Consider the following 56,643-nt stretch of genomic DNA (forward strand, 5'->3'; position numbering starts at 1 on the left):
CCTAGCAAATTAAACGTGCCGCGCCAGCGAGCGCATTAGCGCATTCGACCGGACGATCGGTGGCCGCCGAACGGGTTATCGGAGGTCTCCAGCTTATGGGTCGGCGCTGCGCGCGGCACCTCCCCTCTACTGGCCTTCTGGTGGGTCAGCGCGGCAACTGGTGTCTTTCGAAGAATTTGGGCGTGCGCAGCACGCCAGCGGTGCTGGCCGTCAGCGCGGAGAAAAGCCGGATGTCCTCGCGCAGAATTCTCTCCGCGACCGGCACCTGCGCCTCGGCTTTCGGAGCTTTGCCGGACGCATTGCTGTGCATGATAGGGCGTGCGCTGGCGAAGCTGATATTCATCAGGGCCTGTACCGAATCCATGCGGTCCATGCAGAACAGCGCATCAACCAAAATCTGCCCGTCAGCGTCTGCGATAAAGGCACATTGCTCTCTGAAATGATGCCAGTTCATGATGTTATTGCGGAAGCTCTCGTCTTCGAGGCGGGCCAAGAACGCCGGGTAGTCCTCGATGTCAGTCAGGTATTTATCGCGAAACCGGAGGTCTGGCCCGGTGCTCGCCATTGTCTTGAGATAGGTGAAGGCAGAGCGTAGGCGCGCCCTTGGATTCCGGATGATGGCGAAGCTGAAACCGCCCTCGACAAGGCGCTTGGGGAGAACGGCGTTAAAGAACTGCATGGAGTGATGGCCCATGAGTTCGCCGTAGAGGGTTTCTGCGACCGACGAACCCGCGTTCTTTGGAATATGCACGAAGGTCATGCCAGAAGGGCTGATTACTGAGGCGAGCCGCTGCGTGCGCCACTCCTCCAGGGCACCCTTCGCAGTGCGCACCGGTTTGGCCAGCGGGCGCATCCCCGGCAGTTTCCAAATCGGATGCCGCGACGGGCCCAGCCCCGGCGGCGGGCCGTGCGGCACGAAACGCGCGTCCGGGTCCAGATCGCCGGCGCCGCCGAGCCCGGCGATCCATTCGATCGCCCGCGCGCTGGCGGCTGGGGACTCTGTTTCGAGGGTCATAGCGTGTTGCGTGTGGGTCATCATGCCTTGGGTCATGGCTAGGGCGCGCGCCGATCCCTCACGGCCGGATCTCGCGTGTGCCGTGCCTGTTCACTTTGCATTGCGCCAGACATCCAGTGGCCTGCCAATCATCTCTTCGAAGCGATCAATGCGCGGCATGAAATAGTCGCGTAGCCAGACGCGGGTGTCTTGGTCGTCCACCGTGCCCTTGTCGAAGCTGACCGTGGCCATGTCTCTCAGCCTGTCGACCACGGAGCGCGGCAGCGCCTCGCGTGCGTTAGCCCAGATCGCGGAATCGCGAAGCGTACGAACGAAGCCAAACCGCTGCTTGCGGCTCACTTTCGATGAGACATGAACGTCTGCGAGCTCGTCTTTGGAAAACGCATGATCCGCGATGCCAAGCCAGTCGAAGAGGCTGGTCATGGTTTGGCGACGATCGTGGCGCAGATCTTCGGCAAGGAGCACGTGGATCTGGCTGCGATCGAAGACCTTCAGATACTCTGACAGCTGCTTGGCATAGTCGGAGGTGTCGCGATAGATCGGGTTCTGGCGGATCGCGTCGTCGAGGGGCAGGGGTTCCTGAAACTCCTTGGCGCGCTGCCAGTAATGCGCGATCGTACGCGACACTGGTTCCCGTACCGCATAGATGATCCGCGCGTCCGGCACGGTCTGCGCGATGCGCGCCGCAACGCCCGAGCGGTGCGGACTTTGCGCGTAGTAGACGCTCGCCTCGCCGCGATATGCTTTATCGGCGCCGCCGCTGAACAGAGAGCCATAGGCCGAGATGTCGTGAGAGGCCGGATTGCGGGCCATGATCGGCCAAGCCTCTTCAAGTTCAGCCTGATTAACGAAGTAGCACGGCTCCTTGATCTCGCTCATGTAGATCTGCGGATGGACCTTGAGGTAGGCGTGCAGCGCGGAAGACCCCGCCTTGGAGGCCCCGATGAGGAACAGGTTCGGCATGGAGCTTGCGGTCAGCTCCGGCCGTGCGGCAAGCGGGGTGATCGTCTCGGCATGGTGGGTCATTGCAGCGTCAGAATCCTTTCCGGGTGGGCCCTGCCGAGGCAGAGATCTGCGATCGCGCGCCAGTTTCCCCGAAGCCGTCCTCGACGGTCGACCCACGGTTCGGGGCGCAGAGCCTTGACGTGATTGGACAGGAAGTTCCGGATACAGAGCTTCATCGCAAAGCGCGGTCGCATCGAACCCTTCCGCCACAGGTAAACCGGATTGGCGATCTGGCTGTAGCCGAGCATCTCGCCCCGTTTTTCCCGCCCTCGCTTCATGCCACAATGGGCACCAATGAACGCGTCGGTGGTGAACTTCGGGCCGGGCACCCGCGCGGAGAAATCGATATCCTCCTGCCATCCATACAGCGGCAGACGTTCGTCGAAGCGAACTGCTCCCACCGCCGATACGCGAAAGGCCATGTTGCAGCCGTAGAGACCGATCCGTGACGCAATAATCCGAGGCTTGGCATTGCGCACGTCGACGCCCGCGTCGCGCTCCCATGTATCGACCATCACGGCGGCGGCGTCGAGCGCAATGCCGGGCCCGTTGATGCCGTCGGCGAGCAGCGTGCCGGTAATCCCTGTGACATGCGGGAATGCTGCAAAAAGCCGTTCGATCCCCTCGATTGCGTGGCGCGAGGGCACATAGTCGTCATCGAAGAAGACAACGATGTCGGAGTCGTCCAAGGTCATCTCCAGCCCGACATTTCGTTGCCTTGGCAGCCCCTTGGGCGAAATCGCGACCTCCGGTCGCGGAATACCGTTCTCTTCGGCGGCAGGCCGCCAACTGCTCGGAATGTCCTCAACGCCGGGAACTGATACGACAATTCTGTGTGCGGGCCGTGTCTGCATCTGGAGGCGTTGCCAAATAAAGGTAAGGCACTCGGGGCGTCCAGAAGAGCATATGACAACGGTTATTCGAAGCGGCTGAGGCACGGAAATACCCATTTCTTGGAATAAGGGCTGTCTTCGCGAAAGATGAGAAAATAAATATCAAAGGAAATAGGAATAGGGAGGCGCAGATTTGCCGCGCCAGAGGGCAAAATGTATAAGTGAAAAAACTGTGAGAAACGAAAGCAAGCAAAACTACAAGGAAGAATAGTGCGTGAAGTATGATTGCGCTTCTAGAAGTATGGGGCGCAAGCTAAGAATTGCAATCTGCTTTTGGCGGCGTTGGCTCCCCACCTCCGGGTTTCGCGTGGGGTGCCTCAATATTTTGCACAGCGCCGGGCTCTGCCCGAGGTGAAAAATGGATGAGGTTGCACCTCCCGCTGTCGGAACGTCGCGTGCGTGTGTCATGCCGCCGAGACCGCAGCTTGCAAGCCTGCGTTCAGTGCGCGACCGAGCCCTGCCTTGGTTTCCGAAAGAACTGCGCGATGCGTCGCCGGGTCGATGCCCGCCGCAAGGCTGCGCTCCAGCAACGCGGAAGCCGAAGCGACCTCAACATCTCGCGCCGCGAGAAAAAAATCTGATCGTCCTGTCGATCCGAAGAAGCTTTCCACTTTTTGGTCCCAGCCGAGGCCCACGACCGGGATACGGTATGAATAGCCCAGGATGCAGGCGTGCAGCCGATGCGCGACCAAGCCACTCAGTCCGCCGATCATTCGCGCAAGTTCGGCGGGGGTGTCGGGCGCGGCAAGGAATTCGACGCCCTGCTGGCGAAGATCGGGTCGTTTCGCCAGCTGCTGCAAAACGTCACGGTCCTCACGGGCGCCATTGCAAAACAGCGCAACGGCATGGCCGCGCGACGCGAGCGCCTTTGCGAGGCCGGCGAAAAACTCCGGTCCGCTCGCTGCTCCGGGGGAGTCGTCTGCGTGATAGGCGAGGATCTGAGCAGCGGTTACCCCGATCCCAACGCGATGTGTTGCCGCGACTGCCCCGTAACATTCGGCAGCGAGCAGGCCGGGATCTCGGGTTATCTCGGGGGCCAGCGTGTCGAGGCCCGCAGCCTGACATTGCGCGCTCCAAGCATCGACCGATTGCATGTCGCGCAATCCAATCATTTGCAGGTTGGTGTTGATGACCCGCGTAAACAATTCGGTGCCGCGCCGCGACCAGTTCCCGGCGACACCGGCGGCATGTATCACCACGGGTACACCGGCGTCGGCGAGAACGTCACTGGCGCGCGCGACTTTTAGGCAGAAATTCAGGTCGGCGTCGGAGAAAAGCTGCCCGCCACCGATAATCGCAAGGTCTGCGTGCGCAACTGCGGCGCGCCACTCGGCCTCGATACGGTCGAGCATGCGCGAGAGTTTGGCGCTGACCAGCCTTTGACGCAGAGCCTTCGGCAGACGGCTCAGCAACTGGATGACAAGCGCCCGGTTGCGCAATGTCACATCGCCAAAGTCTTGCCGGCCAGATAGATCGATCCGCTTGAACTCGGCGTCCGGCAGAAGGCTTTCGAGCGCGTGCGCAAGGCAATCGGAAATGACGCCATCCCCGACGTTTGGGCTATAAGGCACGGCAAATTGTACGATGCGTGGTGCGCCCCGGTAGGTCCGATCCGCTGCGTCTGAAACCGAAGGACGACCGGCGTGTGTCGAAAGGCCCGTATCCGGAGCTTGGCGCTCTAGTCCCATGGCGATCCGGGCATGGTTTTGGGCGGCTCCCACGTCTCCCCCCAGCGCGATACCTGGGGGTTCTCTGGGTCCTTCTCGGGGCAGTGCTCACGCGCCATAGCCGCCTTCGTGTTGGTCAGGCAGTTGCAGGACGTACAGATTTTTGCGTCCTTGCCGACAATGACTGTCGCGCCGCGATAGATCAGCGTGTCAGGGGCCGGCGCCTGGAATGGGCAGGCGCGGCACGCTTCTAGCCGACGCTGGATATCCCAGGGCTTGGCGTGTTCCAGCCCTTCCATACCCCATTTGAGGACGCTTCCGGCAGCCTTGGCGCCTATGGCCAGCGACGAAGGTCGCGCAGGGGATTCCGCCGTTGCGATGAGCTTCTCCATCACGCTAGGGAGCTTGCGCGTCGCATAGAGGGCCTTGGCAAAATGGGGGTCTTCAAGCGCCCGGCGCGTCACCGAAAGAGGCAGCCGCCGGTCCAGCCCCAAGTGGTCTCTCAGCAGCTCTGACGCGGTGCCAAGATCCGGAGCATCGAGAATATCTCGAGTCAGATAATGCATTGTGGGCCTATGTACGGATTGAAAATACTTAGCCCAAGCGTAGCAGCACCTTTGGCATCGGCCAAACGAATCCAAGGCTCGATTTGCCGCGCTGTGGGGCCGTGGGCTGGGATGCCCGAAAGATGCGCAGTTCGGGCAAGTCGAGATGAATCGTATTTGCCCGCCGCTCTACAATATCCCTCTCGCAAGGCGCGTACGCTTGTCGATCTAAGAGGTGAAGTATTTCACGCGAATATTTCGCTCGGAGGTCCTGAGAACGCGAAAATAAGGTCGCTTTCCGGGCGATTTTTGCGCGCAACCCGATTTCGCCGTACGCTTGTGGTCCGGCTACTCAGATGCTGAACAATTTGTCACATCGACCAGCATGATCTTGCGGAAACGGCGAAATTCGCGACGCGTGTCAATCGAGGGATGAAATCGTTCCGGCAAGCGCGCATCATCATGACATAGAGATTGAAGCACCTTTTTAGATTTGATTTCTTGAGAGGTTTGCAATGCAAACGATTACTCCTGTGATTCTTTGTGGTGGATCGGGAACGCGGCTCTGGCCGGTCTCGCGCAAAAGCTATCCCAAGCAATTCGCAAAATTCATGGGGTCCGAAAGTCTGTTCCAGCAGACGGCGCTGCGCATGAACGGCGGCGGTGCCTTCGCCAAGCCCGTGGTGGTGACAAATTCGGATTTTCGCTTTGTCGTCACCGAGCAACTGGCCGCGGTGCAGATGGAACCCGGCGCCATCCTGATCGAGCCCGAGGGACGTAATACCGCCCCCGCCGTCTTGGCGGCGGCGCTGCATCTGCAGGCCAAGGATCCCGAAGCGATCATGCTGGTGGCACCGTCGGACCATCGGGTTCCAGATTGCGCGGCGTTCCGGGCTGCCGTGGACCGAGGACGCGGAGCTCTGGAGCGCGGCAAGCTGGTGCTTTTCGGCATCCAGCCCGACCGACCCGAGACCGGCTTTGGCTATCTCGAACTGGGCAGCACAGAGGAAGGAAGCGCGGGCGGTACGGTCTCGCTGAAGCGTTTCGTCGAAAAGCCCGACGCCGCCACCGCTTCCGCGATGCTGGCGCAGGGCAACTTCCAATGGAACGCTGGCATCTTCCTGTTCCGGGTCAAGGACATACTGTCGGCGCTGGAGACCCACGCCAGCCAGCTTTTGGCACCGGTGCGGACGGCGGTGGAACGCGCCGAGGTGGACCTTGGCTTTTTGCGGCTTGAGCCCGAGGCGTGGCGCGATGCCGAGGACATCTCCATCGATTACGCGGTGATGGAGAAATCCGCCGATCTCGAGGTGGTGCCCTTTGACGGCGGCTGGTCCGATCTTGGCGGTTGGGATGCAATCTGGCGCGAGATGGAGCAGGACGAGGGCGGGGTGGTGTGCAATGAAGGCGCAACGGCGATCGATTGTACCGGATCGCTCCTGCGTTCCGATACGGCATCCTTGCAACTCGTTGGAATCGGTCTGAAGGACATTGTCGCCGTGGCGATGAACGACGCTGTGCTGGTGGCCAGCCGAGAGCGTGCTCAGGATGTGAAGCTTGCGGTGGATGCACTGAAGTCCAAGGGCGCGAAACAGGCGGTAGAGTTTCCGATGGACCACCGCCCCTGGGGCTGGTTCGAAAGCCTTGCGGTGGGCAGCCGCTTTCAGGTCAAGCGCATCCATGTCCACCCCGGCGCGGCGCTGTCGCTGCAAAGCCATGTGCATCGCTCGGAACATTGGATCGTGGTCGAGGGCACGGCGCGGGTCACCGTTGACGGTGAGGTCAAACTGGTGACCGAGAACGAGAGCATCTACGTGCCGCTTGGCGCGGTGCATCGGCTGGAAAACCCCGGCAAGATGCCGATGGTGCTGATCGAGGTGCAGACCGGATCCTATGTCGGCGAGGATGACATCGTGCGCTACGAGGACGTTTACGCCCGCGGTCAGGGCGCCAGAGGGTAGTGGCCCCACGCCGCCCACCTGCCCGCGCCGCGACGGAGCGAGGAACAGATATGGCCCCGAAGTTTGGAAACGGCGGCCTGCGCGGTCTGGTGGTGGATCTGACGCTCGTGCTGGTCGCGGATCATGCACGCGCCTTTGCTGCCGCCTGTTATCACGGCAGCACGCTATACCTCGGGCGGGAGCTGCGCCCCTCCAGACCGCGCATCACGGGCGATATCATCGCTGCCGCCCGCGCCGAGGGGCTGCGGGTGATCGACTGCGGCGCGCTGCCCGCCCCGGTTCTGGCGCTGGCGGTGCTTGAGGCCGGCGCCGGGGCGATCATGGTCACCGGCAGCCACATTCCCGCCGACCGCAACGGGCTGAAGTTCTACACCCGCCGCGGCGAGATCACCAAGGTCGACGAGGCGGCGATCACCGCCGCGCTCGGCCGCCCGGCGGGCAGGGCGCGCGGCACGCTGGCGCAGGACCCGCAGGCCGCCGCCCGTTTCGTCGCGCGCTATACGGAAACGCTCGGGAGCACGGCGCTGGCGAGCAAGCGCATCGGTCTTTATGCCCATTCCGCCGTCGGCCGCGACGATCTGCGCGCCATGCTGGCAGGCCTCGGTGCCGAGGTGCTCGAACTGGGCCGGTCGGAAAATGTCATCCCCGTCGACACCGAGGCGGTCGATCCCGACACCCGCGCGCAGATCCGCGCCTGGGTGCGCGAGCATCAGCTCGACGCGCTGGTGTCGACCGATGGCGACAGCGACCAGCCGCTGCTGGCCGATGAGACCGGCGCCCTCGTGCCCGGCGACATCATGGGCCAGATCACCGCCGAGGCGCTGCGGGCCGAGGCGGTGGTCACACCGATCTCCTCGAACTCCGGCGTCAGCCGCAAGGGCTTTGGCCGGGTGCGGACCACCCGCATCGACTCGCCTTTCGTGATCGCGGGTATGGAAGAGCTTGGCGGCAAGGTCGTCGGCTATGAGGCCAATGGCGGCTTTCTGCTGGGCTTCGAGGCCGCCGGGCCCGACGGCACATTGGCGCCGCTGCCCACCCGCGACTGCATGCTGCCGCGGATCACGGTGCTGATCGCCGCCGGGACCGGCCCGCTCTCGGCCCGCGTGGCCGACGAGCCGCCGGTGGTGACCCTGGCCGAGCGGCTGCAAGAGGTGCCGCAGGAGGCGTCTCAGCCCTTCGTGGCGCTGCTGCGCGAGGATGCGGGCGCGCGGGCAGAGTTCCTGTCGCAGCTCGGCGCGGCGGAGGCCGCCTGCGATCTGACCGACGGCGTGCGGATCACCCTGACCGATGGGCGCATCCTGCACATCCGCCCCTCGGGCAACGCCCCTGAGCTGCGGCTCTATGTCAAGGCAGAGAACCGCGCCGCCGCCGAGGCGCTGCTAGACCAAGGGCTGGATCTGCTGCTGCATAAGGTGCTCTGCGGTCAATCTTGAGCGCGCTCTCATACCTGCGAGCGCGTCCCTCGGCGAGGCAGCGGTCTTCCCAATGTTGGGACGATACAAACGCGCTTTGGATCGGTGCCGCCGCAAGGGCGCGGCAAACAGGGACAGTCGTGGTGAAAAATTGTGCTTGGCGCGTGCTTTGGCTTAGAAAAAGCGGGTGTTTCCCGCGGCTGGGTATCCTTGTTGCCTAGGTTTTGCGAGAATTTAGTACATGCTTGTGTGCAAAGCGGCCTATGCCCGCTCGTTTGACGTGGTTGCTGTGGGTTCGGAATGCCGAATTGATGGAGGCGTTCCGCGGTGCGTGCATCAGAAATTTCTTTAAATGACCTAAAGTTTTGATGGGCTGGGTACTTCTGCGCCTCTTCTAAGGTGAGCACGAAATGGCGCCGAGACGGCTCAGAGATCAGAGCGGAAAGACGCAATCCAATACTTTCGCGGGATCGCCGCGATGTTGGTGGTCTTCCATCACGCGCTGCATGAGCGCGATGGAAGCTTCTCACCTTTTCACGATGTGAACCTCGGGGACCCCGGCGTGATGATCTTCCTTGTCATCAGTGGTTTCGTGATGCTGCAGTCGTGTCGCGATGAACCAGCACTGACGTTCGCGCGGCGCAGGATTATTCGCATCGTGCCACTCTGCTGGATGTTTACGCTGGTCTTCTTCCTTTTGATCGCCAGAGCGGATTTCGCGGTGGGCGATCCCTTCCGGCGACTGCCCGAACGATTGTCCTTCTTGTTCTTCATCCCGCACCACCACAGCGGCGTTCCCGAGCAGATTTGGCCGATCCCAGTGCCGGGATGGACGCTGAATTGCGAGGCATTTTTCTTTGCATTCGTCTTGGCCGCACTGATGACTAAGGCGGGCACGCTTGGTCTGCAGGCGCGGTTGCCGGATATGCAGGTTGGAGGGCTGGGCGCAGATCATTTTCGTAAGCGTGCTGGGTGCGGCGGTTTGCGCGGTGATCGACAGCAAAATGCAACAGCCGGTGACCAAGGCCCTTCGCGGATTGTTCGAGCGGCACAGGATAAGTGCGATCACAATCGCCGGCTAGACCGCTTGACGCACAGCGGTACGACCAAACCTGCCGCGCGCTTCGCTTCTCCGCCGCATGGCGGTTCGCGACTGCCGCCGCGGCAACGAAGCAGAGAATGTAATGTTTTCAACCAGAACAGGGAATCGGTGGACGTGCGTATCTAGGTCAGACGAACGGATTTCTAAGAGGAGCGGTGGCCGTGACTTCAAGGACATATAGGCCCGATATCGACGGGCTACGTTGTTTGGCGGTTCTGCCAGTCGTGTTCAATCACGCAGGCATCCCAGCCTTCGACGGGGGTTTCATCGGTGTCGACGTCTTCTTTGTGATTTCCGGGTATCTGATCACCAGCATCCTGCTGAGGCAAATCCAGGACGGCAGGTTTTCCATCATCGCGTTCTACGAAAGGCGCGCCCGCCGCATACTTCCGGCCCTGACCGTCATGATATTGGTCAGTCTTGCAGGGGCCTGGTTCCTTCTGCTGCCCGACGAGTACATGGACCTTGCGAAATCAGCCCTTGCGACGCTGGCTTTCAGCTCGAATATCTGGTTCTGGCTGGCACCCGGTGACTATTTTGGCAACGGAGTGATCCTCGAACCTCTGGTGCACACGTGGTCTTTGGCCGTCGAAGAGCAATTCTATTTGTTCTTTCCGCTGCTTCTCGCCTCGATCTCTGGCATGAACCATACCGGGAAGGTCTTGCTTATCGGTTGCTTGTGGCTCGGGTCCTTCCTCTTGTCGGTCTGGGCGACCGATATCGTGCCCACCGCAAATTTCTATCTCCTGCCCACGCGGATGTGGGAGCTCGGCCTGGGTGCGCTGCTTGCGACAGGCGTTCTTTCACGGATCACCTCACGGGCGAGCCGCGAATGCGTCGGCCTGGCAGGTCTGGCTGCTCTGATGGCTGCGTATATCTTTATCGATGAGGCCACGCCGTTTCCGGGCATGGTGACGCTTCCAGTCTGTCTCGGGACCGCAGCGCTGATCTGGTCCGGCAGTCACGACGATCGCGTCTTGGCCAACCGGCTCATCTCATGGGCACCTATGGTCTGGATCGGTCTGATGTCCTATTCTCTCTATTTGCGGCATTGGCCTGTGCTGGTTGCGGCGCGCATTCTGGGCGGGAGCCTGGAGCTGTCGGCAGAGCAGTGGGCGATCTGCATCCCGCTTTCGGTCGTCTTGGCTTGGATAAGCTGGCGCTATGTCGAAAGACCATTTCGGCGCAGCACGGCGGGATTTCGGCTTGGACGGGCGGGCATCTTCAAGGCATCGGCGGCTTCCTATTCGGCGGTGGCGCTTGCGTCGGTCGCGGTTCTGATCTCCGCAGGCGGGGTTGAGCGAATTGATCGGGCGGCGATGGTCGCCTACGCCGAAGCGACCGACCGGAATCCCGTGGATCAGCGCTGCATGTCTGTGTCCGTCGGGACACCGTGCAAGATCGGGGTAGAGTTCGACTCCCCTTCCGAGGTGGACCTTGTGCTGTGGGGGTACTCCCACGCCGGTTCGCTGTTGGCGGGCCTCGATCCGTGGATGAAAGAGCAGGGGCTCTCGGGGTATGCTTTCACCAAGATCGCCTGTGCGCCTATTCCGTTGAAAAACTCGGCTCGGTGATCGCGTTGCCGCTCGCCCAGGATTTGCGGTGCCTGTGCCTATCCTTCCTCAACAGGCGACCTGTGGGATCGGAAGGAGCTTTGCGAGCTTCCGGAGGTTCTGTGCGGCGGCTGCGAGGTGGAATTCATCACGTGCGCCGCTCGGGCCTCGCAATCGGAGACGGTTGAGGCCCAGGATGCGCTTCAAATGCGCGAAGAGCATCTCTACCTTTTTCCGGAGCTTGCAGGAGATCGCGTAGTCGGGCGTCTGAGCAATCGCACGCGCCCGATCCCGGGAGGGCTCGAAGATCGACCGGAGGATTTTCCGCGAGGGCGTCTTGGGGCAGCAACGCGCTTTCAACTCGCAGGCATCGCAATCAGTCTTGCTCGCCCGATAGCGAAGCATGCCATGCTCATCCGGCGTCTTCTCCCGGGGTTTCGCGAAGGTCCGGCGGCTTTGCTTCAATTCCTTGCCGCCCGGGCAGGTGTAAACATCGCTCGCGACGTCATAGTTGAAGTCGGCGCGTTCGAATGTTCCGTCCCGGCGAGCTGACTTGTCGAACACCGGGATATGGGGTGCGATGCCGCGCTGCTGATCCAGCCAGTCCAGCATGACGCCGGTGCCGTAGGCGGTGTCGGCGATCAGCCGTTCCGGTGCGATGCCGAATGTATCGTTCACCCGGTCGATCATGGTCCGCACCGATCCAACCTCGGCCTGGCGGATCGACCGGGTGGCCTCCACATCAAGGATCACGCCGTTGTCGGTATCGATCAGGTAGTTGGTGGAATAGGCAAAGTAGGCCGGACCTCCCCGAGCCCCGGTCCATTGCGAAGCGGGATCGGAATGGGAGGTGAACTTCGGCTCGACCGGGCTCGCTGCGCCAAAGGCGGCATCATCGAGTGTGTCCAGGTATTCCCTGGCAGCCCGAGGCGCGTCTCCGGGGTCGATGCTGGCGGGGTGCCAGTCCGACTTCGGCGTGGAGTTCTGCCGGTTCGCGTCAGCCTGGATGATGCTGGCGTCCGCGGCGAGGCGCTGGCCGCTGGCCAGGCCCTCCGCGATGCACCGGGCCACCACGGTCTCGAAGAGATGGCGCAACAGGTCGCTGTCGCGGAAGCGGCCATGGCGGTTCTTGGAGAAGGTCGAATGATCCGGCACCGGGACGGTCAGATCGAGGCGGCAGAACCAGCGGTAGGCAAGGTTGAGATGGACCTCCTCGCAGAGCCGGCGCTCGGACCGGATGCCCATGATGTAACCCACCAGAAGCATGCGGATCATTAGTTCCGGATCAACCGACGGCCGTCCGGTGGAGCTGTAGAATGGCGCCAGGTGCTGCCGGATGCTGGCCAGGTCGACGAATTGATCAACCGATCTGAGCATGTGGTCCGGCGGAACGTGCGTTTCGATCGAGAACTCGTAGAAGAGAGCGCTTTGCGCTTCCTGCCGGGACCCCATCATCGCCGTTCACCTCAAGCTGCCGCAGCCAAATTGAATCAGCGGCCAGCCCTTCAGGCAAGCCGAGTTTTTCAACGGAATACGCCGGTTCTGGGAGTTCGGAGGGCTGACCGGGCGTTGAGCCACCGTTGCGACGAAAAGAACGAGACGGCGATTGAATGGATCGAACAACTCGAAGGCCATGCCCCGGTTTTGCTTTTCGGGCGTTGGGCGCTTGCCGTCGAGGGGACCAGACCGGCGGGCGAGGCCGGGCGTCCGGGCGTCCGGTCGTGCTGGCGCGCACGGGCCGGACCAATGGTGAGGTGGCGCAGAATGCGCAATTGGTTCGCGCGGGGCTCGAAGAGATTGCGACCCGTTTGATGGATGTTGGCCACCACCCAGTCTTCCTCACCGGCATCGCTTTCGCGGGCACCCATGTTCCAAAGGAAATCCTGCGCTCAGCCCTTTTCGGAAAACCGCCCAACCTTTCGACCGCGCCTTCGGCTTTTGAGCATCGAAACGCGGAAGCCAATCTGATCCTTTCAGAGATTTCCGAAGGGTATGGCGCCTCGTTGATCGATACCTCATTCGTATTTTGCCGGACAGTCTGCCTGACCGCGATCAACGGGCGCCCCATCTATCGCGACGATGATCATCTGAGCGTTTTCGGGGCGACCTTTCTTGTCGAGGGGATTAGCGAGCAGATCAAGGCCAACCTCGACGAGCAGACCGCGGTTGGTGAGCCGAAGTAGTGTCCGCGCTTGGCGGCGGCAGCGCCATCGGGATGCGATTGAGCGGCGTTGGCATGGTCAATGCAGGCGCGCGTTGTGAACAGGGATCCGCAAGGGGCAGCGTAAAAGTCGTGCCCATTGGCCACATCGTTCGCCTCTGGCCCCTCGCGATCTGACCCGGTCAGCTTTCCGAGGCGACGAAAAGGTCGGGCAGCAGCGGCTCGCCGGGGTCTACGGCATAGCCCGAGAAATCCGCAACGCCCTGCGCGCGCAGGACCTCCTCGTCGATGAAAAAATTGCCGCTGCAGGACCTCGCGGGACGGGTCAGGATCGCATGGGCGGCATCGGCAACGATCTGTGGCGTCCGGCAGTTCCTTGACTGGACCGCGCCGCCAAGCATGGCAAGCGCCGCGGTGTCGATGACAGTGCGGGGCCAGAGCGCGTTTGCGGCGATGCCGAAGCTGCGGAACTCCTCGGCCCAGCCGAGCACGCACAGGCTCATCCCCATCTTCGAGATCGTGTAGGCCACATGCGGGCCGTACCAGGCCGGATCGAGCGAGGGCGGCGGCGAGAGCGTCAGCACATGCGGGTTCGCGGCGTTCTTCAGCGCCGGCAGGCAGGCGCGGGTGACCGCGAAGGTGCCGCGCATGTTGACCTGCATCATCAGGTCGAACCGTTTCATCTCGGTGTCGGGGGTGGGCGTCAGGGAGATCGCGCTGGCGTTGTTGACCACGATGTCGATGCCGCCGAAATGATCCTCGGCCTTGCGCGCGGCCTCGGCCACCGCCGCGTCGTCGCGGATGTCGAGCTGCAGCGGCAGGGCGCGCCCGCCGTGCGCCTCGACCTCCGCCGCGGCCTCCTCGATGGTGCCGGGCAGGCGGGGATGCGGGGTGACCGTCTTGGCCGCCAGCACCACGTTGGCGCCGTCACGCGCGGCGCGCAGCGCGATGGCCCGGCCGATGCCGCGGCTGCCGCCGCTGATGAAGAGTGTCTTGCCGCTCAAGGTGTCCATTCCGCTCACTCCCTTTCGCCCTGTCTCTCAATGGAGGTCATTCTTGCGCCGCCCGGCCCATCAGGCAAAGCCGTGCTGCCGATTTCCTGCGCGCTGCCCGGTGACCGGCTGCGCAGGGTCTGAGTGAGACGCGGGAAGGGGGGCCGTCGTGCCTTCCCGCGGTCGGCTCTCCGCTCAGAAAGCCGCCTCGTCCAGCGCCATAAGGCTCTGGCTGCCGGCCATGATCTGGGACAGCAACGCGCCGGTCTGAGGCAGCACCCGTTCCATGTAGAACCGCGCCGTCACCTGCTTGGCGGCATAGAAGCCGTCGGCATCGCCGGTTTCCCGGCTCTTGGTCATCGCGGTCTCGGCCATGCGGGCCCAGAGATAGCCGAGCGCCGTCAGGCCAAAGAGCCGCATGTAGTCTGTCGCCGCCGCCCCGGCCTCGTCCGGGTTGGCAAGCCCCCTCTGGGCAACGGTGCCGGTTGCGGTCTGCAAGCGGCCAAAGGCCTTGGCGAGCGGCGCGATGTAGGGCGCCATCTCGGGGTTCTCGGCGTGGCCTTCGATGTACTCCGCCACCGGGTGGAAGAACCGCCGCAGGTACCGCCCGCCGTTTGCTCCCAGCTTGCGCCCCACGAGGTCGAGCGCCTGAATGCCGTTGGTGCCTTCGTAGATCTGCGTGATGCGGGCATCGCGGACGTATTGCTCCATGCCGTGCTCGCGGATGTAGCCGTGGCCACCCAGCACCTGCATCCCGAGGTTGGCATTCTCGAAGCCGAGGTCGGTGAACAGTGCCTTCACGATCGGCGTCATCAGTGCCACGAAATCCTCGGAGGCCTTGCGCACCTCCGGCTCGGGGTGATGGGTGGATTTGTCGAGCTCCTTTGCCACCCAGACCGCCATCGCCCGGCAACCCTCGGTCGTGGCGCGCTGCAGCAGCATCCGGCGCACGTCGGGATGCACGATGATCGGATCGGCGGGCTTGTCGGGGGCCTTGGTGCCGGTGAGCGAGCGGCCCTGCAGGCGCTCGCGGGCATAGGCGACGGAGCCCTGATAGGCGGCCTCGGCCAGTCCCTGCCCCTGACCGCCCACGGCGAGCCGTTCGTTGTTCATCATGGTGAACATCGCCTGCAGGCCCTTGTGCGGCGCGCCGACGAGCCAGCCCTGCGCGCCGTCGAAGTTCATCACGCAGGTCGACGAGGCCTTGATCCCCATCTTATGCTCGATGCCGGAGCACATCACGCCGTTGCGCTCTCCCGGGGTGCCCTCGGGGGTGGGCAAGAACTTCGGCACAAGAAAGAGGCTGATCCCGCGCGAGCCCTTGGGGGCACCCGGCAGCCGCGCCAGCACGAGGTGGATGATGTTCTCGGTCAGGTCATGCTCGCCGGCGGAGATGAAGATCTTGGTGCCGGTGATGCGGAAGCTGCCATCCTCCTGCGGCTCGGCCTTGGTGCGCAGAAGCCCCAGATCGGTGCCGCAATGCGGCTCGGTCAGGCACATGGTGCCAGACCATGTGCCATCGACCAGCTTTGGCAGGTAGGCCTGCTTCAGTTCGTCCGGGCCGTGGCTGTGCAGCGCCAGATAGGCGCCGTGCGACAGGCCGGGATACATGCCGAACGACAGGTTCGCCGAGCAGATCATCTCGGTCACCAGCACGTCGGCGGCAGCGGGCAGACCCTGCCCGCCATAGGCCGGGTCGCAAGTGATCGCCGTCCAGCCGCCCTCACGGAACTGGCGGTAGGCCTCGGGGAAGCCGGCGGGGGTGCGGACGATGCCGTTTTCGATTCCTTCGTTGCAGCCTTCACCCTCTGATCAGGTCACTGTTCCGTCCGTGTCCCGGCTTCTGGTTGTCGCGCATTGGTCGAGACGCTATCGGGCGGCTTGCAGCCGTCGCGCCCACGCATGCGGGCCGGCGCTCCAGACCCGCCACTTTTGTGAGGCCGCATGCTCAGACCATCCCTCGCTGCAATCATGGCGGCCGTCATCACCGGTTCTGCGTTCGCCGATGTCACACCGCAAGCACAGCGGCTCGCCGAGCTTGGCATTGCTGCTTCCACGGCATTCCCCGGCTATGCTTCGCTCTGCGAGCTCGAGGCTCGGATTCGTGACGTCAATGTCCCGCGCAGTCCCGGCACACAGCGCAGCGCAGCCTCGCGGAGCGCCCGAGAGACAGCCCCACCCGAACCAGTTCCGCCGACTCAGGTCTTCGACAATCTCTGGTTTCTCGGAACGCCGTCGGTGACCGCATGGCTTTATGGAACCGACGATGGCTACGTCCTGATTGACGGGCTGAACAGCGATGAAGAGGCCAAGGAGATCATTCTTGGCGGCATGGCGACTCTCGGCCTTGATCCCGCCGGCATTCAGGCTGTTCTGGTGACCCATGGGCATGGCGATCACTATGGCGGCACGGATTTCATCGCGCAAACTTGGGGTCGAGGTGCTGATGTCGGCGCAAGACTGGGATCTTGTGGAGCGGCTCGGGACGCATCCGCCCTTTGGCCCACCGCCGGAGCGTGGCGGTGTCGTGACCGATGGGGAGACCCTCCATTCGGCGGCTCGAAGCTGACGATACACCTGACCCCTGGGCATACCCCTGGCACCGTGTCGCCGGTGTTCGAGGTCACCGATGGCGAAAAACGCATGTGGCCATCCTGTGGGGCGGAACCGGCTTCAACTTCGGCCAGACCCGGTGAAAATTCGAAACCTACGCGGAATCTGCCGCCAGAATGGCTCGGATTTCAGAGCAGGCAGGGGTCGACGTGGTTCTGTCCGGTCACCCTCGGCGGGATGGAACTCTGCCCCGGCTCGCGGCGCTGACAGAGCGGACCGAGGATCACCCGCATCCTTGCGTGCGCGGGTCCGGCAGTCTTGACGTGTTCACGGTTCTCGAGAACTGCGCTCGGGCCCAGGCCGAGCGCTTTTCCGTCCCGGATGAAGAGTGACTTTGGTTTCTGCGACGGTTCATTGCTTTGGTGGGGCAGCTTGCGTTTGTAGGCCTACGACAGTCTGGCCACTGTAGCCTGCGTCTTCTCATGTCGCTCGCGGGGGCTGCAAACGCATTCAGCCATCGATAACCTTAAGTTCAAAAGCGCTTCTTCGCCACCTAAACGCGGCAACAAGAGACAAACATAATTTGGCCTTATACGAGGGTTGAGGGAAATGGCCCAATTATCTCCCCTGAGCGCTCTTTCTCTATCGCATGGCGTGGCACCTGCGTGTGGCGTAAGCACCATCCGCGGTGACCTTGCCGAGTTCCACGTCAGCGGGGATTTGGTCAAGAAGCTCGGGCAGCATGGGCGAGTCGCCGATGTTGCTTCCGGTGATCTCGATGGCTCGGATCTCCATCGTCCGTTCGTCGACGCCGATGTGGAGCTTGCGCCAAAGCCGGCGTTTCGCGCCGCCATGCTTGCGGGCGTGCCATTCGCCTTCGCCCTCCGCCTTGATGCAGGTGCTGTCGATCAGCAGGTTCAGCGGCCCCTGCGAGCCACGGTAGGGTATGGTGACGGCTAGCGTCTTCTGTCGTCGGCTCAGCGTGCTGAAATCCGGCACCTTCCAGTCGAGGCCGACGAGCCGCAGAAGGCTCTCCACGAGCCCGGGCGTCTGCCGGAGCGCCATGCCGAAAAGCACCTTCATCGTCAGGCATGTCTGGATCGCGGCATCGCTATACTCTGGTTGCTTGCCTCTCTTGTGTAGGCGGCGGCACCCAGGCCATGTCCGGGTCGCACCAGCTCGTAAGGGAGCCGCGCCGCTTCAGCGCTTTGTTGTAGGCCGGCCAGTTCTTGGTCTTGTAGTTCGGTGGGATGGGTCTGCTCATGCAGACCAGCTACCACCCTGAATTTGCTGGACGAATCCCTTAACCGGCCTTAACGCAACAAAGCCTCTTGACGCGAATCCCTTTAGATGCTGGTAATGGGAACGTTCTCTGAGAACGTTCCCATTACGCGGAACGACCTCGGGGGCGCAGGGAGGAGACCACCATGTTCGACGATCGGCCCGAGCCTTCGGGAGCCGAGCCCGGTGCGGAGCGCGCCGCGCTGAGCGCTGCAGGATTGCACAAGACATATGGCGCAACCGTGGCGCTGGAGCACGCCGACATCTCGCTCGCGGCGGGGAAGGTTCACGCACTGCTGGGTGAGAACGGCGCGGGCAAATCCACGCTCGTGCGCATCCTGACCGGTGCCGTCGCGCCCGACGCGGGCACCATGCTGCTGAGTGGCACGCCCTACGCGCCGCAGTCGCTGCTCAATGCCCGCACCCGCATGGTCGCCACCGCCTTCCAGGAACTGAGCCTCGTTCCCAACCTCAGCGTCGCGCAGAACCTGCTGCTGCCCGATCTCCCGCGCGCCTTCGCTGGCATGGTCTCGACGCGGCGCACGCTCGAGGCCGGGGCCGAGATCCTCGCCCGCCACGGGCTCGAGCGGATCGACCCCGCCGCCGAGGTTGCCAAGCTGGCGCTCGCCGACCGGCAGCGCATCGAGATCACCCGCGCCATCGACAACGCGGGGCAGGTGCTGATCCTTGACGAGCCCACCGCCTCGCTCGCGGAAACCGACTGGCTGTTCGACCAGATCCGGCAGGCGACTCGGCGCGGGGTAGCGGTGCTCTACATCTCGCACCGGCTTGCAGAGGTCCGCGAGATCTGCACCGAGGCCACCGTGCTGCGCAACGGCACGACCATCGCCTCGGTCGACCTCGGCGATGCGTCCGACGGCGACATCTTCGAGATGATGGTGGGCCGGAAATCCGCGCATGAGCGCAAGCCGCGTGCCAAGCGGCCCGCGTCGGACGCGCCGGCGCGACTGGCGGTCAGCGGGCTGTCGGGGCACGACCTGCATGACATGAGTTTCGACCTGCGGCCCGGCGAGATACTCGGGGTCGCGGCGCTCGAGGGGCAGGGGCAGCAAGAGTTGTTCCGGATGCTCGCGGGCCTTGAAAGCCCGCATTCCGGCCGCATCGAGGTGGACGGCACGCCGGTGAAACTGTCCGGGCCGCGCGACGCGCTGAAGACCGGCAGCGGCATCGCCTACCTGCCCGAAGAGCGCAAAACCGAGGGCATCCTCTCCGGCCTCAGCGCCGCCACCAACGTTGTGCTTCCGGTGATGGGGCAGGCGGCGCGCGGCACGCTGATCTCGCAGGGGCGCGAGATGTCGGTGGCGCAGGCCGCCGCTGACCGCGTCGAAATGAACCCGCGCTACCTGAGCTTTCCCATCGGCGAACTGTCGGGCGGCAACCAGCAGAAGGCACTAATCGCCCGGACCCTCGCCACCGGGGCCAAGACGCTGCTGCTGTTCGACCCGTCGCGCGGCGTCGACGTGGGCACCAAGCAGTCGATCTACACCGCCATCCGCGCCTTTGCCGACGAGGGCGGGGCGGTGCTGTTCTACTCGTCCGAGCTTCCCGAGATCGTCCAGCTCGCCGACCGTTGCCTCGCCTTCTACGGCGGGCGCATCACGCGCCATTTCGAGGCCGCCGAGATCACCGAGCAGTCCCTCGTCGCGGCCATGCTGGGCCACGTCGCCCCGGAGACCACCGAAGGAGTGCCCGCATGACCGACGCACAATTGCAACACCCGACGTTCCATGACAGCCGCCCCGGCCTTGCCACCCGCTTCCTGACTGGTGCCGGGCTGATCGTGATGGTCTACGTGCTGCTCTACGTGCTCTACGCCGTGCAGCAGCCCAAGGCGCTGACCTCCTATTCGATCGCGGCGCTGATCAACAACACCGCGCCGCTGGCACTGGCTGCCGCCGGGCAGGCGATCATCGTCGTCAGCCGGGGCTTCGACCTGTCGGTCGCGGGTGTGATCTCGATCTGCAACGTGGTGCTCGCCGTCTACCCGCTGGAAGGGTCGGGCGGCGCCGCCGTCTCGGTACTGATCTGCCTTGCCATTGGCGCGGCGGTGGGCGTGGTGAACGGCTACCTCGTGGCGGTGCTGAAGCTCCAGTCCATCGCCGCGACGCTTGCCACTATGATCATCTGTCAGGGCATCGCGCTTGTGATCCTCAAGGCACCCGGCGGCTGGGTCGCCGAGTGGATTTCCTACGAGATGACCGACCGGCTGTGGGGCGTGATCCCGGTGTCGGGGCTGGTGCTCGGGGTGGTGCTGCTGATCTGGATGGTGCTGCGGCGCTCGCCCTTCGGCATCTCGCTCTACGCCATCGGGGCCGACGAGATCTCGGCCGCGCTGTCGGGCATCAACACCACCCGCGTGCGGCTGGTGGCGCATGTGGTGGCGGGCTGCGCCTACGGGCTCGCGGGTTTCATGCTCAGCGCCCAGACCGCAACCGGCAACCCGTCGTCGGGCACGCCGCTTCTGATGCTGACCTTCGCGGCGGTGGCGCTCGGCGGTACCTCGCTGTCTGGCGGTCGCGGCGGTGTCTTCGCCACGATGATGGGCGCGGCCACGCTCACGCTTCTGCAAAAGGTGCTGTTCTCGGCCGGGATCGCGTCGTTCTACACCGGCATGTTCCAGGGCGCGGTGCTGATCCTCGCCGTTGTCTTCAGCGCATTTCTCGTTCGCCTCGGAGACCGCAAATGACCGCCACAAGCAAGACCGCCACCCCCGAGACCGGCTTCACCCAGACCGGAGACACGCGCGGCAGTGCCAAGCTCACCCGCGAGACCGTCAGCACCGTCAGCGTCGCGATCCTGTGCGTACTCCTGCTGCTGAGCGCGCGGCTCATCAACCCCGCGCTTGGTTCGTGGTCGCAGGTGGAAACCGTGCTGGTGTTGGGCTTCTTCCTCGTGGTGCTGTCCTTCGGTCAAGGTGTGGTGATCCTGACCGGCGGGCTCGACCTGTCGCTGCCCGCGACGATCACCATGGGCGGTATCCTCGCGACAAGCTGGGTGGGTGCCGGTAACCCCGGAGAATGGTACTTGCTGCCCGGCGTGCTGGGGGCCTGCGGGCTCGTGGGGCTGGCCACCGGCGCGGGCGTCCTCTGGCTGCGCGTGCCGCCGTTCATCATGAGCATGGCGATGTCGATCATCGTGGCCTCTGGGCTGCTGGGCTACACCCGCGGCACGCCGCGCGGCGCCGCGCCCGACGCCGCCGTCGCGCTGATGAAGAGCCAAGTTCTCGGCCTGCCGACGCCGGTCGTTGCGCTCGTGATCTTCGCCGTCGCGGGCTGGCTGTTCCAGAGCCGCACCGTCTACGGCCGCTACCTCTACGCCGTCGGCACCAACGTCGACGCGGCGCGCAACGCCGGTGTTCCGGTCGCGCTGGTGCGCATCCTGCCCTACGTCATCAGCGCCGTCTGCGCCGGCTTCGTCGGCATCGCGCTGGTCGGCTACTCGAACGGCGCCACGCTGCGCATGGGCGACGACTACCTGCTGCCCTCGATTGCCGCCGTGGTGATCGGCGGCTCGTCGATCCTCGGCGGGCGGGGCACCTTCCTCGGGACCGTGGGCGGCGCGCTGCTGCTCACCATCCTCGGTACCATCATCTCGGCGCTAGGGCTCGAGTTCGGCCTGCGCACGATCATCGAGGGATCCATCATTCTCGCGGCGCTTCTGCTGCTGCGCGAGGAGCTTTTCCAGAAACTGCGCGGTCTCGGTCGCTGAGGACCGGGCGCGCGCAAAGTCAGGGCTTGTCAGGAGGAGAGACAACATGAAGACGACTGCACTGAAGACGACGGCGGCGGGGCTCGCGCTCACGGCGGCCACGCTGGGGCTCTCGAACGCGGCGCAGGCCCAGGAGAAGTTCAAGGTCTACCTGAGCCTGTCCTACTCCGGGAACGCCTGGCAGTCCGAGGCGGCGAACATCGTCAAAGCGCTGGCGCAGACGCCGCCCTACGACGAGATGGTCGAGCTCGAAGAGGTGATCTCGGGCACCGACCCGCAGGCACAGATCTCAGCCTACGAGAGCATGATTGACGAGGGCGCGGACGCCATCATCAGCTTCCCGATTTCCTCGACCGCGCTCAACCGCACGATCAATCGCGGCTGTGAGGAGGGCGTGCTGTTCTTCATGTATGATGCCACGGTGACCGAGAGCTGCGCCTACAACGTCAGCTACCTTTCGGCGGGCTTCGGCGAGAACACCGCGCAGGCGCTGGTCAACGAGCTGGGCGGCGAGGGCAAGATCTTCCTTTCGCGCGGCGTGCCCGGCAACTCGGTCGACCAGCGTCACACCGACGGCGCGATGCATATCTTCGACCAGTATCCCGGGATCGAGGTGGTCGCGGAATACTATTCCTACTGGGACGACCGGACCACGCAGCAGGAAACAGCCAAGGCATTGACCGCGCATCCCGACGTTGACGGCATCTGGGCGCAGGCCGGCGAATACGGCGCGATCCAGGCGATGCTCGACGCGGGCGACCGGCTGGTGCCGATGACCGGCGAGAACTCGGCAGGCTTCCGTCTCGCGCTGGCCGACCCGAAGATGCAGGAGAAGGGCCTCGCAGGCGTTTCGGCGGGCTCGCCGCCGGCGCAATCGGGTTATGCCTTCAAGTTGGCGATGGAGATCCTCACCGGCAAGCGCGAGCTCGAGCCGATGAACATCGAGTATCCGCTGCCCTGGGTGCCGGCGGACGCGGTGAAGGTCTGCGAGGGCGACAGCTACGAGAGCGGCTGCAACGTCTTCCCGCCGAGCAAGGTGCCCACCTCCTTCGTCTCCGAGGTGCTGAACCCCCAACTGCTGCCCGAGGTCAACGTGGAGTCGGCGCTGAACGGCACGGCGGTCGAGGGCGCCGAGATCCAGCCGTTGCCCGCCGAGGTGACCGAGGCGGCCAACGAGCCGGGCATAAACTGCACCCGCTGCGACGCGCCCGAGGATCTCTACAAGCTGACCAAGGTCGAGGCGACGGTTCAGCCGTAAGTCATGCCATCGGCGCCCGCTCTCCGGCGGCGGGCGCCATTGTACGCCATCGCGGCGACCGCAAGCCGTTGGACTCCGCGCCGACATCAGGAACACTCGCTTTTTAGGCAGATAACGGAAAAATGGAAAAGACGATGCCTAGGACAAAGCGCAGCCGGATCACGGTGAAGGATCTCGCCAGGGATCTCGGCATGTCGGTGTCAACCGTCTCGCGGGCCTTCTACCCCGATGCGGTTATCGCCGAGGCGACCCGAAAGATCGTGCTGGAGCGCGCGCAAGAGATCGGCTACCGGCCCAACCCTTTCGCCCAGAGTCTCATCACCAAGAAGACCCAGATCGTCGGGATGGTGGTCTCGGATCTGACCAACCCGTTCTACCCCGAGGTAATGACCCGTCTCACGAGCCTGCTGCAGAAGCAGGGGATGAACGTCATGCTGGCCTCGGCCGAGCAGGCCGACGGCACCGACGAGGCGGTCGACCTGCTGCTGAGCTACCAGCCCGACCTGATGATCGTGCTGGCGACGAACCTGAAATCCCACGCCCGTGACCGCTGCGAGGCCGCCGGCGCGCCGGTCATCTTCTTCAACCGGCTCTCCGAGGACGGGCTGGGCTACGGCATCTCCTGCGACAACGTTGCGGGCGGTCGCCTCGCCGCAGATTATCTCGCCGACCTCGGCCACCGCGAGCTGCTCTATGTCTCGGCTTTCCCCGATGCCTCGACGAACGTCGAGCGGCATCAGGGCTTCTGCGAGGAAGCCACCCGGCGCGGACTTGCCACGCCCCAGGTGATCGAGGCCGGGCGCTTCACCTACGAGGCCGGCTACGAGGCCGGGCTTGCCGTCAAGGACCTGCCGCGCCGCCCCGACGGGGTGCTCTGTGCGAACGACATCGTGGCCATCGGCTTCATCGAGGGCGTGCAGGAGCGCATCGGGCTAAAGGTGCCCGAGGACATTTCGGTGGTGGGATACGACGACATCGCCATGGCCGGCTGGCCGTCGCACCGGCTGACCACCATCGCGCAGCCGCTCGCGAAGATGATGGATGCGACCGTGAAGCTCGCCTCGGATCTGGCGACCTCGGCGGACGTCGCGCAGCGCATCCTGCACATCCCGCCCGGCAGGCTTGTCGAGCGCAACACCGTCATGGACCGGAGGAGGGCCGATGACTGACCAGACCCATCTTTTCACGCGGCTCGCGCAGTCGCACAAACCCGACTGCGCGCTGTCGCTCGCCGGGCCGCTGCCCGAGACGGTGGCGTCGCCAGACGAGCTCGCGGTCACGCTCGGATCGGACGCGGTGGCGCGCTACGCCGCCGCCTGCCGTCCGGTCTACGAGGACCTGCGCCGCATCATCGGTCAGATCTCGGGGCTGGTGATCCTCGCGCAGCTCACCGCGCAGCGCCAGGTCACCGACCTGCCGGAATACGCCGCCTGCGAGGCGCGGGCGGCACAGGCCGGCGACCGGCTGGGGGCGCTGAAGGTGCCCCCCGGGACGGAGGCGCACAAGGCACAGCTCGATGCCGCGCTGCGATTTTCGCGCCTTGCGCTGGGAACGTTCTCACAGGCAAGGGGCGGCGAGGCGCTCGCCGGAGATCTCGACCGCGCCGGGCTGCTCGTCAAACGCGCCTACGCCCATCTCCGCGCCGCCAGCGCCGCGAAGGCCGGGCTCGAGATGGTCGACCTGTCACAGGCCTGCTGCTGCAGTGGCCAGCAGCCGAGCCGCTAAAACAACATCTGTTCCACGGAGGAGAAGAATGGCTGACTATTCCATCTGGGTGCTCGAGTACAGCTACGTGCCGAATTACCACAAGAGCGGCGTTCTCTACGGCGCGCACAACGAAGGCTACGTGAAGCTTCCCTACTGCTACGTCGTCATCAAGGGCCGCGATCATGTCGCCATGGTCGACGTGGGCTACAACGATAAGGACTACGGCAAGACCCTCGGCGACCGCTTCGGCGTTGAGAACTGGCGCGACCCTAAGACCGTGCTGGCCGAGGTCGGCGTGACCCCGGAAGAGGTCGACACCTGCTTCATCACCCATGCTCACTTTGATCACTTCGGCAACGTCGAGGACTTCCCGAACACGAAATTTTACATCCAGGAGCGCGAGATCTCGAAGTGGGTCTGGGCGATGTCACTGCCCGACCGAATGCGCTGGATGATGGTCGCGGTCGACCCCGGCGACATCGTGCGCGGTGTGGATCTTGCCCGCGACAAGCGGCTGGTGACCGTCGACGGCGCGGTCGAGGACGTGCTTCCGGGCATCGACCTGCACGCCGCGCCCGACAGCCACACCTGGGGCTCTATGTGGGTCACCGTGCGCAACGACGGCAAGAAACAGTCCGACGACACCTGGGTTCTGGCCGGCGACCTCGTCTACCAGTTCGACAACATCACCAACGACGGCTCGGTCGTCGATGTCGAGGAGATGTATACCCCGGTCGGTCTCGCCGTCGGCAGCCAGACGAACCTGATCCTCGCCACCGAGGAGATGATGTCGCAGGCGGGCTACGAGGCGCGCCGCGTGATCCCGATCCACGAGGAGCGGCTGAACGACACCTTCCCGTCGCGGACCTCGAAAGAGGGCCTGCGGATCACCGAGATCTGCCTTGCCGACGGTGAAAGCTCGAAGGTGTCCTAATGACCGACAACAAAACCATCGCCATCGTCGGTGCGGGCCTCGTGGGCTCTGGCTGGGCGCTCGTCTTCGCCCGCGCGGGCTATACCGTCCGCGCCTACGACCCCTCGGAAGAGGTGCGCGGGCGCATCCTGCCGTGGGCGAAGGAAAGCTGTGCCGACCTCCAGGAGGTCGGTCTGGTGGATGACCCCGAGAGCGTGCTGGCGCGGCTCAGCGTGCATGACACGCTGGCCGCGGCGGTCGAGGACGCCTTCTACGTACAGGAGTCGGTGTTCGAGACGGTCAAAGCCAAAACCGCCGTCAGCCGCGAGCTCGACGCTGCCATCGGCCCGGCCACGCTGGTCGGCTCGTCCTCGTCGGGTATCCCCGCCTCGCGTTTCACCGAGGGCTGCAGCAATCGCGACCGCTACATGATCGCCCACCCGGTGAACCCGCCGCATCTCGTGCCGGTGGTCGAGATCGTGCCCGCGCCCTGGACCGCGGCCGAGGGGGTCGAGCAGGTCGCCGACCTCATGCGCGCGGTCGGGCAGGTGCCCGTGCACCTCACGCGCGAGATCGACGGCTTCGTGCTGAACCGTCTTCAGGGCGTGCTGCTGAACGAGGCCTGGGCACTCTACGAGGACGGCATCGCGAGCCTTGCCGACATCGACGCGACCATCGCGCACGGTCTCGGCCTGCGTTGGTCGTTCATGGGGCCGTTCGAGACCATCGACCTCAACGCGCCCGGCGGCATCGAGGATTACGCCGTCCGGCTGCGCGGTCTCTATTCCGGGATGGTGCGCACGCCGCCGCGCGGCCCCTGGCCCGACGGGGTCATCGCCAAGGCCACCGAGGAACGCCGCGCTGCGCTTCCCGCCGAGGATCTCGCCGAGCGCCGGGCCTGGCGCGACGCCAAGCTCTCGCGCCTCGTGGCCCTCAAGACATCGCAGGGGCTAACCGGGTGACCGCGTCGGCCTGCTTCCCCATTCTCCGACTTCGAAAGGAAACACCATGTCAGTGACTTATCTCAAACGTGGCATGCCCGAGGCCGACCGGGCCGAGGACGACGCCAAGACCCGCGGCATCGTGGAATCCACCCTCAAAGACATCGAGGCCCGCGGTGATGTCGCGGTGCGCGAGTTGTCGGAGAAATTCGACAGCTACACGCCCGAGAGCTTCCGCCTCAGCAAGCGTGAGATCGACGATCTGATCGGCCAGCTCTCCGAGCGCGAGGTCGCCGACATCAGGTTCGCGCAGGAGCAGGTGCGCAACTTCGCGCAGGCGCAGCGCGACACCATGCTCGATCTCGAGGTCGAGACGATGCCGGGCGTCATCCTCGGGCACAAGAACATCCCCGTGCAGTCGGTGGGCTGCTACGTGCCCGGCGGCAAGTTCCCGATGGTCGCCTCGGCGCACATGTCGGTGGCCACCGCATCGGTTGCGGAGGTGCCGCGCATCATCGCCTGCACGCCGCCATTCCAGGGCAAGCCCAACCCGGCGGTGATCGCCGCCATGCACTTCGGCGGTGCCCACGAGATCTACGTGCTAGGCGGTATCCAGGCCATCGGCGCCATGGCCATCGGCACCGAGACCATCGAGCCGGTGCACATGCTGGTCGGCCCCGGCAACGCCTTCGTGGCCGAGGCCAAGCGCCAGCTCTTCGGTCGCGTCGGCATCGACCTCTTCGCCGGACCGACCGAGACCATGGTGATCGCCGACGAGACCGTCGACGCCGAGCTCTGCGCCACCGATCTGCTGGGGCAGGCCGAGCATGGCTACAACTCACCCGCCGTGCTGGTGACCAACTCACGCAAGCTTGCCGAGGACACCCTCACCGAGATCGACCGGCTGCTCGAGATCCTGCCCACCGCCGGCACCGCCAGGATGAGCTGGCAGGACTACGGCGAGGTCATCGTCTGCGACAGCTACGACGAGATGCTCGACGTGGCCAACGACATCGCCTCGGAGCACGTACAGGTGATGACCGACCGCGATGACTGGTTCCTCGAGAAGATGCACTCCTACGGGGCATTGTTCCTCGGGGCGCGGACCAACGTCGCCAACGGCGACAAGGTGATCGGTACCAACCACACGCTGCCCACCAAGAAGGCGGGCCGCTATACCGGCGGGCTCTGGGTCGGCAAGTTTCTCAAGACCCACAGCTACCAGAAGGTGACCACCGACGAAGCCGCGACGCTGATCGGCGAATACGGCTCGCGCCTGTGCATGCTCGAGGGCTTCGTGGGCCACGCCGAGCAGTGCAACATCCGGGTGCGCCGCTACGGTGGTCAGAACGTGCCCTTCGGCGAGGCGGCTCCCTATCGCGAGGCGGCGGAATGATGGCCATGCTGCCCGATTTCCGGCTCGACGGCAGGCGTGCGCTGGTGAGCGGCGCGGGGCGGGGCATCGGCCTCGCCATCGCGCAGGCCTACGCGGAAGCGGGGGCGGAGGTGACCCTTTGCGCCCGCACCGCGCCCGAGATCGAGGCCGCGGCGGCAGAGCTGCGCGCCGACGGTCTCGCCGCCGAGGCGCTGGCGCTCGACGTGACCGACATCGCCGCCTTCGAGACGGCGGTCGAGGCACGCGCGCCCTTCGACGTCTTCGTCAACAACGCCGGCACGAACCGTCCGAAGCCGCTCTCCGAAGTTACCGAGGAGGATTACGACGCCGTCTTGGGGCTGAACCTCAAGGCCGCGATGTTCTGCGCCCGTGCGGTCACCCGGCGCATGGTGGCGGCGGGGCAGGGCGGCTCGGTCATCAACATGTCCTCGCAGATGGGACATGTTGGGGCCCGTGACCGGACGCTCTACTGCGCATCGAAATGGGCCATCGAGGGCTTTACCAAGGCGCTCGCGGTCGAACTCGGCGAGCATGGCATCCGGGTCAATACGATCTGCCCGACCTTCATCGAGACCCCGATGACCAAGCCCTTCTTCGAGAACCGCGCCTTTCGCGCCTCGGTGCAGTCGAAGATCAAGCTCGGGCGCCTCGGGCAGGTGGATGACGTAACCGGCGCGGCGGTGTTTCTTGCCTCCAGCGCCTCCGCGCTGATGACCGGCAGCGCCCTGATGCTCGACGGCGGCTGGACGGCGGACTAGCCTGCCACCTGAGCACCGCAATCCCGCACAGGTTGGTCGAGAGGGGCTGAATCTTCACGAGGCCTGCCGGGTCGTCGTACTGCTTCACTCTGAGTGGAATCCCGCGATCGTCGAGCAGCAGATCGGACGGGTCGATCGAAAAAACAGCCTTTGGGAAGAGCGGATGCACGAGTGGGAGAAGGCGGGGCCCTCGATGATGTAACCGCCCCCCGACGGCATCGCTGTGCCAAGGTGGGATCGAGCGAGCTTCGCTTTGACTGAAGAGAATTTCTTGGCGCAGGGGAGCGGCGCCAAGATCTTCGCCGGGCGCGTCTCTCAGAAGCCCGTCTGCGCGCCGCCGTCGACCGCAAGCACTTGGCCGGTGACGTATTTCGCGGCCTGGGAGAGCAAGAAGGTCATGGCCATGCCGATGTCCTCAGGCTCACCGAAGCGATTCATCGGAATCCGTCCCATGATCTTTGCCAGACGTTCGGGGTCGGTGGCCGTGTTCTTGCGCACCATATCGGTGCCGATCCAGCCCGGCGCCACGCCATTGACCCGCACGCCTTCCGGTGCAAGCTCGGTCGCCATCGCACGCACCATGCCAAGCAGCGCGGTCTTGGCGGCCGAATAACCGATTACATGCGGGATGCCGAGGTAGGAGGCCATCGAGGCGGTGAAGAGAATCGAGCCCTTCCCCGAGGCCGTGATCTGCGGCAGGAACGCCCGGCTCAGAGCGAAGGCTCCGGCCACATGCGTTTCCATCACCGAGGAAAAATCCGCGTCGCTCATCTCGGCGATCGGCTTCTTGACGGTGTTGCCCGCGTTGTTGATCAGCGCGCTCACCGGGCCGTAGTCTGCCTCTACGCGCATCGCGAGCGCCTCGGCCTCGCCAAACCGGGTGACGTCATGCACCACCGTCCCGACATTGCCCCCCAGCGCGGTCCGTGCCGCGGCAAGTTTCTCGGCCCGCGTCCCCGAGACGATGACCTCGGCCCCTGCAGCGATAAGGCAGCGTGCCACTCCCATTCCGATGCCGCCGCTACCTCCGGTGAGCAGAACGCGGTGTCCCGCAAGGGAATAGGCGGAGAGATCGAGCGGCATCAGGCGGTCTCCGTCGCGGCGGTGTCCATTTCGATGACGATTTTTGTCACCGAGCCGGGGTCTGCGGCCCAGGCCAGCATCGCCTCGGTCGCCTGTGCGATCCCGGGCATGCTGCTGATAATGAGATCGCAGATGCCGGGCCGAGCGCGGAGGAAGTCGACGACGCGCCGGAAATCGTCGCGGGTCGCACCTCGCGAACCGAAGATCTCGATCTCCTTCATCGGGAACAGCCGAGTCTCGTAGGAGACCTCGGTCTTGGTGTAGCCGACATAGACCACGCGCCCGCAGGAGGAGACCGCATCGACCGCCTGGCGAAAGGTGGCGGCGGCGCCCGCCGCCTCGATGATCACCGTCGGCCCATCGCCACCAGTCAGCTCGGCAAGGCGCTGGACGGTGTCTTCAGCGGCGCCGTCGATCGTCTCGGTCGCGCCAAGTCGGCGGGCGAGGTCGAGCTTGGCATCGGCTACATCAACCGCGATCACCCGCGCGCCGCGCGCCACTGCGCCCAGGAGCACACCGAGGCCGATCATCCCGACGCCGAGCACCGCAACCGTGTCGTCGGCACCGAGGTTGGAACGTTCGACCGCGTGGAAGCCCACCGCGATTGGCTCGATAAGCGCGAGATCGCGCTGCGCGAAGCCGTCGACGGGGATCACATGGGCGGCCGGCACGCAGGCGTAGGAGGCCATCGCGCCCTCGCGCTGCACGCCCATCGTCTGGTTGTTGCGGCAGGCGTTTGGCCGGCCCTTGCGGCAGGCGATACAGGTTCCGCAATTGAAATAGGGCAGCACGGTGCAGGGCTGGCCGGGGCTCAGCCCCTCGACACCCTCACCAAGCGCATCCACTACCGCGGCGATCTCGTGGCCGGGAACTCGCGGGAAGCTGACCATCGGGTTGCGGCCCTGGAAGCTGCTGAGGTCCGAGCCGCAGTAGCCTACGTGGGTGAGCGCCAGTCGCACCTCGCCGGCCGCGGGCGCGGGCTTGGGGCGCTCGACCAGCGAAATCGACGCGGGCGCGTCGATTTGCACGGCCTTCATCATTCCGGCGCCGCTCATGCCACACCGAAACGTTCGAGGGCGTCCGCGCGCAGCGTGGTGCCAGCGCCCGGCTCGCGCGGGACGTCGTACCAGCCGTCGGTGACGCTGACGGGTTCGGCGAAACACTCGCGCAGCCAGGGGATATACTCGAGCATATCGCTCGACGGGTGGCCAATGGCGGTGTGGATGTGCATCTGGCCCATGTCGCCGACGTGGCTGACCACCGGCAGGCCGCGCGCCATGGCCATGTCAGCCACCTGGATCCACGGGGTGACACCGCCGAGCCGCGCCACGTCAGGCTGCGCGTAATGCAACGCCCTGGCGTCGAAGAAGGTCTGGAAGTTATGGGCGAGGTAAAGCTGCTCGCCGAGAGCGATGGGGGTCTGGATAGTCTCGGCCAGCCGCTTGTGGCTGATGACGTCGTCGTACCAGAGCGGCTCTTCGAACCACATCACGTCGCAGTCGGCGAGGTGCCGGCCGAAGCGGATCGCGGTAGGCAGGTCCATGCGGCCGTTGGCGTCGACCGCCAGCGTGACCTTGTTGCCGATCGCTTTGCGTACCGCCTCGAGCCGCTCGATGTCGGTGGCGAGGTTGGGCGAGCCGACCTTGATCTTCACGCCGAGATAACCCTCTTCCTCGACCAGCCGCTTGCAGTCCGAAACCAGCGTCTCGAGAGGCCAGTTCAGCCAGCCACCGTCGGTGTTGTAGGCGAGGATCGGTCGCTCAGCTCCGCCCATGCTCTGCCACAGCGTCTGCTCCGCCGCTTTGGCCTTGATATCCCAGAGCGCCACGTCGATCGCGCCGATGGCGAGATGCGAGATGCCGCCTCGCCCGACCCATTGCACCGGCGGAAAGCGTTCCATCTCGCGGTAGAGGGCGGTGGTCTCCAGCGGGTCGCGGCCGACGATCCAGTCGAAGCAGGTCTCGATGCACTGGGTGATCAGACGGTCCGAGGGCAGGTGGGCATGGGTGCCGGTGTAGCCATAGCCGGTGATCCCCGCGTCGGTTTCGATGATGACCCCCGGGGCGCCCCAGTGGGTGAGCGTGTGGGTGCTGTCCGCAACGCCGTTGCGGGTCACGGGCACGTGCAGGATGAAGGTCTTGAGAGACGTGATTTTCATAGGTCTTTCCACGTTCAGGGGTTCAGCAGGTCGGGCAGCCAGAGGCTGAGCTGCGGGAAATAGGCGAGCAGGAACAGCACGATCACCAGCGGTACGAGGAAGGGCAGCGTGGCGCGCATGCATTGCTCGAAGGGCACCTGCGACACGCGGCTCAGCACGAAGAGCACCATGCCAACGGGCGGTGTCAGCAGGCCCAGCATCAGGTTGAGCACGACAATGATGCCAAGATGCACCGGATCGATGCCCACCGTCTGCGCCACCGGCAGCAAGACCGGCACCAGGATGGTGATCGCGGCGATGGTCTCCATGAAGCAGCCGACCACCAGCACCAGCAGCATGATCAGCAGCAGCACCAGCTCTCGGTTCTGCGTCAGAGCGAGCACCGCGCCGGCGACAGCCTGTGCCGACTGGTTGGCGGTGAGGATCCAGGCGAAGATCGCCGCGCCGGCCACGATCATCATGATCGATGCGGTGGTCTCGAGGCTGTCCATGGTGATGCGGATCAGCGCCTTCGGGGTCAGCGTGCGGTAGACCAGAAGTCCGAGCACCAGCGCGTAGGCCACCGCCGCCACCGCCGCTTCGGTCGGGGTGAACACCCCGGTGCCGATGCCGCCGATGATGATCGCGGGCGTGCAGAGCGGCAGGAAGGCGTGGCGGAAGGTGTGCCAGACATAGCGCGGATCGAAGGCGCGGTCGCGCGGGTAGTGGCGCCGGTGCGAGTACCAGGCGACCATGAGCACCAGCGAGAGCGCCATCAGCAGCCCCGGCACGATCCCTGCGAGGAAAAGATCGCCAATCGAGACCGAGGCGGTGACCCCGTAGAGCACCAGCGGCAGCGAGGGCGGGATGATCGGACCGATGGTCGAGGAGGCGGCGGTGATGCCGACGGCGAAATCGGTCTCGTAGCCGGCGTCGCGCATCGCCTTGATCTCGATATTGCCGAGCCCCCCGGCATCGGCGACGGCGGCGCCGGACATCCCAGAGAAGATCACGCTGGCGCCGACGTTGACGTGACCGAGCCCGCCCGGGGCCCAGCCGGCGACGGCGCGGGCAAAGTCGAAAATGCGCGAGGTGATGCCGCCCGAGTTCATCAGGTTGCCGGCCATGATGAAGAAGGGCACCGCGAGCAGCGAAAAGCTGTTCACCCCGTTGATCATGTAGTTGAGCGCGGCGATCGACGGCAGCCCCTCGAGCAGAATGTAAAGCAGCGAGGAGGCGCCGAGCGCGATCGAGATCGGCGCACCTATGGCAATCAGCAGGGCCAGCGCGGCGAACATCAGAGTCAGGGCCATGTCAGCGCGCTCCCCGGTTGCGCAGGATCTGCCAGGCCACCAGCACCGCGGCCAGGCCGAGTGCGGCGGTGACGATCCAGTAGAAGACGCCGCGCGACAGATCGAGGCTGATCAGCCGCTGTCGGCTCATACGCTCGGCCAGCGCGATGCCGGTCCAGCCGAGCCCGCAGAAGAACACCAGGCTGACAAGGTCACCGATCAGGCGCAGGACGCGGGCGGTCTTCTCGGAGACCCGATCGAGCACGATCTCGAGGTGGATGTGGCTACGCTTGCGCAGGCAGATCAGCGAGCCGGTGAAGGTCAGCACGATCAGCAGGTAGCGGGCGATCTCCTCGGTCCAGCCGATCGACGAGTTGAGCACGTAGCGCGAGAAGAACTGCAGGAAGACCACGGCCATCAGCGCCCAGAAGACGGCGAAAACCGGGTAGTCCCACCAGCGGACGTCGGAGACATCCTCCATCCCGGCGTCCATCTCTCGCACGATGGTCTCGTCGAGCGCGTCAGGTTCGGGCACGGCGTGGGGGTCGCGAGCCTGTTGGCTCGCGTGGGTCTGATGCTGGATCATGGCGGTTCAGCGCCCGATGGCCTGAAGCGCGGTGAAGGTCGCCTCGTCCCAGGGCACGGTGTCGTAATCCGTCAGGTAGGGGGTCACCGCGTCGATGAAGGGCTGGCGGTCGACTTCGTGGACCGAGACGCCCTCGTCCTCGAAGAAGGAAATCAGGTCGGCCTCATTGGCGCGGGTCTCTTCGGTGGCCCAGTCCGCGGCCTCCTGCAGCGCGGTGAAGATCGCGTCGTGGTCCTTTTCCGAGAGCTTCTCGGCAGTGTAGCCCGACATCAGCGTCACCAGCGTCGCGGTGATGTGGCCGGTCAGGCTGATGTCGCTCTGGACCTCGTAGAACTGCGAGGACTGGATCGTCGGCAGCGGGTTCTCCTGTGCGTCGACCGCACCCTGCTGCAGCCCGAGGTAGACCTCGGAGAAGGCCATCGGCGTCGGGTTGGCTCCGGTCGCCTCGGGGAACATCAGGTAGGCCGGGGCATTGGCGACGCGGATCTTCAGCCCTTCCATATCGGAAGGCTTGAGGATCGGCTTGTTCGCCGTGACGTGGCGTTGGCCGTAGTAGGTGCTGGTGACGAACGCGTTGCCGGTCACCTCGGTGTAGGATTCCATCAGCCCCTTCAGAAGATCGCTCTGCCAGAATCCTTCCCAGTGAGCGAAGTCGCGGTAGACGTAGGGGTAGTCCGAGATGGCGATCTCGGGAACCGACTGCGCCATGAAGGCGACGCCGGTGTAGATGAGATCGATCGAGCCAAGAGACAGCGCGTCGTTCAGCGCCTCCTCGTTGCCCAGTGCCGAGGCCGGGAATATGGCCAGCGCGTAACGCCCCTCGGTGGATTCTTCGATCGCGTCCGAGGCCCGCTCCAGGGCCTGATCGAACAGGCTGCCATCGGGATAGACATGGGCGAACTTCAATTCGGTATCGGCCGCGAGTGCCGGAGCGGCAAGAGCGGTGGAGGCCATCAAGGCGATGGCGGTAGCTGTCAATCTCTGTCGGGTCACTGTGTTTTCCTCCCTGGCAAAATGAGTGCCTCTACGAGAGTCGTAGCAACTAATGTATAATGTCGGCAAGATACAAATATGCGGAGACGCATTGCAAAAATCCAACAGAAAGCATTCAATTGAAACCGACAGGAAAGGGCGACTAATCGTATGAAACCAGAGCCGAAACGCCTGCAGGACGTGGTCTACGCTGTGCTGGTCGACAACCTTGCGAGTGGCAAGCTGCGGTCGGGCATGCGTCTGCGAGAGTCCGAATTGGCGCGTCAGTTCACGCTAAGCCGGGTGCCGATTCGCGCTGCGCTGAAGCGGCTCGAGAGCGAGGGCCTGCTGGAGTTCAACGGCCGTCGCGGTTACCGCGTGCTGGGTGATTGCACAGACGCGTGCGACGAGGACGCCCCGGTTCTTGCGATTCCGACCATCGCCCGAGACGGGCTTGAATCTCGCAACTGGCGACAACGGCTCTTCGAGGAGGCGCAGACAGCGATCGCCTCGGCCATGGTGTTTGGCAGCTTCGGCGTCAACGAGAAGGCGATGGCCGAGCATTATGGCGTCAGCCGCAGCGTCGCGCATGAAATCATTACGCGGATGGAGCGCGTCGGGCTGGTGCGGCAGCAGGCCAATGGGCGCTGGCAGGTCGGCCCGATGACCGAGCAGGACGTGCAGGACCACTACACCATGCGCCTGCTGCTCGAGCCGGTGGCTCTGGTCGAGGCGGTTGGCCTTCTGCCGCAAGGGACGGTGGCGCACCAGATTGCCGAGCTCCGGCGTATGCGCGGCGCGGTGTCGGAGGTCGGCGTTCCCGAGCTGTTGCTGATCGAGCAATGGCTGCATCGCGATATCGTGCTGTCCTGCCAGAACCGGATTCTTGCGGATTCCATCGAGCGCAGCCAGCTGCCCCTTATCTCGACGCATATCTCCTTCACCGCGACCCGTTCCGAAGCGTCAGTGTACAGCACGATTGACCAGCACCTGCTTGTACTCGAGGCGCTCCAGGGCGGGTTCGTGCGCGAGGCGGCCGCGGCGCTTGAGCGGCACCTCGAGCAGGCCTGCGACGTTGCGGTCGGACGCGTCAAGAATCTGACGCCCGAAGACCTGCCGGTTGGATTGCCCTTTCTGACGGAGCTGGACTAAGCTCGTTTGGCGTGCCATCCGGACCGCGCCACTCCCGGAAGGGATCCGCGCATCTCAGCACGTCAATAGCCGGGCGACGCCAGATCTTATCCAGCTATTGCCCGACAAGAGAATATGTCGGGTGAGGATTGCCAGTAGGCATGGCGTTGTTGCAGAACTCGGCCGGTGAAGGATTCACATCGGGAATCCATGCGGTTAGACGAACACCATGAGCAAGCCGAAGCCCTCCCGCTACCGCACTACGAACTGGTCCACCTATACCGATGCGCTCAGGATGCGCGGGTCGCTGCTGATCTGGCTGGACAAGGAGATGACCTGGCACGCGCCGCATGAGGGACGCGCGGGGCGCCCGCCGGTCTTTTCGAACGCCGCGATCCAGTTTTGCCTATCGATCAAGGTTCTGTTCAAGCTGCCGCTCAGGCAGACAGCCGGGATGGTCGCGAGCCTCCTGCGCCTTGCTGGGCTGGATTGGCCTATTCCGGACTACTCGACGCTGTGCCGCAGGCAGAAGACCCTGAAGGTGCAGATCCCTTATCGCCGTGCTGGCGGACCGCTGAACCTGCTGGTGGACAGCACGGGCATCAAGTTTCTTGGCGACGGCGAATGGCAGGCCCGGAAGCATGGCGTTCAGGGGCGTCGCCAATGGCGCAAGGTGCATCTGGCGATGGACACTGCCACATCCGACATCCGCGCGGTCGAGTTCACCCCGAGCCGGGAAGGCGACAGCCCCGTCCTGCCGGACCTGCTTGGCCAGATCCCTGAGGACGAGGACATTGGCACCGTGACCGCAGATGGTGCCGACGATACCCGCCGCTGCCACAGCGCCGTCATCGCGCGCGGCGGCACGGCAATCATACCGATCCGAAGGAACGGTCGGGCTTGGAAAGAGGACTGCCCGGCTGCCAAGGCGCGCAACGAAACCCTGCGCGCCACGCGTTATTACGGTCGGGCATTCTGGAAGCGGTGGACCGGATATCACGCCCGCAGCCGCGTGGAAGCCAAGATGCGATGCCTGAAGGCTTTCGGTGAGCGCATCGCTGCGCGGGATCCCGATCGCCAAACCGCCGAAATCCACATCCGGGTCGCCCTTATCAATCGCTTCAACGCGCTCGGCACCGCCGAGGTTGTCCGCGTGGCCTGAGCACCGACGGGAAAGGGCCACTCATACCTCAGGCCGCCGTTCTGCAACAACGCCAACTGGACCACTCAAGTGGGGCAGACAAGTTCTATCACGCGTTCAGTGCCAGAGGACTGCCAGCGATGTGTATTGACGCGCGTCATGCCAAGGCAGCACTCGACATGGCGCCGAACAAGACCGACGCGAAGGATGCTGACGGTCTGGCGCGTCTTGCCGAGGTCGGGTTCTTTCGCGAGGTGCGCGTGAAGGGGTTCGACAGTATGCTAACACGCACGCTCGTCGGGGCACGCAACCAGCTGGTCCGGATGACCACTCAGCTTTCTAACCAGATCCGCGGCGTCATGAAGACGTTCGGCCTGATCGTTCCCGCGGGCAAGGGACGCAAATTCGAGCGGAATGTCCGACACCTTTTCGCCGATCGGACGGAACTCGCTGCCCTCGTTCTGCCGTTGCTGGACGCCTGGCGCAGCATTCGCACGCAGGTGGCGGGCCTCGGAACACGGCTTGTCGCCACCGCACGCCAGAGCACCGATTGCTGCCTTCTGATGTCGATCCCCGGCATCGGCGCGGTCACCGCGACATCCTTCGTCGCTGCCATTGAGGATCCAGCCAACTTCTGGAACTCACGCGCCGTCGGGGCCTGGGTCGGCCTGACAACTCGCCGCTACCAGTCCGGAGAGGTTGATTATGACGGCCATATCTCTCGGCGCGGCGATCGGCATCTGCGCTGGCTGCTCTACGAGGCTGCGGCGATCAGCCTGACCGGCGTCCGGGCCGAAAGCGGCTTGTGTACATGGGGGCTCAGGCTGCACGAAAGGAGCGGCTTCAAGCGCGCCGCTGTTGCGGTGGCCCGCAAACTGGCAGTGATCATGCATGCGATGCTCAAGAACGGCGAGTTTTCGATCCCCAGCCAGGGGTTGCAACCTGACCTCCAGCGGATAGCGTTCGGGTTCCGAACGCTTGAGACGTCCCTGCCGGGACGTGGGCCGAGCCATTCCGTTGATGGGGTTGCACCGTCTTCCGACAGAGTGCGTCATCCACATTGAAGCCTCTTCCCGCGACGCCCAACATGTGGCGACCTATACCGACCGCGGAGACAACCATGCATCCGGCAGGCACGCAATCAGGCGAGCAGGGCTTGACGCGACAATGGTGTTTAGACAACCCCATCAGTTCTGGGCGGAAATCGACAGACATGGCTCTCAGCGCGATCCGCTCAGCTGTGCCCGCACCAGCAGCGCTGCGCCAATAACCGCCAATCGCAGGTCGCCGCGCGCCGAGCCGATCTGCAGCCGTTCGGTCGCAAGCGGCAGGCAGCGTTGGTAGACCCTCTCGCGGATCCCCGCCAACATCGCCTCGCCCGCGCCGGAGAGCGTGCCGCCGATCACCAGCACCTCGGGGTTCAGCATCGCGACGAGATCGGCCGCTACCGTGCCGATGATCCGGCTGCTGGCGTTGACCAGCGCGCGGCACTCGGGCGCGCCCCGGACATAGAGCTGCATAACCTCGCGCGCGTCGCGACAGTCGTGTCCCTGCGCCTGCAGGTCACGTGCCAGCGCCCAGCCCGCCGCATGGGCCTCGATGCAGCCCTGCTTGCCGCAGCGACACAGCCGATGCGGCTCGGGACTGTGCTGAATGTGGCCGATGTCGCCCGAGGTGCCGAAGGCGCCGCGCAGAAGCTGACCGTCGGTGATCATCCCGCAGCCGATCCCGGTGCCTGCCTTGATGAAGACGAAATGCCGGGTCTCGGGCCAGTGCAGCCGCTGCTCGGCGAGGCACATCAGGTTGACGTCGTTGTCCAGCGCCACGGGCATCTTGAGCCGGGTCCGCAAGAGCGCGCGCAGATCGAGTTCTTCCCAGCCGTACATCACCGAGGGCTTGGCGACGCGGCCCTGACGGTAGTCGATCGGGGCGGGCAGGGCGATGCAGAGCCCGGCGACGGGGGCGCTCGCCCGGTCGCCGTTCGCAAGCCGCTCGGCGCAGGCCGCCAGCGCCTCGAGCGTGCGGGCGGGATCGGCGCGCAGGTCGATCTCCAGCAGCGCCTCGTCCAGCACATCAAGATCTAAAGAGAAAAGCGTCACCCGTGCCATCTGCTCGCCGACGTCGATGCCGATGAGGTTGCGATGATGCGGGTTGATCCGCCAGGTGCGCGCCGGTCGTCCGCCGCCCGAGGCGAGGCTGTCACCCTCGGTGATCAGACCGTTCCGGGCCAGCGCCTTGATTCTCTGCCCGGCGGTGACGCGGGACAGGCCGACGTGGGTTTCGATCTCGCGCGCACTGCGCGGAGGCCCGTCGAGCAGCAGGCGGTATATCGGGTCGTGACCGGGATTTTCCATGCTGCTCCATGACCTTACGGCATCCTCGCGAATTTGCCACTTATGATAAGTGATTTACAAAAGTATAGCAATATATGAATCTTTCTTGACAGAAGTTTCCCCATTCTGCCCACTGAACATGCGCAGGGAGGAGCTGCGCATTTTGGGAGGACACTATGAAAACGCTTTTTAGGCTGGGGGCCGCAGGGTCCGCCACGGCCCTGATGCTTGCCGCCCCGGTGGCCCTGATTGCAGGCGCCCCGGCGGCATGGGCTCAGGATGACGACATTCTCGTCGGGCTGATCACCAAGACCGACACCAACCCGTTCTTTGCCAAGATGCGCGTGGGCGCGGCCGCCAAGGCCGAGGAGCTGGGCGTGAAGTTCCAGGCCTTCGCCGGCAAGTACGACGGCGACAACGACACGCAGATCACCGCCATCGAGAACCTCATCGCCGCCGGGGCCGACGGTATCCTGCTGCTGGCCAGCGACACCAAGGCGATCGTGCCGACGGTGCAGAAGGCGCGCGACGCGGGGATCCTCGTCATCGCGCTCGACACCCCGCTGGAGCCGATCGACGCGGCGGATGCGACCTTTGCCACCGACAACTTCCTCGCCGGCGAGATGATCGGTCAATGGGCGCTGAAAACGCTGGGCGAGGAGGCCGCGCAATCGGCCAAGATCGCCTTTCTCGACGCCCACGAGAGCCAGCCCACCGTCGACGTGAAACGGGACCAGGGATTCATGGAAGGCTTCGGCATCGACATCAAGAACCCCGACCGGCGCGACGACGAGGACGATCCGCGGATCGTCGGCCACGAGATGGCGGGCGGCTCCGAGGTCGGTGGCCGCGACGGCATGGAGACGCTGCTGCAGAAGGATTACGACGTCAATGTTGTCTACACGATCAACGAGCCCACCGCCGCAGGTGCCTGGGAAGCGCTGAAGGGCGCGGGCAAAAACGATGGCTCGGTGCTGATCACCTCGGTGGACGGCGGCTGTCCCGGCGTGCGCAACGTGCAGGACGGGGTGATCGGCGCGACGTCGATGCAGTTCCCGCTGCTGATGGCCTCGCTCGGGGTCGAGGCGGTGGTTGCCCATGCCAAGGACGGCACCATGCCGGAACCGTCCGAGGGGCTCGATTTCTACAACACCGGTGTGAAGCTGGTGACCGACAAGCCGGTGGAGGGGCTCGAGTCCATCACCAGCGAAGAGGCGCTCGAGCTCTGCTGGGGCTGAACCTTCGCAAGCGCTTCGACGGGGCCCGCCACGGCGGGCCCGTCGTGACCAACGCAATCCGGGATCCCTGACATGACCAGCAACGACCTGCCGCAGTTCGCCACCCACGACACCCGCCTGTCGCGGCGGGTGATCAACGTGCTGCATGGCAATCCGACGATCATCCCGCTCTTCGTGCTGGTGCTCGGGCTGGCGGTCTTCTCGTCGGTGGTCGGGCAGCGCTTCTTCCACCCGTTCAACCTGTCGCTGGTGCTGCAGCAGGTGACCATCATCGGCACCGTGGCGCTGGCGCAGACGCTGATCATCCTGACCGCCGGGATCGACCTGTCGGTCGGGGCGATCGTGGTGCTGAGCTCGGTCGCCATGGGTCGGCTGGCGATGGACCATGACGTTCCGCCCGGTCTGGCGCTGGCGCTCGGCATCGCGGTCGGCTCGGGCTGCGGTGCGCTCAACGGGTTCTTCGTGACGATGATCCGCCTGCCGCCGTTCATCGTCACCTTGGGCACCTGGAGCGTGTTCAACGCGCTGATCCAGTTCTGGTCGGGCGGCGAGACCATCCGCCAGCAGGAGATCGAGGCCGCCGCGCCGATCCTGCAATGGACCGGCGAGTCGTTGCGCATGGGGGCGGCGCGGCTGACCATCGGCTCGCTGCTTATGCTGCTGCTGGCCGGGCTGCTGTGGTACGTGCTTAACCGCACCGCCTATGGCCGGCACATCTATGCGGTGGGCAACGATCCCAATGCCGCGCGGCTCTCGGGGATCGGCACGCGCAAGGTGCTGTTCACCGTCTATCTCACCGCCGGGGCGATCTGCGGCTTTGCCGGCTGGCTGCTGATCGGGCGCATCGGCGCGATCAGCCCGCTGGGCGGGGCGATGACCAACCTCGACAGCATCACCGCGGTGGTGATTGGCGGTACCAGCCTCTTCGGCGGGCGCGGCTCGATCATCGGCACGCTGATCGGGGCGCTGATCGTCGGCTTCTTCCGCAACGGGCTGGCGCTCGCCGGGCTCGACGTGCTCTGGCAAGAGTTCACCATCGGCTTCCTGATCATCATCGCGGTCTCCTTCGACCAGTGGCTGCGGAGGATCTCCACATGATGGCGCGGCCCGTGACCAATCCCGAGCCGGTGCTGAAGGCGCGCGGGCTGGTCAAATCCTTCGGCCGGGTCGTGGCGATGGACGGCGCCGATTTCGACCTGATGCCGGGAGAGATCCTCGCGGTCATCGGCGACAACGGTGCGGGCAAGTCGACGATGATCTCGGCGCTTGCGGGGGCCGTGCGCCCCGACGCCGGCGAGATCTTCCTCGGCGGCGCGAAGGTCGCCTTCCACAGCCCGATGGACGCGCGGTCGAAGGGTATCGAGACGGTGTTCCAGGGGCTGGCGCTGGCGCCGGCGCTGACCATCGTCGACAACCTCTTCCTCGGGCGCGAGTACCGCGTACCGGGGTTGCGCGGCGGGCTCTTCCGGCTGCTCGACCGCGCGCGGATGCGCGAGGAGGCCCGGAAACACCTGTCGGACCTCGGCCTGATGACCATCCAGAACATCGACCAGGTGGTCGAGACGCTCTCGGGCGGGCAGCGGCAGGGCGTCGCCGTGGCGCGCGCCTGCGCCTTCGGCTCGAAGGTGGTGATCCTCGACGAGCCCACCGCGGCGCTCGGCGTGAAGGAAAGCCGCAAGGTGCTCGATCTCATCCGGGACGTGCGCGACCGCGGCATCGCCATCGTGCTGATCTCGCACAACATGCCGCACGTCTTCGAAATCGCCGACCGCGTGCACATCCACCGGCTCGGCCGCCGCGTTGCGGTGGTCCGACCCTCGGAGATGACCATGTCCGACGCCGTGGCGATCATGACCGGCGCCATGGAGCCACCCGCGGGCCAGCCCGCGGACTGAACCCGAAACCCACTTCCCAACCCCGCAAGGACCAAGACATGCTGAGACTGGACGAGAAACTCACGCGCATCCGCAGTGGCGGCTACCGCAAGGGCGACTTCATCATCGCCGACGCCAAGGACGGGGACATGGGCCCGTCGATCAAATCCTGCGGCCCGCACCGCAATGCCGACGGCAGCGCCGGGGCCTTCCGCACCCGGCCCGAATTCCTCGACAGCATCGAGGCCATCGTCACGCAGGATGTGGTCGACGTGATGCTGACCTCGGTCTCCAACCTCGAGGCGCTGCAGGAGCGCGGGGTCTATGACACCAGCCGCGTGACGCCGGCGATCCGGGCCAATGATACCACCGATGTCTGGGTGTTCCGCGGTGCCAGCTACGCCAAGCAGCCCTCGCGCCCGTTCCGTACCGCCAACCTCGGCGAGGCAAAGCGGCTCGGCTGCGATCTCGGGCTCTACTCGATCACCTTCAACAACGACCTCGACGCCGACTACATGTCGCTCGAGCATTTCGCCGCCTTCCGCGAGGATGCGGCGGCCAATGATTTCCGCTACTTCCTCGAGGTGTTCAACCCGAACGTCGACTGCGGCATCGGGGCCGAGGACATCCCCGGCTACGTCAACGACGCGATGATGCGCTGCATGGCGGGCCTGTCGAAACGCGAGCGGCCCGAATTCCTGAAGATCGCCTACAACGGCCCGCGGGCGCTCGACGAGCTGGTCAGCTACGATCCCTCGGTGACCGTTGGGGTGCTCGGCGGCGGCGCGGGCACGACCCGCGATTGTCTCGAACTGATCGCGCAGATCGAGCGCTACGGCGCGCGGGTGGCGCTCTTCGGGCGCAAGATCAACCTCGCCGATGATCCGCAGGAAATGGTGCGCATGATGCGCGCCGTGGCGGATGGCGAGATGGGCTCCGAGGAGGCGACCCGCGCCTATCACGGCACGCTGCAGTCGCGCGGCATCACCCCGAGCCGCCCCCTTGAGGACGACGTGCAGATCACCGAGGCGGTGCTGGCGAAGGACGCGCTGAAAAGCGCCGCGTGAGCCATGCGGGGGTATCACGCCCCCGCGGCCACACCGATCAGCGGAACGAAGAACCAACGAGAGAGGGCATGACGCCATGGGCAGCATGCGCAGCGGCTACATCACCGGGGGAACCTGGTGCGTCGATCACAACATGGTCCTGCCTCGCTGGCCCGAGGAAGAGACGGCGACGCGGATCCTGTCGGCCTCGGCGCAGGGCGGCGGGGCGGGTTGCAACTTCGCCGTCGACATCCGCCGCCTCGCACCCGAGATCCCGGTCTCCACCGTCGGGCTCTGCGGCGAGGATCCGGACGGGCGGCTGCTGCGCGGCGTTGCATCGGACCATGGCATCGACTGCGCGCAGTTCCACGTAGACCCAAAGCTGCGCACCCATCGCACCATGGCCTTCACTTCGGCCGAGAACGGCAAGCGGACGCATATCTTCGAAGCCGACTCCAGCGATCACCTCTCGCCTGACCATTTCGATTTCGCGGGTGTCACCGCCCGGATGCTGCATCTCGGCCTGCCCGGCACCCACGCGCTTCTCGACGCACCGTGTCAGGGCGATCCTAGCGGCTGGGTCACTGTGTTGAAGAAGGCCCGCGCTGCCGGGTTGCGCACCAACATGGAGGTGATGAGCATCCCCCGCGACGATCTGCGGCGGATCATCCTGCCCTGCCTGCCGCATCTCGATTACCTCGTGGTCAACGATTACGAGATCGGAGCTTTTGCCGACATGCAGACGGTGCGAGAGGGCACGACTTCGGTGCCCGGTGTGCTCGCTGCGCTGCATCGGGTGATGGAACTCGGCAGCATGGAGATCGCCGTGGCGCATTTCCCCGGCGGCGCGCTGGCGCTGGAGCGCGACGGCACGGTGCAGTCGTACCCCTCGACCCGCGTACCGCAGGCCGAGGTGAAGGGCACCAACGGCGCGGGCGATGCCTTCGCCGCGGGGTTCTTCTGCGGCCATCACCGCGGCGTTCCGCTGCGCGACTGCCTCGCCTACGCCCATGCCGCCGCCGCCGCTTCGTTGCGCTCGGTCGACACCTATGGGGCGGTGGAGAGCATCGAGGCGTGTCTCGCGCTCGCCGAGCGCAACGGCTGGCGCGAGCCGCTGGAGGTGGGGGCCGCCTGACGCGCCGTCCCCCCGCGCGTCGCTTCCTCCGGCAACAGGGTGACGCCAAGTCGAGGCGCGCCCGGGCAAAAAACTTTGCGCGCGCTGGAAATTTTTCTTTACGGTAACTTCGGGAACAGGGATCGGTACGGCAAAGGGGAGCACATGGAGGAGGAGCGGCCACGCACGATGGAGGATTTCGCGCGGGCCTGCGGTGTCTCGCGTCCAACCTTGTCGAAGTTTTCGAGGACCCGGAAAGCGTGAAGCCTTCGACGCGGGCGCTGATCGAGGCCAAGCTCGAGGAAACCGACTACCAGCCGAACCTCTACGCGCGGAACCTCAACCGCAAGCGCACCCGCACCATCGGCATCATCGTCCCGGCGATCACCGACCCGTTCTACGCCCAGCTGGTCACCCGGCTGGAGCTGCTGCTGCGCGCCGAGGGCTACTGGCCGCTGACCATCTCGCCGCACGGCCAGCCGGAGCTGGAGGTCGAGGCGCTGCGTACGCTGCAGTCGCTGCGCGTGGGTGGGGCGCTGATCGCGCCGCTCGGCTTTGCCTCGGACACCGAGGCCATGCAGCGCTTCGTCGAGGCGACGCCCTGCATCTTCCTCGACAACGCGATCGGCGGCATGGCCTCCTTCGTCGGCAACGACAACCGCCAGAGCATCGACACGATGGTCGACTATCTCTGCCGTTCCGGCGAGCCGCCGGTCTATTTCAACACGCCGCCGGTGAACCCCGGCACGCGCGAGCGTTGCGCCGCCTATCTCACAGCCATGCGCGAACATGGCGCGACGCCACTGGTGCTCGAAAGCGAGACCGACACCCCCTGGGACCTCGAGCGGGTGGGCTTCGAGCGGATGAAGGCGCTGATCGCCGCGGGGCTGCCGGGGCGAACGCTGCTCTGCGCCAACGACCAGCTTGCCTTTGGGGTGATCGCGGCGGCGCATGAAGAGGGGCTGAAGGTCGGCCATAGCGCGGAGTTCGACCTGCGCGTCGCGGGCCATGACGACCACCCGCTGAGCCGCTACAGCGCGCCCTCGCTGACCACCATGGCGCAGGACTACGAGGGCATCGCCCGCACCGCCGGGGCACAGCTGCTGGCACAGCTCTCCGGCGAGGCGCAGCGCGGCTCGGTCAGCTCGACCCTGCTGCCAGCCAAGCTGGTGATGCGCGCCTCGGCCTGAGCCGCTCCGCGGTTCAGACGTCCAGCCGGTCGAGGAACTGCGCGGTGGCGGCAATGGCTGAGAAACGCGTGCAGGTGCCCGGCCCAGAGCCGCGCTTCGACCTCGGTCCCGGCCGCTGCCAGCGCCTCGGCATAGGCGCGCCCCTCGTCATGCAGGATGTCGGCCCCGACCAGCGCCACGAAGCCGGGCGGAGCACCGGTCAGCTCGGCGCGCAGCGGCGAGATGCGCCAGTCGTCAACGTCGTCTGGCGCGGCGTATTGGTCGCGGAACCAGCGCATGGTGCGCGTGCTCAGTCCGAAGCCCTCGGCAAAGCGACTGTAGCTCTCGTGCGTCTGCGTGGCGTCGGTGTTGGGGTAGAACAGCAGTTGCGCGCGCGGGCGCGGCGCGGACCTTCCCCGCGAGGATGCCAGCGCCGCGACGGCGGCAAGGTTGCCGCCCGCGCTGTCGCCCGCGACGACGATCCGCTCGTCCGAAATTCCGAGCTGATCCACCAATGCGGGCAGGTCGCCGAGGCAGGCGATGGCATCCTCGGCTGCGGCAGGAAAGCGGTGCTCGGGAGCGAGCCGGTAGTCCGGGCAGACCACCACCGCCTGGCAGGCGGCGGCGAGCCTCTGGCAGATCGCCGCATGCGAGGCCGGGCTGCCGACCACCCAGCCTCCGCCGTGCAGGTAGAGGATGCAGCGCGCGCCCTTCGCGGGGGCCGTGGAGCCGCGCCAGCAGAGTGCCGCGCCTCCGCCGAGCGGCATCGGCATCGGCCCCTCGGCCAGCGCCGGATCGGGCGGCAGCTGCAGCAGCGGCCAGCCGGCATCGAAGGCGGCGCGGGCCTCGGCGGCGCTCATCTCCTCGAACGGGCGGCCCGGCGCTTGCGCCTGTGCGGCGAGCGTGGCGCGGGCGCCGGGGGCAAGCGTATCGCGGATCATCGCAGCAACCCCTCCGCCGCCACCTCGTCCAGAAGTGCCGGCTGCTCCGGGCAGGAGGCGATCTCGACCCGCGCCGGGCGCTCTCCGGCCAGCAGGATGCCCTCGAGCACCTCGAGCACGTGGTAGGCGAGGGCGCCGCCAGCGCGGGGGGTGCGGCCCTCCGCCAGCGCCTCGGCCATTTCCGCAAGACCGAGCGCCCGGTAGTTGGCCCTGTCGGGGGCGTCGAATGGGTAGTTGGTCGTGCCGAAGGGCGTGCCTTCGGAGCTGTGCTCGGCCCAGTCCGCGCCGCCCAGCGACAGCGCCACCACGTCGCCGAAATTGTCCGGGTCGGGCAGGCGCAGCGAGCCCGCGGTGCCGTGCAACTCGATCGGCATGTTGGAATGGCGGTGGACGTCCCAGGAGGCGCCGAAGGTGACGATGGGGCCGGAGTGGAATTCGAGCAGCGACAGCGCGGTGGTCGGGGTGCCTGCCTCGAAGCTGGTATTCTGCAGCGGCCCCTCGGCGGTGATCGTGCGGGTCTTCGCGCCGAAGGAGGTGGCGGCGCTGACCGCCCGCACCGGCCCCAGCAGGTAGGTCAGCATGGTCAGGTAGTAGGGTCCCATGTCCAGCACCGGCCCGGCGCCGGGCTGGTAGGGCGCTGATACTGTAACCGCCCCCCGGCGGCATCGATGTGCCAAAGTGGGATCGCAACAATCCGTATTGGGAGGCGGTCATGTCGGAGATTATCACGGTTGGACTGGATCTGGCGAAGAATGTGTTCCAGGTCCACGGTGCTGACAGCAAAGGCAATGCTGTCTTACGCAAGAAGCTCAGAAGAGCTCAGGTGATCGAGTTCTTCGAGAAGTTGCCGCCGTGCCTGGTGGCGATGGAGGCATGTGGCGGCGCGCATTTCTGGGGACGGGAACTGTCCAGGCTCGGTCACGACGTCAGGCTCATCCCGCCCGCCTATGTGAAGCCCTTCATCAAGTTATGCTCACCTCGTCATAACTTCACGAAAGGCTTCACATAGGCCGGTGGGATGAGCCTTACATCATGGCCAAGTTTGCCGATCTCCCGGCCCCAGAAATGCGCACCGCCACAGGCTTCCATCGCGACAACGCAGGCCGGCAGCTGTCCGAAGAATGCCGCGACTTGGTCTCTTCTCAGCTTCTTGCGCAGCCCTGCCCTGCCCGCGGCGTCGGCTCCATGAACCTGAAAGACATTCTTCGCAAGATCGAGCCCGACCGTGATAATTTCCGACATGACCGTCCTCCTTTATGGATCATCGCAGACCCACCTTGGCACATAGATGCCGTCGGGGGGCGGTCACATCATCAGAGCCTCGTCACCTTGGAAAACCTCAACCCGCTGGATCATCCCGGTTGCCCGTTCGGATCGACCGCCGGTGTCCTGTCACTTGTCTCTGCGGTGAACCGCCCGCAGCTGCGGATCAATCTCGATCTCTATCACACACAGATCGGCGAGGGCGATCTGATCCGCTGGTGCGAGGCCTGCCTGCCCTGGATCGGCGAGGTGCAGGTCGCCGACAATCCCGGCCGCTGCGAACCGGGAACCGGCGAGGTCAACTATTCCGGCATCGCACGTGCCTTGCAACATATGGGCTTGCCGGGCCGGTCGGCATGGAAGCCTTCGCCGCGGGCGACAGCGATGCTGCGCTGGATGCTTTCGTGGCAGCCTTCAACATCTGAGTGCCGGGCCGGTCTAGCAACGGTTTCTCGCTTACAGTCAAGCTGTTAGTGCCGCAGCGATCAGCTTTAGACCGTCCTGTATGCGGTTGGTGGGGATGGTCGAATAGGCGAGGCGGTAGTGTGACGTGTCCGGCGAGCGACGGGCAAAGAAGGCCTGCCCCGGCTCGATCAGCACCGACTGCGCGCGCAGATCCATCGCCAGGCGGGAGGTGTCGATGCCGGGCGGGGCCTTGATCCAGAAGGACGACCCGCCCGAGCCGCAGCGGGCGACCGTGCCGAGATCGAGATCCTGCAGGCCCTTTTCCATGAGGGCGCGGCGCTGGCCGTAAACCCGTGTCATGCGGTGGATCTGGCTGTCGTAATGACCCATCGACAGGAAGTTGGCGGTGGTGCGCTGAAGGTGGCTCGGCGGGTGGCGCATGACCACGTTGCGCAAACGGCGCACCTCGCGGATCAGCTCGGGGGCGGCCACCATGTAGCCCAGACGCAGCCCCGGAAAGATCGACTTGGAAAACGAGCTGACGTAGACCACGCGGCCGGCCCGGTCGAGCGATTTCAGCGCAGGGGCGGGGGCGCTGCCGAAGGAAATCTCGAACTCGTAATCGTCTTCGACCACGAGGAAATCATCCGCGTCGGCGCGTTCCAGCAGAGCTTTGCGCCGGGCGAGTGACATGGTCGCATTCGTCGGCGCATGATGGCTGGGCGTGATGAACACAAGGTCGCATTCCGGCGGCAGCGCCTCGGGCGGAAGTCCGTCCTCGTCCACGTCGATGGAGGTTACGACCAGCCCCTTCTGGTCGAAGATCTTGCGCAACCCGGGATAACAAGGGTTCTCAACCACGGTCCTCGGCGCCTGGTCGAGCAGGAGATGCGCGACCATCCAAAGCGCGTTCTGGCTGCCCATGGTGATGATCAGCTCGTCGGGCGAGGCGTGGATGCCCCGGCGGGGCAGGATGTGACGCAGGATGTACTCCACCAGCAGCGGATCGTCTTGCTGATAGCTGTCGTGCGTGAGGCTGTCGAAATCCTTTCGGGCCATCGCCTGCATCGCGCATTTGCGCCAGTTGGCGTGATCGAACAGCGTTGTGTCGGACTGGCCGTAGATGAAGGGGTAGCGGTAGTCGCTCCAGTTCGGCGGGCGCAGAATGTCGTCGCGTTCGGGAATGGTCCGCGGCAGGCGGCGCTGCCAATCGATGCCCGGCGCGCTGTCCTTGCAACTGTCGTTGAAGACCGGACGTCGCGGCGCGTTTTCGGCGACATAGAAGCCCGAGCCGCCGCGGGCATGGAGGTATTCGTTGGAGACCAGTTCGCTGTAGGCCAGCGTGACCGTGATCCGCGACACGCCAAGGTGCTGCGCCAGCCGCCGCGAAGACGGCAGTCGCTCGCCGGGGGCGCAGCGGCCCATGACGATGGCATCAGCTACGATCTGCTGGATCTGCTGCTGCAGCGTGGCCGTGCTCCCGAGGGGGAGCAGGAATATTTCCGGCGGGATGGGCACGTCGTTTCCTTTGGGGACTGTCGCGCAAGATTATGCGCGGCAGTCCCCCATGCAAGCCCCCCGTACAATTCCCCTTTCCGTCAGGCAAAGACCCGTGTCAGCGCGCTGTCGATGGCATCGGTGATCGTGTCGATGTCATCGCCCGTGGCGATCAGCGCAGGTGCAAGGCACAGCGTGTTGTTCATCCCCGGCAGGGCGCGCGATGTGGCGCCGATGATTACGCCCTGCGCCATGCAATCCGCCACGACGGCCTTCACCTGCGCCTCCGGCACCGGCTCCTTGCTGACACGGTCGGAAACGAGCTCGGAGCCGCAAAGCAACCCCAGCCCGCGCACGTCGCCGATCACCGGGTGGCGCTCTGCCAGCGCATGCAGGTTGTCCATCAGCCGCGCGCCCATGGCGGTGGTGTTGGCCAGCAGCCCCTCGCTTTCGATGATCGCCATGTTTTCCAGCGCGGCGGCCGGTCCGGCCGTGCAGCCGCCGAAGGTCGAGATGTCGCGGAAGAAGCTCATGGGATCGGCGGCGTCGTCCTTGAAACGGTCGAAGACCTCTTGGGTGGTCACGAGGCAGGCGATCGCCGCATAGCCGGAGGCCACGCCCTTGGCCATCGTCACCATGTCCGGCAAGATACCGTAGTGCTGATACCCGAACCAGGTGCCTGTGCGTCCGACGCCGCAGACCACTTCGTCGATATGCAGCAGGATATCGTAGCGGTCGCAGATCTCGCGCACACGCTGCCAGTAGCCCACCGGCGGGGTGATGACGCCGCCGCCCGCCGTCACCGGCTCGAGGCAGAGCGCGCCGATGGTGTCCGGGCCTTCACGCAGGATGACCTCCTCAATAGCATCGGCGGCGCGCTCGCCGTAGTTTTCCACATCCCATTGCGCCCGGTATTCGAGGCAATGCGGCACCTGGACGAAGCCCGGCGTGAAAGGGCCGTAGCCCGCATTGCGCTCCGGCTGGCCACCCGCGGAGATCGTGGCGATGGTCGCGCCGTGGTAGTCGCGCTCGCGGAAGAGGATCTTGTGTTTCTTGCCGCCGAACCGCTTATGGGCGATCTGGCGCACCATCTTGAACGCTTTCTCGTTGGCCTCGGAGCCCGAGTTGACGTAGTAGACCCGGCTCATGCCCGGCATCTTCTCGATGAGTTTTTGAGCAAATCGCGCGCCGGGGATCGACCCGGCGCTGCCCGCGAAATAGTTCATCTTCGTGACCTGTTCGGCGATGGCCTGGCCGATGCTGGCGCGGCCATAGCCCACGTTCACCGTCCAGACGCCGCCCGAGACCGCGTCCAGATGTTCCTTGCCGGCCTGATTCCAGACCCGCATCCCCTTGCCCTCGACCATGATCGCGGGATCGACCGTGTCATGCGCCGCGTGCTGCGTCAGGTGGTGCCAGACATGGGCGCGATCGGCGCTGACGATGTCGGTGAAATCGTTCGGAGGCGTGATGCGGTTCATCGTTCGGGACCTTTCAGGGGAGAAGACGGGGGGTGGGAGGGGCAAGCCTGGGGTGTGGTCGACCCGCGGCCCGCAATGCGCCCAGGTATTCACCAGGCAGGCCGTTCAAATAGGGCCGGTTTGCTCCGACCTGTAAGTCCAGTTGATAAAGGCCGTTGAGCCGCTCCGGTCGGGCGGTGTCTGCTTTGTCTCAACCGCAATCGTCAGGCAGCGGGCGACAAGACCCGAAGACGCAGCCCCGCGGTACAGAGCCAACAACGGAGACACCACCATGACCACCCTTTCCAGACTGATGACCGGCGCCGCACTGGCCCTGACCGCGCAATCCGCGGCAGCCCAGGAGCTGACCGTGGGCTATTTCCTCGAATGGCCGATGCCCTTCCTCGCCGCCAAGGCCGATGGTGCCTATGACGAGGCGCTCGGTATGGATGTGAACTGGGTCTCCTTCGAGACCGGCACCGCGATGTCCGCCGCCATGGCCTCGGGCGACGTGCAGATCTCGATCAGCCAGGGCGTGCCTCCTTTCGTCGTCGCGGCATCGGCAGGCCAGCCGCTGCAGGTGGTCGACGTGGCCGTCAGCTACTCCGAGAACGACAATTGCGTCGTTGCCACCATGCTCGAGATCGACAAGGATTCGGCAGACGAGCTGGCGGGCAAGAAGGTCGCAGTGCCGCTGGGCACCGCAGCGCATTATGGCTTCCTGCGTCAGATGGAGCATTTCGGCGTCGATGTCGCCTCGCTGACCGTGGTGGACATGGCCCCTACCGATGGCGCAGCGGCGCTGGCGCAGGGCGCAGTCGATTTCGCTTGTGGGTACGGCGGCGGGCTCGCGCGGATGAAGGAACACGGCAACGTGCTGCTGACCGGTGCCGAGAAGGAAGAGTTGGGAATTCTCGTATTCGACGTGACCTCGGCGCCCACCGACTTCGTCATCGAAAACGCCGACATGCTGTCTGATTTCCTCGCCGTCACCACACAGTACAACGCCGAGTGGACCCAGACCGGATCGCCCGAGATGCTGGCGAAGATCGCCTCCGAAGCGGGCATGACGCCCGAAGCGGCCGAGGCCTCCATCGCCACCTTCTCCTTCCCGTCGGTCGAAGAGCAACTCTCGGCAAAGTGGCTGGGCGGCAATGCGGCGACCTTCATGAAGGGCGTGGCGGATGTCTTCGTCGAGGCAGGCAGCATCGATTCTGCGCTGCCGAGCTACGAGGACGCGGTGAACACCGGTCCGCTCGCGGCCACAGTCACCACGCAATAACACCGGCTCGGCTGGCGGGTTGCACGACCCGCCAGCCGCATGATCATCGAAGGGGGGCGACCCATGTCATTTCTCAGCATCGACAACCTGTCCATGCGCTTCGACCTGCCCAACGGCAGCCATGTGCAGGCGCTGCAGGACGTGTCGCTCGACATTCAGAAAGGCGAGCTGATCTCCGTGCTCGGGCCATCGGGCTGTGGCAAGTCCACGCTGCTGAACATCCTCGCGGGGTTCCTGTCGCAGACCGATGGCGGCGTGACCCTGAACGGCAGGCCCGTGACCGGACCGGGGTCGGAACGCGGCATGGTGTTCCAGAAAGGCGCTCTGTTCGAATGGATGAACGTGCGCCACAACGTGGATTTCGGCCCGCGCATGAAGGGCATGTCCGAGGTCGACCGTAACACGATCGTCGAGAACCTGCTCGATACGGTGGGCCTGCGTGCCTTCAAGAGCAAGGCGGTCTATGAGCTGTCCGGCGGGATGCAGCAGCGCGTGGCGCTCGCCCGCTGCCTGGCCAATGATCCCGACGTGATCCTGATGGACGAACCGCTGGGCGCGCTCGACGCGCTGACCCGGGAGAAGATGCAGGGGCTGGTGCTGAAACTCTGGAGGGAGACCGGCAAGACCATCATCCTCATTACCCACTCGGTCGATGAGGCGCTGCTGCTGGGCGAGCGCCTGCTGGTCATGGCGCCGCGCCCCGGGCGCATCCACCGCGAATACCGTCTGCCCTTTGCCGACGCGGCCGTGGGCGGCGATCTGCGCAGCGTCAAGGAAGACCCGAAGTTCGGCGAGATGAAGAACGAGATCCTCGGGATGATCTGGGAAATGGAAGAGGAAATCATGGGCGGGGCGGAACACTGACATGACCGGACTTTTGATACTTGCCGTCTACGTCGCGCTGTTCTTCGGCGCGGCCTTCGCGATCACGCTGATCCGCCGCCGCATCGGGCAGATGCGCGACTTCACCTCGCTCAAGACCGTGACCTTCGGCGACGAAAGCGCGGTGAAACCGGATCGCATCGCCTCGGTGTTGTCGCTGGTGGTGGTCTTCCTGGTCTGGGGCGCCTTCACCGGATCGAAGCTGGTGCCGATCCATGTGCCGGGGCCCTATACCGGCACCACGTCCTTTGAATACACCGCCGAGGCGCCGGACGGCAGCACCGGGCAGGGCACCGTGACCGTCACCGTGCATGACGCCGACACGGCGGCCGAAGACCCTGAGCCCGGCCCGGCGACCGGCTTCGTCACCAGCGACACCGCCACCGTCGCCGCCTGGCGGTCGGTGCTCATCAGCGCGCAGCGCAACGACGGCGAGGACGCGCGGATCACCTCCGTCGCGGGCCAGCCGATCGCTCCGGGGGGCATGGCCTCCGTCTCTCACGGCCAGGTGGTCATGACAGCAAAGGGCTCACTCAACTTCACGCCCGACAGGGGGCTGCAGATGGAGCCGATCTGGATGCCCGCGCCCGAGGCCGTGGTGGGACAGTTCTTCGACATCGCGAAGAACGGCTACCAGAATGTCTCGCTTTGGGAACACGTCGGCTGGTCGCTCTGGCGGGTGGTCGCGGGCTTCGTGCTGGGCTCCATCGTGGGGATCCCGCTGGGCTATGCCATGGGGCTGTCGGGCTGGGCGCGCGGCTGGTTCGATCCGATCGTCGAGTTCATGCGCCCGGTGCCGCCGCTGGCCCTGATCCCGCTGGTGATCATCTGGTTCGGTATCGGCGAGCAAGGCAAGATCGTGCTGCTTTTCCTCGCAGCGCTCTGGGTGATGATCATCGCCGCGCGGGCCGGCGTGTCGGGTGTGAACATCACCAAGGTCCATGCGGCCTATTCTCTGGGTGCCTCCAAATGGCAGGTGCTGCGCCATGTGATCGTGCCCAACTCGCTGCCAGAGATCTTCACCGGGGCGCGGGTCGCCATGGGGGTCTGCTGGGGCACGGTCGTCGCCGCCGAGCTGGTCGCCGCCGAGAAAGGCGCGGGCAAGATGATCGTCGCCGCCTCGAAGTTCCAGTCGACGGATATCGTGATGATGGGCATCGTGATCATCGGCGTGATCGGCTTCGCCATCGACATCCTAATGCGCAAGGCCGAAGGGCACCTCGTGCCGTGGAAGGGCCGCTCCTGACCGGAGCCGCCGCCTGCAAGAAGAAGCGCCACCCCGTCGGGGGTGGCGTTTTGCGTTCGGGGCTGCGGGTGTGGCTGATTGCGCGATCGGGGGGGCGATCCTTGCGCCGAACGAGGTCGAGGCCCGGCATGGCGCACCCAAGCAGGGGCCTTTGTCGTTCTACTCAGAACAGTCCGGCCAGCCCCTTCGCCCCGGTCAGAAACGCCGACACGAACAGCACCGCCAACGCAGCGATGCGGTAGTGACCATCGCCCAGACGTTCGAACAGGCGGGTGCCGGCCCATGTCCCGAGGATCATCAGCGGCCAGGCGCTGGCAGCCCGCGCCAGCATTTCCCACCGCAGCACATCTGCGGCAAGGGCCAGAGACCCAAGCGCTACGCAGGCGGTGAAGGCAAAGAACAGCATCAGCGAGGCGCGGCTGACCCGCCTATCGGCGCTTCGGCCCAAGAAATAGGCGACGGCGGGCGGGCCGGGCATCGCTGCAAGGCCTCCGAGCAACCCGGCCATGGCCCCTGCGATGATCGTGGCGCCGCGCCCGCCCGGCACTGCGAACCGTGCCAGAAGCGCCACCAGCCCCATGAGCACCACCACGGCAATCGCCAGCCGCAGCACATCCGCCGGCAGGCGCAGCGCGAAAAATGCGCCGACGGGCGTAAAGACCAGCGCCCCGGTACAAAGGAGGCCAAGCGCGCGCCGGTCCACATGACGGCGAACTTGCAGAAAATCGACCGGCGCGGCAGCGATCTGCAGCATCTGCGCCAGGATCACCGCCTGAAGCGGCGGCACGCTGAGGGAATAGAGCGGAACGGCAGCGAGGGCGAAACCGAACCCGGTCACGCCCCGCAAGAATCCCGCCGCCAGAGTGGAAGCGGCCAGAATGATGATGTCGGGCATCAGCGCCGCATCAGTCGAAGTTCATCACGATGGTCTTGGAGCGCGTGAAATGCTCGACCATCGCCTCCAGCGAGGCTTCCTTGCCCTGACCCGACCGGCCGAACCCGCCGTAGGAGACGTTGGGCTGGATCGTCAGGTTCTGGTTCACCTGCACATAGCCCGCGTTCAGCCGCGCCGTGCTGTCGAGCGCGGTGGACAGGCTGCCGGTCCAGACCGACGCGGCCAGGCCGTAGTGCGTCGAGTTCGCCAAGGTCAGCACCGCGTCGTAGTCAGACCAGCCTTTGACCACGGCGACGGGGCCGAAGATCTCTTCCATCACGCACGGATGATCGTCGGGCAGGCTGGTGAGGATGGTCGGCCGGGCAAACAGCTCCGGCGACAGCGCGGCATCATCTGGCAGGGCGCCATAGCGGTGAACCTGCGCGCCGGGGGTGGCCTCGGCCTTGGCGATGTAGCTGTCGATGGTCGCAACTTGCTTGGCGTTGATGATGGTGCCGATGTCCGTGGCCTCGTCCAGCGGGTCCCCGATGACCAGCTTGTCGAGCGCTGCGCCGAGCCGTTCCATGAAGGCATCGTGCAGGCTGTCATGAACATAGATGCGGCTGGCGGCGGTGCAGCTCTGGCCCTGCCGGGTGAAGCGCATGCCCGAGATCGCCCCGGCTACGGCCTTGTCCAGATCAGCATCGGCGCAGACGATCATCGCGGATTTGCCGCCCAGTTCCAGCGAGACGGGAATGATCCGGCTCGCGCCGATCCTGTTGATGGTCTCGCCTACGGCCTCGGAGCCGGTGAAGGTGATCTTGGCCACGTCCGC

The 56,643-nt window shown here is 65.2% G+C and carries 48 protein-coding genes and 5 pseudogenes (1 of these 53 only partly in view); 30 read left to right on the plus strand and 23 right to left on the minus strand.

Annotation, left to right across the window (positions count from 1 at the left end; genetic code table 11):
* Positions 1–145 precede the first annotated feature (145 nt).
* From ACXAJT_RS13915 to ACXAJT_RS13935, 5 genes are all read right to left on the minus strand, one after another.
* Positions 146–1,039 carry a hypothetical protein gene (locus ACXAJT_RS13915; RefSeq protein ID WP_475236186.1) on the minus strand — a complete coding sequence of 298 codons (894 nt, stop codon included), beginning with the start codon at positions 1,037–1,039 and terminating at the stop codon, positions 146–148.
* A 66-nt stretch (positions 1,040–1,105) separates the two neighbouring features.
* Positions 1,106–2,041, minus strand: a complete 936-nt coding sequence (locus tag ACXAJT_RS13920; RefSeq protein ID WP_475236187.1) for a sulfotransferase — start codon at positions 2,039–2,041, stop codon at positions 1,106–1,108.
* Positions 2,038–2,709 (minus strand): glycosyltransferase family 2 protein, encoded by a 672-nt coding sequence (locus tag ACXAJT_RS13925; RefSeq protein ID WP_475236189.1) that lies wholly within the window; start codon positions 2,707–2,709, stop codon positions 2,038–2,040. Before ACXAJT_RS13925 ends, ACXAJT_RS13920 begins: the two co-directional genes overlap by 4 nt.
* Before the next feature lie 608 nt (positions 2,710–3,317).
* Positions 3,318–4,634 (minus strand): polysaccharide pyruvyl transferase family protein, encoded by a 1,317-nt coding sequence (locus ACXAJT_RS13930; protein ID WP_475236191.1) that lies wholly within the window; start codon positions 4,632–4,634, stop codon positions 3,318–3,320.
* Positions 4,592–5,146, minus strand: coding sequence for a hypothetical protein (locus ACXAJT_RS13935; protein ID WP_475236192.1), 555 nt, complete (start codon positions 5,144–5,146; stop codon positions 4,592–4,594). The genes ACXAJT_RS13930 and ACXAJT_RS13935 overlap by 43 nt, the downstream gene beginning before the upstream one ends.
* Positions 5,147–5,640: 494 nt before the next feature.
* Between ACXAJT_RS13935 and ACXAJT_RS13940 the strand changes: the two genes are divergently transcribed.
* The 4 genes from ACXAJT_RS13940 to ACXAJT_RS13955 all read left to right on the plus strand — a co-directional run bounded on the left by ACXAJT_RS13940 (position 5,641) and on the right by ACXAJT_RS13955 (position 11,174).
* Positions 5,641–7,086: a mannose-1-phosphate guanylyltransferase/mannose-6-phosphate isomerase gene (locus ACXAJT_RS13940; protein WP_475236194.1), complete on the plus strand. Its 1,446-nt coding sequence runs from the start codon at positions 5,641–5,643 to the stop codon at positions 7,084–7,086.
* A 50-nt stretch (positions 7,087–7,136) separates the two neighbouring features.
* Entirely contained in the window at positions 7,137–8,519 is a 1,383-nt protein-coding gene (locus tag ACXAJT_RS13945) for a phosphohexomutase domain-containing protein (RefSeq protein WP_475236196.1), read from the plus strand.
* A gap of 430 nt (positions 8,520–8,949) precedes the next feature.
* Positions 8,950–9,726, plus strand: a complete 777-nt coding sequence (locus ACXAJT_RS13950) for an acyltransferase family protein (RefSeq protein WP_475236496.1) — start codon at positions 8,950–8,952, stop codon at positions 9,724–9,726.
* 29 nt (positions 9,727–9,755) lie between these two features.
* Entirely contained in the window at positions 9,756–11,174 is a 1,419-nt protein-coding gene (locus ACXAJT_RS13955) for an acyltransferase family protein (protein ID WP_475236197.1), read from the plus strand.
* 48 nt (positions 11,175–11,222) lie between these two features.
* On the opposite strand, the gene ACXAJT_RS13960 is transcribed toward ACXAJT_RS13955, so the two are convergent.
* Positions 11,223–12,608 carry an IS1182 family transposase gene (locus ACXAJT_RS13960; protein WP_475236198.1) on the minus strand — a complete coding sequence of 462 codons (1,386 nt, stop codon included), beginning with the start codon at positions 12,606–12,608 and terminating at the stop codon, positions 11,223–11,225.
* 266 nt (positions 12,609–12,874) lie between these two features.
* Between ACXAJT_RS13960 and ACXAJT_RS13965 the strand changes: the two genes are divergently transcribed.
* Entirely contained in the window at positions 12,875–13,336 is a 462-nt protein-coding gene (locus ACXAJT_RS13965) for an SGNH hydrolase domain-containing protein (RefSeq protein ID WP_475236199.1), read from the plus strand.
* Between the two features lie 160 nt (positions 13,337–13,496).
* Here the strand turns inward: ACXAJT_RS13965 and ACXAJT_RS13970 are convergent, their stop codons facing one another.
* Together ACXAJT_RS13970 and ACXAJT_RS13975 are read right to left on the minus strand one after the other, a co-directional pair.
* On the minus strand, positions 13,497–14,327 hold the full coding sequence (locus tag ACXAJT_RS13970; protein WP_475236200.1) for an SDR family oxidoreductase: 831 nt from the start codon (positions 14,325–14,327) through the stop codon (positions 13,497–13,499).
* A gap of 174 nt (positions 14,328–14,501) precedes the next feature.
* Positions 14,502–16,091 carry an acyl-CoA dehydrogenase C-terminal domain-containing protein gene (locus ACXAJT_RS13975; protein WP_475236498.1) on the minus strand — a complete coding sequence of 530 codons (1,590 nt, stop codon included), beginning with the start codon at positions 16,089–16,091 and terminating at the stop codon, positions 14,502–14,504.
* A gap of 159 nt (positions 16,092–16,250) precedes the next feature.
* Between ACXAJT_RS13975 and ACXAJT_RS13980 the strand changes: the two genes are divergently transcribed.
* Positions 16,251–17,126 (plus strand): MBL fold metallo-hydrolase, encoded by an 876-nt coding sequence (locus ACXAJT_RS13980; RefSeq protein WP_475236201.1) that lies wholly within the window; start codon positions 16,251–16,253, stop codon positions 17,124–17,126.
* Positions 17,127–17,513: 387 nt separating this feature from the next.
* Here the strand turns inward: ACXAJT_RS13980 and ACXAJT_RS13985 are convergent.
* A pseudogene (locus ACXAJT_RS13985) lies at positions 17,514–18,123 on the minus strand (IS5 family transposase); the annotation flags it as partial.
* Between the two features lie 163 nt (positions 18,124–18,286).
* Between ACXAJT_RS13985 and ACXAJT_RS13990 the strand changes: the two are divergent.
* The 10 genes from ACXAJT_RS13990 to ACXAJT_RS14035 all read left to right on the plus strand — a co-directional run bounded on the left by ACXAJT_RS13990 (position 18,287) and on the right by ACXAJT_RS14035 (position 28,842).
* A complete protein-coding gene (locus ACXAJT_RS13990) occupies positions 18,287–19,858 on the plus strand; it encodes a sugar ABC transporter ATP-binding protein (protein ID WP_475236202.1) in 1,572 nt (523 codons plus the stop codon).
* The gene (locus tag ACXAJT_RS13995) at positions 19,855–20,847 is read left to right on the plus strand and encodes an ABC transporter permease (RefSeq protein ID WP_475236204.1); all 993 of its coding nucleotides are present in this window, start codon (positions 19,855–19,857) and stop codon (positions 20,845–20,847) included. The genes ACXAJT_RS13990 and ACXAJT_RS13995 overlap by 4 nt, the downstream gene beginning before the upstream one ends.
* Complete coding sequence (locus ACXAJT_RS14000; protein WP_475236205.1) at positions 20,844–21,869, plus strand: ABC transporter permease; 1,026 nt, start codon at positions 20,844–20,846, stop codon at positions 21,867–21,869. The genes ACXAJT_RS13995 and ACXAJT_RS14000 overlap by 4 nt, the downstream gene beginning before the upstream one ends.
* A 46-nt stretch (positions 21,870–21,915) precedes the next feature.
* Positions 21,916–23,127 (plus strand): sugar ABC transporter substrate-binding protein, encoded by a 1,212-nt coding sequence (locus ACXAJT_RS14005; RefSeq protein ID WP_475236206.1) that lies wholly within the window; start codon positions 21,916–21,918, stop codon positions 23,125–23,127.
* A 134-nt stretch (positions 23,128–23,261) separates the two neighbouring features.
* Positions 23,262–24,296, plus strand: a complete 1,035-nt coding sequence (locus ACXAJT_RS14010) for a LacI family DNA-binding transcriptional regulator (protein WP_475236207.1) — start codon at positions 23,262–23,264, stop codon at positions 24,294–24,296.
* Positions 24,289–24,852 (plus strand): hypothetical protein, encoded by a 564-nt coding sequence (locus ACXAJT_RS14015; protein WP_475236208.1) that lies wholly within the window; start codon positions 24,289–24,291, stop codon positions 24,850–24,852. Before ACXAJT_RS14010 ends, ACXAJT_RS14015 begins: the two co-directional genes overlap by 8 nt.
* Positions 24,853–24,880: 28 nt before the next feature.
* Complete coding sequence (locus tag ACXAJT_RS14020) at positions 24,881–25,768, plus strand: N-acyl homoserine lactonase family protein (RefSeq protein WP_475236209.1); 888 nt, start codon at positions 24,881–24,883, stop codon at positions 25,766–25,768.
* Positions 25,768–26,709: a 3-hydroxyacyl-CoA dehydrogenase gene (locus ACXAJT_RS14025; RefSeq protein WP_475236210.1), complete on the plus strand. Its 942-nt coding sequence runs from the start codon at positions 25,768–25,770 to the stop codon at positions 26,707–26,709. The genes ACXAJT_RS14020 and ACXAJT_RS14025 overlap by 1 nt, the downstream gene beginning before the upstream one ends.
* Positions 26,710–26,755: 46 nt before the next feature.
* On the plus strand, positions 26,756–28,084 hold the full coding sequence (gene hisD / locus ACXAJT_RS14030) for a histidinol dehydrogenase (RefSeq protein WP_475236211.1): 1,329 nt from the start codon (positions 26,756–26,758) through the stop codon (positions 28,082–28,084).
* The gene (locus tag ACXAJT_RS14035) at positions 28,084–28,842 is read left to right on the plus strand and encodes an SDR family NAD(P)-dependent oxidoreductase (RefSeq protein WP_475236212.1); all 759 of its coding nucleotides are present in this window, start codon (positions 28,084–28,086) and stop codon (positions 28,840–28,842) included. Before hisD ends, ACXAJT_RS14035 begins: the two co-directional genes overlap by 1 nt.
* A 315-nt stretch (positions 28,843–29,157) precedes the next feature.
* On the opposite strand, the gene ACXAJT_RS14040 is transcribed toward ACXAJT_RS14035, so the two are convergent.
* Genes ACXAJT_RS14040 through ACXAJT_RS14065 form a run of 6 tightly spaced genes read right to left on the minus strand, consistent with a single transcriptional unit; the run spans position 29,158 to position 34,933 of the window.
* Entirely contained in the window at positions 29,158–29,925 is a 768-nt protein-coding gene (locus tag ACXAJT_RS14040; protein ID WP_475236213.1) for an SDR family NAD(P)-dependent oxidoreductase, read from the minus strand.
* Complete coding sequence (locus tag ACXAJT_RS14045) at positions 29,925–30,965, minus strand: zinc-binding alcohol dehydrogenase family protein (protein ID WP_475236214.1); 1,041 nt, start codon at positions 30,963–30,965, stop codon at positions 29,925–29,927. The genes ACXAJT_RS14040 and ACXAJT_RS14045 overlap by 1 nt, the downstream gene beginning before the upstream one ends.
* An 11-nt stretch (positions 30,966–30,976) precedes the next feature.
* The gene (locus ACXAJT_RS14050; protein WP_475236215.1) at positions 30,977–32,083 is read right to left on the minus strand and encodes a mandelate racemase/muconate lactonizing enzyme family protein; all 1,107 of its coding nucleotides are present in this window, start codon (positions 32,081–32,083) and stop codon (positions 30,977–30,979) included.
* A 14-nt stretch (positions 32,084–32,097) separates the two neighbouring features.
* Entirely contained in the window at positions 32,098–33,375 is a 1,278-nt protein-coding gene (locus ACXAJT_RS14055; RefSeq protein WP_475236216.1) for a TRAP transporter large permease, read from the minus strand.
* A gap of 1 nt (position 33,376) precedes the next feature.
* Positions 33,377–33,940 carry a TRAP transporter small permease gene (locus tag ACXAJT_RS14060; RefSeq protein WP_475236217.1) on the minus strand — a complete coding sequence of 188 codons (564 nt, stop codon included), beginning with the start codon at positions 33,938–33,940 and terminating at the stop codon, positions 33,377–33,379.
* Between the two features lie 6 nt (positions 33,941–33,946).
* Positions 33,947–34,933 (minus strand): sialic acid TRAP transporter substrate-binding protein SiaP, encoded by a 987-nt coding sequence (locus ACXAJT_RS14065; protein WP_475236219.1) that lies wholly within the window; start codon positions 34,931–34,933, stop codon positions 33,947–33,949.
* Between the two features lie 150 nt (positions 34,934–35,083).
* Between ACXAJT_RS14065 and ACXAJT_RS14070 the strand changes: the two genes are divergently transcribed.
* The 3 genes and pseudogenes from ACXAJT_RS14070 to ACXAJT_RS14080 all read left to right on the plus strand — a co-directional run.
* A complete protein-coding gene (locus ACXAJT_RS14070; RefSeq protein WP_475236221.1) occupies positions 35,084–36,064 on the plus strand; it encodes a GntR family transcriptional regulator in 981 nt (326 codons plus the stop codon).
* 208 nt (positions 36,065–36,272) lie between these two features.
* Positions 36,273–37,205: an IS5 family transposase gene (locus ACXAJT_RS14075; RefSeq protein ID WP_475236225.1), complete on the plus strand. Its 933-nt coding sequence runs from the start codon at positions 36,273–36,275 to the stop codon at positions 37,203–37,205.
* An 83-nt stretch (positions 37,206–37,288) separates the two neighbouring features.
* Positions 37,289–38,095 (plus strand): annotated as a pseudogene (locus ACXAJT_RS14080) (IS110 family RNA-guided transposase); the annotation flags it as partial.
* A 309-nt stretch (positions 38,096–38,404) separates the two neighbouring features.
* Here the strand turns inward: ACXAJT_RS14080 and ACXAJT_RS14085 are convergent.
* A complete protein-coding gene (locus ACXAJT_RS14085; RefSeq protein WP_475236227.1) occupies positions 38,405–39,538 on the minus strand; it encodes an ROK family protein in 1,134 nt (377 codons plus the stop codon).
* 155 nt (positions 39,539–39,693) lie between these two features.
* Here ACXAJT_RS14085 and ACXAJT_RS14090 point away from each other — a divergent pair, with 155 nt between their 5' ends.
* The 6 genes from ACXAJT_RS14090 (at position 39,694) to ACXAJT_RS14115 (ending at position 45,979) form a co-directional block, all read left to right on the plus strand.
* The gene (locus tag ACXAJT_RS14090) at positions 39,694–40,755 is read left to right on the plus strand and encodes a substrate-binding domain-containing protein (RefSeq protein ID WP_475236228.1); all 1,062 of its coding nucleotides are present in this window, start codon (positions 39,694–39,696) and stop codon (positions 40,753–40,755) included.
* A gap of 72 nt (positions 40,756–40,827) precedes the next feature.
* Positions 40,828–41,853: an ABC transporter permease gene (locus ACXAJT_RS14095; protein WP_475236230.1), complete on the plus strand. Its 1,026-nt coding sequence runs from the start codon at positions 40,828–40,830 to the stop codon at positions 41,851–41,853.
* Entirely contained in the window at positions 41,850–42,650 is an 801-nt protein-coding gene (locus tag ACXAJT_RS14100) for an ATP-binding cassette domain-containing protein (RefSeq protein ID WP_475236231.1), read from the plus strand. The genes ACXAJT_RS14095 and ACXAJT_RS14100 overlap by 4 nt, the downstream gene beginning before the upstream one ends.
* 38 nt (positions 42,651–42,688) lie before the next feature.
* Complete coding sequence (locus ACXAJT_RS14105; protein WP_475236232.1) at positions 42,689–43,696, plus strand: hypothetical protein; 1,008 nt, start codon at positions 42,689–42,691, stop codon at positions 43,694–43,696.
* Positions 43,697–43,772: 76 nt separating this feature from the next.
* Positions 43,773–44,810 carry a carbohydrate kinase family protein gene (locus ACXAJT_RS14110; RefSeq protein WP_475236234.1) on the plus strand — a complete coding sequence of 346 codons (1,038 nt, stop codon included), beginning with the start codon at positions 43,773–43,775 and terminating at the stop codon, positions 44,808–44,810.
* A gap of 239 nt (positions 44,811–45,049) precedes the next feature.
* A complete protein-coding gene (locus ACXAJT_RS14115) occupies positions 45,050–45,979 on the plus strand; it encodes a LacI family DNA-binding transcriptional regulator (RefSeq protein ID WP_475236237.1) in 930 nt (309 codons plus the stop codon).
* A 71-nt stretch (positions 45,980–46,050) separates the two neighbouring features.
* On the opposite strand, the pseudogene ACXAJT_RS14120 reads toward ACXAJT_RS14115, so the two are convergent.
* A pseudogene (locus ACXAJT_RS14120) lies at positions 46,051–46,899 on the minus strand (alpha/beta hydrolase); the annotation flags it as partial.
* A complete protein-coding gene (locus tag ACXAJT_RS14125) occupies positions 46,896–47,576 on the minus strand; it encodes a Gfo/Idh/MocA family protein (RefSeq protein WP_475236238.1) in 681 nt (226 codons plus the stop codon). The pseudogene ACXAJT_RS14120 and the gene ACXAJT_RS14125, both read right to left, overlap by 4 nt.
* A gap of 35 nt (positions 47,577–47,611) precedes the next feature.
* On the opposite strand from ACXAJT_RS14125, the pseudogene ACXAJT_RS14130 reads away from it, so the two are divergent.
* Positions 47,612–47,866: pseudogene (locus tag ACXAJT_RS14130) on the plus strand (IS110 family transposase); the annotation flags it as partial.
* A 20-nt stretch (positions 47,867–47,886) separates the two neighbouring features.
* Here the strand turns inward: ACXAJT_RS14130 and ACXAJT_RS14135 are convergent.
* Positions 47,887–48,141: pseudogene (locus tag ACXAJT_RS14135) on the minus strand (IS110 family transposase); the annotation flags it as partial.
* On the opposite strand from ACXAJT_RS14135, the gene ACXAJT_RS14140 reads away from it, so the two are divergent.
* A complete protein-coding gene (locus ACXAJT_RS14140) occupies positions 48,085–48,636 on the plus strand; it encodes a TIM barrel protein (RefSeq protein WP_475236239.1) in 552 nt (183 codons plus the stop codon). The pseudogene ACXAJT_RS14135 and the gene ACXAJT_RS14140 sit on opposite strands and share 57 nt — an antisense overlap.
* Here the strand turns inward: ACXAJT_RS14140 and pdxR are convergent.
* On the minus strand, positions 48,625–50,085 hold the full coding sequence (pdxR, locus tag ACXAJT_RS14145; RefSeq protein WP_475236241.1) for a MocR-like pyridoxine biosynthesis transcription factor PdxR: 1,461 nt from the start codon (positions 50,083–50,085) through the stop codon (positions 48,625–48,627). The genes ACXAJT_RS14140 and pdxR overlap by 12 nt on opposite strands.
* An 80-nt stretch (positions 50,086–50,165) precedes the next feature.
* Positions 50,166–51,545 (minus strand): aminotransferase family protein, encoded by a 1,380-nt coding sequence (locus tag ACXAJT_RS14150; RefSeq protein WP_475236243.1) that lies wholly within the window; start codon positions 51,543–51,545, stop codon positions 50,166–50,168.
* Positions 51,546–51,816: 271 nt separating this feature from the next.
* On the opposite strand from ACXAJT_RS14150, the gene ACXAJT_RS14155 reads away from it, so the two are divergent.
* The 3 genes from ACXAJT_RS14155 (at position 51,817) to ACXAJT_RS14165 (ending at position 54,934) form a co-directional block, all read left to right on the plus strand.
* Positions 51,817–52,806, plus strand: coding sequence for a taurine ABC transporter substrate-binding protein (locus ACXAJT_RS14155; protein ID WP_475236244.1), 990 nt, complete (start codon positions 51,817–51,819; stop codon positions 52,804–52,806).
* A gap of 63 nt (positions 52,807–52,869) precedes the next feature.
* The gene (locus ACXAJT_RS14160; protein WP_475236247.1) at positions 52,870–53,670 is read left to right on the plus strand and encodes a taurine ABC transporter ATP-binding protein; all 801 of its coding nucleotides are present in this window, start codon (positions 52,870–52,872) and stop codon (positions 53,668–53,670) included.
* A gap of 1 nt (position 53,671) precedes the next feature.
* Positions 53,672–54,934 carry an ABC transporter permease subunit gene (locus tag ACXAJT_RS14165; protein WP_475236248.1) on the plus strand — a complete coding sequence of 421 codons (1,263 nt, stop codon included), beginning with the start codon at positions 53,672–53,674 and terminating at the stop codon, positions 54,932–54,934.
* Between the two features lie 163 nt (positions 54,935–55,097).
* On the opposite strand, the gene ACXAJT_RS14170 is transcribed toward ACXAJT_RS14165, so the two are convergent.
* Together ACXAJT_RS14170 and ACXAJT_RS14175 are read right to left on the minus strand one after the other, a co-directional pair.
* Complete coding sequence (locus tag ACXAJT_RS14170) at positions 55,098–55,829, minus strand: sulfite exporter TauE/SafE family protein (RefSeq protein WP_475236249.1); 732 nt, start codon at positions 55,827–55,829, stop codon at positions 55,098–55,100.
* A 10-nt stretch (positions 55,830–55,839) separates the two neighbouring features.
* A protein-coding gene (locus ACXAJT_RS14175; RefSeq protein WP_475236251.1) for an aldehyde dehydrogenase family protein crosses the window boundary here: on the minus strand, positions 55,840–56,643 show its 3' portion. It continues 678 nt past the right edge of the window; 804 of the gene's 1,482 nt are visible here — the last part of the coding sequence; the start codon falls outside the window, past its right edge — the gene reads right to left on this strand; it ends in the stop codon at positions 55,840–55,842.

It is taken from the genome of Salipiger sp. ABF4_146, assembly GCF_056161345.1.

Bases quoted from the DNA above. Each gene is read 5' to 3' on its own strand.
- ACXAJT_RS14110 (WP_475236234.1), top strand. From the start codon at position 43,773: ATGGGCAGCATGCGCAGCGGCTACATCACCGGGGGAACCTGGTGCGTC.
- ACXAJT_RS13960 (WP_475236198.1), bottom strand. From the start codon at position 12,608: ATGATGGGGTCCCGGCAGGAAGCGCAAAGCGCTCTCTTCTACGAGTTC.
- hisD (WP_475236211.1), top strand. From the start codon at position 26,756: ATGTCAGTGACTTATCTCAAACGTGGCATGCCCGAGGCCGACCGGGCC.
- ACXAJT_RS14020 (WP_475236209.1), top strand. From the start codon at position 24,881: ATGGCTGACTATTCCATCTGGGTGCTCGAGTACAGCTACGTGCCGAAT.
- ACXAJT_RS14050 (WP_475236215.1), bottom strand. From the start codon at position 32,083: ATGAAAATCACGTCTCTCAAGACCTTCATCCTGCACGTGCCCGTGACC.
- ACXAJT_RS14055 (WP_475236216.1), bottom strand. From the start codon at position 33,375: ATGGCCCTGACTCTGATGTTCGCCGCGCTGGCCCTGCTGATTGCCATA.
- ACXAJT_RS13995 (WP_475236204.1), top strand. From the start codon at position 19,855: ATGACCGACGCACAATTGCAACACCCGACGTTCCATGACAGCCGCCCC.
- ACXAJT_RS14155 (WP_475236244.1), top strand. From the start codon at position 51,817: ATGACCACCCTTTCCAGACTGATGACCGGCGCCGCACTGGCCCTGACC.
- ACXAJT_RS14165 (WP_475236248.1), top strand. From the start codon at position 53,672: ATGACCGGACTTTTGATACTTGCCGTCTACGTCGCGCTGTTCTTCGGC.
- ACXAJT_RS13935 (WP_475236192.1), bottom strand. From the start codon at position 5,146: ATGCATTATCTGACTCGAGATATTCTCGATGCTCCGGATCTTGGCACC.
- ACXAJT_RS14160 (WP_475236247.1), top strand. From the start codon at position 52,870: ATGTCATTTCTCAGCATCGACAACCTGTCCATGCGCTTCGACCTGCCC.
- ACXAJT_RS14025 (WP_475236210.1), top strand. From the start codon at position 25,768: ATGACCGACAACAAAACCATCGCCATCGTCGGTGCGGGCCTCGTGGGC.
- ACXAJT_RS14010 (WP_475236207.1), top strand. From the start codon at position 23,262: ATGCCTAGGACAAAGCGCAGCCGGATCACGGTGAAGGATCTCGCCAGG.
- ACXAJT_RS14100 (WP_475236231.1), top strand. From the start codon at position 41,850: ATGATGGCGCGGCCCGTGACCAATCCCGAGCCGGTGCTGAAGGCGCGC.
- ACXAJT_RS14000 (WP_475236205.1), top strand. From the start codon at position 20,844: ATGACCGCCACAAGCAAGACCGCCACCCCCGAGACCGGCTTCACCCAG.
- ACXAJT_RS14150 (WP_475236243.1), bottom strand. From the start codon at position 51,545: ATGAACCGCATCACGCCTCCGAACGATTTCACCGACATCGTCAGCGCC.
- ACXAJT_RS14170 (WP_475236249.1), bottom strand. From the start codon at position 55,829: ATGCCCGACATCATCATTCTGGCCGCTTCCACTCTGGCGGCGGGATTC.
- ACXAJT_RS14070 (WP_475236221.1), top strand. From the start codon at position 35,084: ATGAAACCAGAGCCGAAACGCCTGCAGGACGTGGTCTACGCTGTGCTG.
- ACXAJT_RS14005 (WP_475236206.1), top strand. From the start codon at position 21,916: ATGAAGACGACTGCACTGAAGACGACGGCGGCGGGGCTCGCGCTCACG.
- ACXAJT_RS13945 (WP_475236196.1), top strand. From the start codon at position 7,137: ATGGCCCCGAAGTTTGGAAACGGCGGCCTGCGCGGTCTGGTGGTGGAT.
- ACXAJT_RS13990 (WP_475236202.1), top strand. From the start codon at position 18,287: ATGTTCGACGATCGGCCCGAGCCTTCGGGAGCCGAGCCCGGTGCGGAG.
- ACXAJT_RS14060 (WP_475236217.1), bottom strand. From the start codon at position 33,940: ATGATCCAGCATCAGACCCACGCGAGCCAACAGGCTCGCGACCCCCAC.
- ACXAJT_RS14085 (WP_475236227.1), bottom strand. From the start codon at position 39,538: ATGGAAAATCCCGGTCACGACCCGATATACCGCCTGCTGCTCGACGGG.
- ACXAJT_RS13940 (WP_475236194.1), top strand. From the start codon at position 5,641: ATGCAAACGATTACTCCTGTGATTCTTTGTGGTGGATCGGGAACGCGG.
- ACXAJT_RS14090 (WP_475236228.1), top strand. From the start codon at position 39,694: ATGAAAACGCTTTTTAGGCTGGGGGCCGCAGGGTCCGCCACGGCCCTG.
- ACXAJT_RS14035 (WP_475236212.1), top strand. From the start codon at position 28,084: ATGGCCATGCTGCCCGATTTCCGGCTCGACGGCAGGCGTGCGCTGGTG.
- ACXAJT_RS14105 (WP_475236232.1), top strand. From the start codon at position 42,689: ATGCTGAGACTGGACGAGAAACTCACGCGCATCCGCAGTGGCGGCTAC.
- ACXAJT_RS13980 (WP_475236201.1), top strand. From the start codon at position 16,251: ATGCTCAGACCATCCCTCGCTGCAATCATGGCGGCCGTCATCACCGGT.
- ACXAJT_RS13920 (WP_475236187.1), bottom strand. From the start codon at position 2,041: ATGACCCACCATGCCGAGACGATCACCCCGCTTGCCGCACGGCCGGAG.
- ACXAJT_RS14095 (WP_475236230.1), top strand. From the start codon at position 40,828: ATGACCAGCAACGACCTGCCGCAGTTCGCCACCCACGACACCCGCCTG.
- ACXAJT_RS14015 (WP_475236208.1), top strand. From the start codon at position 24,289: ATGACTGACCAGACCCATCTTTTCACGCGGCTCGCGCAGTCGCACAAA.
- ACXAJT_RS14075 (WP_475236225.1), top strand. From the start codon at position 36,273: ATGAGCAAGCCGAAGCCCTCCCGCTACCGCACTACGAACTGGTCCACC.
- ACXAJT_RS14040 (WP_475236213.1), bottom strand. From the start codon at position 29,925: ATGCCGCTCGATCTCTCCGCCTATTCCCTTGCGGGACACCGCGTTCTG.
- ACXAJT_RS14140 (WP_475236239.1), top strand. From the start codon at position 48,085: ATGAACCTGAAAGACATTCTTCGCAAGATCGAGCCCGACCGTGATAAT.
- ACXAJT_RS14045 (WP_475236214.1), bottom strand. From the start codon at position 30,965: ATGATGAAGGCCGTGCAAATCGACGCGCCCGCGTCGATTTCGCTGGTC.
- ACXAJT_RS13970 (WP_475236200.1), bottom strand. From the start codon at position 14,327: ATGGACACCTTGAGCGGCAAGACACTCTTCATCAGCGGCGGCAGCCGC.
- ACXAJT_RS13915 (WP_475236186.1), bottom strand. From the start codon at position 1,039: ATGATGACCCACACGCAACACGCTATGACCCTCGAAACAGAGTCCCCA.